This is a genomic window from bacterium (assembly GCA_030699905.1).
GTDB lineage: Bacteria > Patescibacteriota > Minisyncoccia > Phycocordibacterales.
This window is the reverse complement of the sequence record JAUYKQ010000009.1, coordinates 1-41,212: the sequence shown is the minus strand read 5'-3', so window position 1 is coordinate 41,212 and position 41,212 is coordinate 1. Positions and strand designations below refer to the sequence as shown.

The window sequence follows — 41,212 nt, the reverse complement described above, 5'->3', positions numbered from 1 at the left end:
ATCCGCGTCTTTCTTTTCAATTTCGGCTACGGCTTCGCAAAAATTATTCAACAGATACTCTGTATATGCCTCATAATTTTTGCTTCGCCTCGCTCGAAATTGAAAAGAAATCCATCGGAAGCGAGTTTCGTAACTCAAAGTGGTTATAAATAACAACTTTAGTATATGTCTATAACTAAAAACGGAGGAGTGGACAGTGTATCGTTGCCGATTCAGAAATTTTTCGGAAAGTTCAAGAAGCCGCTTTCAGAGCTTCCTAATTTGGTGGAGCCACAAATAAAATCTTACCAGTGGCTTATTTCAAAAGGCGTCAGAGAAGTGTTTGACGAATTTTCTTCCATCAAGGACTATTCAGAGAAGAAGTTTGAGCTTAACTTTGTTGACTTCAGTATCTCTGAACCAAAGTACGATGAGCATCACGCCAAACAAAACAAGCTTTCGTACGAGGCATCTCTGAAGGCCGTAGTGCGTCTCAAGAACAAAATAATGGACAGTGTCAAAGAGCAGGAAATTTTCCTCGCGGACATTCCTATTATGACCGGTCACGGGACCTTCGTAATCTCGGGTATAGAAAGAGTTGTTGTGCCTCAATTAGCTCGTTCTTTCGGGGTGTTTTTCACGGCCCAGGAAATTCGGGGCGGGAAATACTTCGGAGCTAAAGTAATTCCTTCCCGTGGCGCATGGATAGAGATAGAAACAGAACCGGACGGAGCCATTTTTGTGCGCATAGACAGGAAACGCAAGTTCCCGCTGACTTCTCTTTTGTATGTTTTGGGGGCAAAAAGCAAAGAGGCCATTTACGATTTATTCAAGGACGACGAATTTGCCAAGAAACATCTTGACGCCACTTTTGCCAAGGAGCCGGCCGAGAGTGTGGACGAAGCGTTTCTTGAGATCCATAAGCGTCTTCGGGACGGCGAAATCGGCTCGGTGGAGAACGCTCGCGAATTTCTAAATTCAATTTTCAGCGAGGAAAGATACGACATTCACAAAGTCGGTCGTTTCAGATTTAACAAACGCTTCGGATTTCCTCTCACCGAAAAAGAAGTCAACCGAAAAACCATTTCTCTGTCGGATATAAAGACCACTATTGCCCATGTTATAAAACTGAACAACACGCCTGAAGCGTCCGAAGACGATATTGACCATTTAGGTTCCCGACGAGTGCGTTTTGTCGGTGAGATGCTTCAGCAAAAAATCCGAGTGGGTTTGACGCAGATAAGGAGAAATATTCAGGACCGCATGTCTACCGTGGAAACCGACGTTACTTTGCCCATAAATTTCATATCGCCCAAGCCCCTGCAGGCACGCATAAAAGAGTTTTTTACCACAAACCAGCTTTCGCAGTTTATGGCTCAAGAAAACGTTTTGGCGGAAATGGAACATTTGCGCACTCTTTCAGCTTTGGGTCCGGGGGGATTGACGCGTGAAAGAGCCGGTTTTGAAGTAAGAGACGTTCACCCGTCGCATTACGGCCGTCTTTGCCCCATACACACTCCGGAAGGACCGAATATCGGTCTTATACTTCGTCTTGCAACTCACGCCACTGTAAACGGATTCGGCATGATAGAAACGCCCTATGCCAAAGTCAAAGACGGTCTTATAACAAAAGAAATATTGTATCTGAACGCTCTGGAAGAAGAAAACTACAAAATCGCCCACGCGGCCGTAGATTTTAATGAAAAAGGAGAAATACTTGAAGAGAACGTGGAAGTGCGAATAAACGGAAAGCCGGGCATCGTAAACAAAAAAGAAGTGGATTTTATTGACGTGTCTACAAATCAGGCGTTTTCAATCGCCACTTCAATGATTCCGTTTTTAAACCATGACGACGCAAACCGAGCGCTCATGGGTTCAAACATGCAAAAGCAGGCCACTCCTTCCATAATCCCCGAAGCGCCCGTGGTCTCAACCGGAATAGAAAGAAAGGCGGCGGAGGATTCCGGCCGAATCATTCTTTCTGAAGAGGAGGGAACGGTTACTTACGTGGACGCAAAACTTATAAAAGTTAAAAGTGTTAAAGGTAAGGAAAAATCTTATCCTCTGGTAACTTTCAGCCGAACGAACGGTTTTACGTCATTTCATCAGAGGCCCGTTGTCTCTTTGGGGGCAAAGGTAAAACGCGGAGAACTTCTGGCCGATACTTCTTCAAGCGTGGGTGGACAAATGGCTCTCGGACAGAATATTTTAGTCGCTTTCATGTCATGGTCGGGCGCAAACTACGAAGACGCGATTATTGTGTCAGAACGGCTGGTCAGGGAGAGCAAGTTTACGAGCATTCACATAGAAGAGTTTACAATAAACGTCCGAGACACGAAACTTGGCCCGGAAGTTACGACACATGACATTCCCAACGTAGGCGAAGCAAAACTCAAAAATTTGGACGAAGACGGCATCGTCCGCATAGGAGCGGAAGTGCGCCCCGGTGATATTTTGGTCGGGAAAATAACTCCGAAAGGCGAAACCCAGCTTACTCCGGAAGAGCGACTTTTACGTTCTCTTTTCGGTGAAAAAGCCAGAGACGTAAAAGATACTTCCAAAAGAATGGAAAACGGCAAAAGAGGCCGTATTATCGGAGTGAAGATTTTCTCTCGCGAAAAAGGCGACAAATTGGAGTCGGGAATCATAAAAAGAATTCACATAGAAGTGGGAGAACTTAGAGCTGTTTCCGTCGGAGACAAACTGGCGGGACGCCACGGAAACAAAGGGGTTATTTCCAAAATATTGCCGATAGAGGATATGCCACATATGGCTGACGGAACTCCCGTGGACATTATATTGACTCCTTTGGGCGTGCCGAGCCGTATGAACTTGGGACAGATACTGGAGCTTCATTTGGGATTGGCCGCTCACACCCTAAACTATCAAGCAGTCGTGCCTCCTTTTGCCGGAGCTTCTGACAAAGAAATAAAAGACGAACTGGAAAAGGCCGGCTTTAGCCGAGACGGAAAAATGCGTTTGTATGACGGCAGAACGGGCGTTCCATTTGACCAAGAAGTGGCGGTTGGATATATGTACATAATGAAGCTTCACCACATGGTTGAAGACAAGATACACATGCGTTCCATCGGACCTTACTCTCTTATCACTCAACAGCCACTTGGAGGAAAGGCGCAGGGCGGAGGACAGCGTTTTGGAGAAATGGAGGTCTGGGCTCTTTTGGGACATGGGGCGGCTTATACTTTGCGTGAAATGCTAACCATAAAATCGGACGACATACAGGGCAGGGCGGCGGCTTTTGATTCCATTGTAAAAGGAGAAAGAATTGGCGAATCAAACGTACCGGCTTCATTTAACGTGATGCTAAACAACTTGCGGGGCTTGGGATTGGATGTGGAACTGCAAGGTGACGGTTTGTTGCCGGAGCGACCGGCGTTCAAAAGGTCGAGAAGAATGACAGAAGAGGAAAACGAATAATTGACAGCAAGATACGACAGACCGCGTCTGACGCGGGAAAATCAGCCGTCGTCCATAAACACTTCGCGTGTTCACTACTTATATGAAAACAATCACAAATATCAACAATTTCAAATCAATACTTCTCAAAATCGCTTCACCTGACAGAATAAAAAGCTGGTCGTACGGGGAAGTCACAAAACCGGAAACCATAAATTACCGAACTCAAAGAAGCGAAAAGAACGGTTTGTTTGACGAGAAAATTTTCGGGCCTGACAGGGATTGGGAATGTTACTGCGGTAAATACCGAGGCGTTCGCTACAAGGGAATTGTTTGCGAAAAGTGCGGAGTTGAACTCACTCGTTCAATAGTGCGCAGAGAAAGAATGGGACATATAGATTTGGCTACGCCCGTCGCCCATATATGGTTTTTGCGCAGTATGCCTTCGCGTCTCGGGCTTATTCTCGGTATGTCAACGCCCGATTTGGAAAAAGTCATATACTTTGCCGGATATATCGTTACTAAAGTCATTCCGGAAGAAAAAGACAGGGTCTTGAAAGAAATAGCCGCGGAATACAAAACAAAATTAAAGTCCATGGCTGACGAAAGGTCAAAAGAGGCCTTGAAAGAAAAACTTCTTTCAGCCAAACACGAAATTGAAAATATTTACCCCGGCGTTGTTTTGGATGAAATCCAGTATCATAATTATTCTCTGAAGTACGGAGCTCTATTTGAAGCCGGAATAGGCGCCGAGGCGATTTACGAAATCTGCCGAGCTTTGGATTTGAACAAGTTGGAAGAGGAAATGAAAAATGCTTTTGAAAAAGCCAGCTCGCTTGAAAAAGACAAACTGAACAAACGACTCTCTCTTGTCCGTTCCATGATAAAGTCAGGCATAAGGCCGGAATGGATGTTCTTTTCCACTATCCCCGTTATTCCGCCGGCTCTTCGTCCTATGGTGCCCCTCGATGGCGGACGATACGCCACTTCAGACGTGAACGATCTTTATCGCCGTGTTATAAACAGAAACAACCGTCTTAAAAAACTCAAAGATATAAACGCCCCCGATGTCATCTTGAGAAATGAAAAAAGAATTTTGCAGGAAGCCGTTGACTCTTTGATTGACAACTCCATAAGGCACGGGGCTTCTTCGCAAAGCGCCCTTTCCCAGTCGCGAACTCGCACCCTGAAATCTCTGTCAGACAACTTGAAGGGCAAAAGGGGACTCTTCAGGCAAAATCTTCTGGGCAAACGCGTTGACTATTCCGGACGTTCGGTTATCGTCGTCGGTCCGGACCTTAAGCTCAACGAATGCGGCCTTCCCAAACACATGGCCCTTGAACTTTTTAGACCTTTTGTCATTTCCGGACTTTTGAAAAGGGAATTGGCTTTCAATATCAGAGGCGCCGGTAAACTTATAGACGAAGACGCTCCGGAGGTCTGGGCTATTTTGGAGGAGGTCATAAAAGACAAATACGTTCTTCTAAACCGCGCGCCCACTTTACACCGCCTCGGTATTCAAGCATTCAAACCGATACTGATTGAAGGAAGCGCCATACAAGTGCACCCTCTTGTCTGCACCGCCTTTAACGCCGACTTTGACGGAGACCAAATGGCTGTTCACGTTCCGCTGTCCGAAGAGGCCCAACTGGAAGCCAAAAACATAATGGCTTCGGACAAAAACATTTTGAAGCCGGGCTCGGGAGATCCTATAATTTCAGGAAAGATGCTTGACATCGTGCTCGGGTGCTACTGGATGACAAAAATAATGCCGGGTAGCAAGGGCGAGGGCAAGATTTTTGCTTCACCCAACCATGCCGTAACCGCTTTTGATTTTGGCGAAGTGGACTTCAGGGCAAACATAAAGGTCTTGGGCAGCGACCGTCCCAAATACAAAGAATTCGGCGACAAAATTTTTGAGACATCCGTGGGGCGAATTCTTTTCAACGGAGTTTTGCCCGACGATTATCCGTACCAAAATTACGAAATTGAAAGAAAGAAAATGACCCACATGGTTGACGAGCTTATCGGTATTTACGGTATAGAGAAAATCCCGAACATAATGGACAGAATAAAGGCGTTTGGATTTAAATTCGCCACTTATTCGGGCATCACCTGGGGCATTGACGACGTGCGCATTCCGGAAGAAAAAGGAGAGGTTATAAAAAGGGCTAAAGATAAAAGCGCCGAAGTGGAAGGCCAGTACAACGATGGACTTCTGTCGTCAGACGAGAGATACAGGAAGAATATTGAAATATGGCACGGCGCCAAAAACGAAGTGGAAAAACTCATGCCTGCCACTCTTTCCTCCAAATCTTCCGTATACGATATGGTGTACTCGGGCGCCAGAGGTTCTTTTTCACAGATAACCCAGATGGCCGGAATGAAGGGTCTTATTCAAAATACGGCCGGCGAGACCATTGAATTTCCAATACTGTCTTCCATGAAAGAGGGACTTACCCCGATTGAATATTTCATCACTACCCACGGTTCAAGAAAAGGTCTGACCGATACCGCTCTAAACACCGCCAAGGCCGGATACTTGACCAGAAAACTTTTCGTCGTGGCTCAAGATGTCATAATAACGGACCACGACTGCAAAGCCCGAGATTTTGTCAAAATAAAGAAATCAGAAATTTCCGGCGTTGACAACAATATGGTAAAAAACATCCGTGGCAGAATACTTTCCGAAGATGTTGTGACTGCCGAAGGACGGGTTATTTTCACAAAAGGGCATCTTTTGTCAAAGAGCGATTCGGTTAAATTGCAGGAAGAAGGGGTCTTGGAGGTTTCAGTCCGTTCGCCTCTTTCTTGCAAAGCCACGCAGGGTGTTTGCGTTCTCTGTTACGGCGCGGATCTCGGAAATAACCGCATTGTCGGACTTGGAGAGGCGGTGGGAACCGTGGCCGGACAAGCTATCGGGGAACCGGGAACACAGCTTACGATGCGTACTTTCCACGCGGGAGGCACGGCGTCTATCGGTGGCGACATCACCCAAGGTTTGCCCCGTGTTGAAGAATTGTTTGAAAAAAGAACTCCAAAAAATCCGGCCGTTGTCTGCCATGTTGATGGCGTAATATCGGAAATAAAAGAGGAAGACAAGGAAAAAACGATTTCCGTCATTCCGGAATTGAGCGAGGCCAAGCGCAACAAGAAAGGGTCCATAGAGTACGTGGTAAACTATAACCGTATGCCTCTTGTCAGAGTCGGCGAGAAAGTCAAAAAAGGTCAAATACTGACTGACGGCTCTGTTGACATAGATGAACTTTTCAAATACGCCGGCAAGGATAAAACGCAGGACTACATAATTCACGAGGTTACCAAGCCGTACGAATTGCAGGGAGAGACCGTTTCCAGAAAACACATTGAAGTCATAGTCCGTCAGATGTTCGGCAGACGCAAAGTCGTCTCCGTAGGAGGAACTTCGCTTTCCGTGGGTGATGTGGTTGATTTTGCGGTTCTTGAGGCGGAAAACGCCCGTGTTGCCGAAAAAGGACTTGAGGAGGCAAAGGCGGTTAATTTGGTAATGGGAATTTCGGAAGTTTCTCTTTCAAGAAAAAGTTTCTTGTCTGCCGCTTCTTTCCAACACACCACGCGCGTTCTTATAAACTCCGCGATACGCGGTCATGTGGATAATTTGCAAGGACTTATGGAAAACGTAATAATCGGTCGTCTTATACCGGCGGGAACGGGATTCAAGGGCGGGCCGAAGGAAAAAATAGTAAAACTGACAGCCGATCAGACAGCCGATAATTCATAGTAGATACGCTTACGAAAGCGTCTCCGAATAAGAAGTTGATACCACTTACAAGTGGGGCAAGAGAGAATAGAAGGGAGAAGCACGCGAATCCGGAGAACACCCTCGCAAGGGTTTCTGCGCTTGTCGGTGTTGCTTTTAACTTTACAAATTATGAGTGATTCGGTTGAACAAATAAAAGAACGCCTGCCAATAGAAGAAGTCGTGGGCTCTTATATAAAACTGGACAAGGCCGGCTCTCACTTAAAAGCACGTTGCCCTTTTCACAATGAAAAAACGCCCTCTTTTTTTGTTTCAAGGGAAAGGCAAAGTTTCTACTGTTTTGGTTGCGGGCAGAAAGGAGATATTTTCACTTTCGTTGAAAACTTTGAGGGCGTGGATTTTAAAGGAGCGTTGAAAATTTTGGCAGAGCGAGCCGGAGTAGATATTGAGACGAGGGAATCAAACCCTGAAGCAAAGTCCGAGAAAGAAAATGTCTATGAGGTATTGGAAAAAGCCACGGCATTCTTTGAAAAGAACCTTGATATAAACGGCGAAGCGAAAAAGTATCTTAAAGACAGGGGACTTTCAGATAAAACCGTAAAGTCATTTCGTCTCGGTTTTGCAAAGGACGAGTGGCGATCTCTTCGGGAATATCTCGCGTCCGGAGGCGTCTCTGACAAAACAATGCTTTCGGCCGGTCTTATAAAAAGAGCCGAAAAAAACGGACAGGAAGTTTACTACGATACTTTCAGGGCTCGGATAATTTTTCCGCTTTGGGACAGCGCGGGCAGGATAGTGGCTTTCTCCGGCAGGATTTTCCCCGGACCTGAAAAAGAAGGGGCTCCTAAGTACCTAAACAGTCCGGAGACGGTTGTTTTTAGAAAATCAGTCGCGCTTTACGGCCTTCACTTGGCCAAAACCGCCATAAGAAAACTTGATCATGCCATTTTAGTTGAGGGGCAAATGGATTTGGTTTTGTGTCATGAGGCCGGTTTTCCCAACACTGTTGCCACGTCAGGCACCTCTATGACCGAAGAACATTTGGCAGTCATAAAGAGATTTTCTGACAACTTAAAGATGGCTTACGACGCGGACAGCGCGGGACTGCGAGCCGGGAGTAGGGCTGTAAAAATGGCCTTGGCGGCAGGCATGAACGTAAAGATAGCTCCGCTTCCCAAAGGCGAAGATCCGGCCGATGTTATTCGCAAAGACCCTTTGAAATGGAAAGACCTTATTGGCAGAAGCAGTCATGCCATTGATTTTTACACTGATATCGCGGTGTCGGAGAAAACAGACGATCGGGAACTTGTCAAAAAAATAAAATCAGATGTTTTGCCCTTTATTTTGAAAGTACCGAGCAGTATGGACCGGGACTCTTTTCTTCGGTCGGTTGCCTACAAAACTGGAATCAGGGAAGAGACGCTTTTTAAGGAAATGCAAGGCATCAAAGACGAAGATGTCGGCCAAGGAAAAGAGTCCGGAGGGGTGAGCCGAGAGAAAGAAAAGCCGGCAAGCCGCGTCAGTAGTTTAGAGAAAAGAATTGTCGGAATATTGAAGTGGCAAAGTTCGGATAAAAATCCAAGCGTGGAAATTTCAGAGATAGAAAAACGCATTGAAGAGATTATAACCGACGATGGCAGAGAGCGTCTTAAAGAAGTGGCAAAGATTGGAGATGAAGAACTTGTTTTTGAGGCCAAAGTCATGTGCGAAAAAGACGGCGGACTTTCTTTGGGAGACGTGGAAAAACTTTTAGACGAGCTTGAAATGGAGTATTTGGGGGAAAAGGTCTCTTCTCTGATGGACGGTATTTTCAGGACGGAAAGACATAAAGACAATGAAAAAAGAACGACATTGTTAGAGGAGCATATGAGATTAACGACCAGAAGAGAGAATTTAAGAAAAAAATTAAGCGCCGGCTAATAAAGCCCATGTCCCTTTAGGGGCGGGATAACCCCTTTTATATTTTTTAGAATTGTGGTATTATAAGAGTTTAATTTTGGTAAACCGCTGATTTTGCTTTCAACATTTTTTATGAAAAAAAAGAATAAAAAGATAAAAAAGGCGAAAATTTCCGCTAAAACGCGCAAAAAAACCAGAAACACGCGTCTGAGAAGGGAGATAAAAAATAAACTCGGGTTAAAGTCCGGCAAAGGCCGTCCCCAGAAAGCGCCCAAAAAAACCAGTAAAGAAAGAAGTCAGGCGAACAAAGCCGACCGTCTTCTTATGAAAGGCAAAGAGCGCGGTTTTGTCACATATGATGAGATAATCAAAGAATTTCCGACAGTTGAAGAAGACATAATGTTCCTTGACGACCTGTATGCCAAGTTCCATGCCGCCGGCGTGGATATTCTGGAGGGGGGTGGCATTTTGGACTTGGGAGAGGAAGAGCTTGTGGCAAAGAAAAATGTTTACGGCAGTCGCGACGGTGGATACGATTCCATTCAGATGTACCTTAAAGAAATAGGACAATATCCTCTCATACACGCGGCCCAAGAAAAAGAACTGGCTAAAAGAATTCAGGCCGGAGACGAGGAGGCCAAAAATCTTCTGGCCCGAGCCAATTTGCGGCTTGTCGTGTCTATTGCAAAAAAATACGTCGGTCGCTCGCCCGATCTCACTCTTTTGGATCTCATACAAGAGGGGAACCTCGGTCTTTTCAAGGCGGTGGACAAATTTGACTGGACAAAGGGCTACAAATTCTCAACATACGCCACTTGGTGGATACGACAGGCCATTACCAGAGCTCTGGCTGATCAGTCGCGCACAATCCGAGTTCCGGTGCATATGGTGGAAACGATTGCCAAGTACAAACAAGTGGTGCGTCGGCTTTCGCAGGACTTGGGACGCGATCCTTTGCCGGAAGAAATAGCCACGGAAATGGGCGTTGATGTTGAGAAAATTTATAACATAGAAAAAATAGACCAAGACACGGTTTCTCTTGAAAGTCCGGTAAACGACGACGATGACGGCAAATCGGTTCTTGGCGACTTTCTTTCAGACGATAAGATTTTATCTCCCGATCATGAATCGGCGCGCAGGATTTTGTCAGACCAAGTAAAAGAGATATTGGACGATTTGTCCGAGAAAGAAAGGCGGATTTTGGAAATGAGACACGGACTTTTGGACGGAGTGACTCACACTCTTGAAGAAGTGGGACAGAAATTCGCCGTTACCAGAGAAAGAATACGCCAGATTGAAGCAAAAGCGCACGAGAAAATAAGGCATCACGAAAAGGCCAAGCGGCTACAGAGTTATTAAAGAGCTCCATGTTTCCGTATCTTAGACGCGCAAAAGTGGATAAACGGCTAATACTCACGAGTATTAGCCGTTTTCTCTTTTGACCCCTAAAGGCCTATAATATCTATATTTATGTTAGAATTTCCTTATGATTTCACATCTTAAAAGCGATATGGAAAATAGGTTTAAGGAAAAATACGCTCGGCTAAATCCTTCCCAGAAAGAAGCGGTGGATTCTATTGAAGGGCCGGTTATGGTTGTTGCGGGCCCCGGTACCGGAAAGACAACTATTTTGACTTTGCGTATAGCCAATATTTTGCGTCAAACAGATACGCCACCTGACGGTATTCTGGCTTTGACTTTCACCGAGGCGGGCGTTGTCGCCATGAAAAAGAAACTTCGCCAAGTCATTGGCGGCGCGGCGGATTTTGTTAAGATTCACACCTTCCACGGTTTCGCTCTTTCCGTAATGCGCGAATTTCCTGAAGAGTTTCCGTTTATAAGTGGCGCGTCACAGCTAAACGAAATAGAGATAGAAGGTCTTATATCTAAAATCCTGGAAAATCATGAGTACTCCGCTTTACGTCCGTCCGGTAGGCCGGAACAATATATCGCGCCGACAATTTCTTCCATAAGCGGGTGTAAAAGGGAGTTCGTAAGTCCTGACGATGTTAGGGCTTTTGCCAATGAAAAAGTAAAAGAGATAAAATCTGACGATTCTTCGTATTCAACCAGAGGCAAGACAAAAGGGTCGCTTAAAGCCGAAGCTCAAAATAAAATAGAAAAATGCCATAAAACACTCATCTTTGCCGACGTGTTTGAAGAGTATGAGAGGCGGAAAAAAGAACAAAACAAATACGATTATGACGACATAATTTTGGAGCTTATTCGGTCTTTCAGAGCCAATGAAAACCTTCTGAGGATTATTCAGGAGAGGTCTCTTTATATTTTGGTTGATGAACATCAAGACACCAACGACTCACAGAACGGAATTATAAAGTCAGTGGCTGATTTTTTTGACAACCCGAACGTATTTATTGTTGGGGACGAGAAACAGGCGATTTTCCGTTTTCAGGGAGCGTCGGTTGAGAATTTCCTAAAGTTTCAAGACGTCTGGCCGGGGATGAAAATAATCCGTCTTGCGGACAACTACCGGTCTCACCGCCACATATTGGATGCCGTTTTTTCAATGATAGAAAACAACTACGAAGAGGGTCAGCATGAAAATCTTAGAATAAAACTCAAGGCATCTTCCGGAATTAAGGAAAAGCCGATTTCGGTCAAAACCGCCGAGTCCGAAAAAGAAATGGAGAATTATTTGATTTCCGAAACAAAAAAAATTCTGAAAGAAGACAAGGGAAGCGAGGTGGCGATAATCACCAGAACAAACAATGACTTGGACAAAATCATCAGATTGTTCAACATGTCGGACGTGCCTTTTTCGGCTGAAAGAAACATAGACATTTTCAGTTCTCCCTTGGGCTCTCTTTTTCTTGACTGTCTTGAATTTGCCGCGGACAGTTCAAAAACGGAAGCTTTGGCGCGGTCTCTTTCCGGCGGAGCATGGAACGTCTCTTTTGAAGATAGGATTCGTCTTATCAGGGGACTGAAATCGGCAGTTGTTTCAGTTTCTGACATAACTGCCAAGCTTCAAGATATAAGTCAAAAGGCGGCTTCCGCCGACCCTGTTGCTTTTTTGTACTTTTTGGCAAGACAAAGCGGTATGGAAAAAATGTTTGCCGATACGCCGGAAGGCGTGGAGATTTGGCGCGGAATAATATCTTTTGCCGAGAAAGTTCAAAAAGAAGATGGCGGTCAAAGCGTTCGCGCCTTGGCGGAAAAGTTTTCCGCTTACAGGGAATCAAAGCAAAAGAGAAACGTAAAAGTGTGGACGGGTAAAACGGAAGCGTCTGTCAAAGTCATGACCGCTCATGGTAGCAAGGGTTTGGAGTTTGACTATGTTTTTTTGCCTTATGCCACGGAAAAGGCGTGGTTTAAAAAAAATAAGCGTCAGTATTTTCTTTTGCCTAAAACTGAAGACGCGGTGGACGAAGTGAAAGACGAGAGACGGTTGTTTTATGTCGGATTGACCAGAAGCAGAAAACACGCTGAAATTCTTTTTAGTGAAAAGGACTCGGCCGGAGACGGGACACTGCCCCTGCGTTTTATTTCAGAGTTGAATCCGGATAACGTTGAAAACCTTTATATAACCGGTAGCAAGGAAGAAGCCGTGCTTTTTCCGAAAAAAACAGGACTGGAAAATGACGCGTGGGAAGAGAAAATCATAGAGTACGGAAAACATGTCATTTGCAATTCGGGGCTGTCGGTAACGGCTCTTAATCACTTTTTGGAATGTCCGAGAAAGTTTTTGTATAAAAGCATTTTGAAAGTGCCAGAACCGCCTTCTGCATCGGCTGAAAAGGGAACATCTCTCCACGAAGCCATATCGGCAGTTTGGAATTCCCCAAGGACAGACATTGAGAGTGTTGAAAAGACGCTGGAAAAAGAGTCGCGTAATTATCTTGAAAATAAATCTTTCTTACCGAGATTTGAAAAAGAAGCGGTTCTAAAAGAGCTTGGAGAAGAAATTCCCAAAATCGCGTCTTCTCTTGTGTCGCATTTTAAAACCGAAGATAAAGTTTATGCCGAGAACTGGTACGAGCAAACGGCTGATTTTGCCGTCCCCGAAGAGGGCCAGTTGCCGGTGAAGCTCCACGGCAAGCTGGACGCCGTTTTTGTGGGAGAGCGCTCTCTTTCGGTTTTTGACTACAAGTCCAAATTGGCCATGTCTGAACCGGCCATAAAAGGCGAGACAAAAAACGACAACGGAGATTACTTCCGTCAGCTTGTATTTTACAGACGGCTTCTTAAAGACAATCCCAAATTTAAAGAACTTGAGCAGTCGTTTTCTCTTTATTTCATAAAGCCCGACAAAAAAGGAAACTGCAAAGCCGTTACTTTAGTCGTTTTGGAGAGCGACCTTGTGCGTTTAGAGGAGGAAATACAAACGCTTGTTGAAAGCGTCTGGAGCGGAGAGTTTATAAAAGGCAATTGCGAAAAGTCAGATTGTCAGTGGTGCAGGTTGGCCAAAGCAAAAATGGTCGGCGGAGGAGGCAATGTGTAAGTTTGTCATATTACTCACGCTGCCATTCCGATTGTTAACTTGTAAGCCCAATTCAATTCAAAAAGTCAAAGACCAGCATCCCTAACGAGGCAATCAATATAACCATGCCCCACCAAAAAGGAAACCACTCAAAAGCCGGCCGCTTGAGTTCCCGCTGGATCCACAATAAACACCTCCTCATCCTCATGGCAATTGCGCATTAAGCTGTTTAATACCCCACATAGGCTTCGACCCTTTGATCAATCACTCTTTGAATATCGCTCCCCTCGACCTCTGCAAACCCAAAAGTAAGCAATCGGAATGGCAGCGTGAGTAATATGACAAAACCGAAACCGGCTTATTGGTTGTTTAGAATCAAGTCAAAAATTTCCGAAAGAATGTCTTTGGGAAAGGCCCCGCCTATGGAAACGGTCTTTTTATCGGCGCTTAGAAACAGCGGATCGGGAGAGCCGGCGGGCAGATTTTTTAGAAGACGGTTGTTTATCTCCTTCAAACCTTCTTCTGTTTTTTCGGAAGCCGGATTTTTAAGCGACAAAAAACTATTCGGGGTACCGGTGACGCCCGCGTCTATGCCTCCCGCGTAATCGCTCTGTATTTTATCGGCAAATTGTCCGCTCTGAAGGCAAGCTGTAAAGGCGGCGCGGTTTAAACCGACATCTTCAGCCAGTTTAGGCAGAATATTTAAATCCAATCCGTTGTTTGACGGGGTTGTTTCAAAAACCTTGTCAAGATAATTCCAAAAAACATTATTTCCTCCAAGTGATGCCGCGCATTCGGTCGCTTCCGCTTCGTCTACCGCCTTAGGGTGTATTTGGGTCAGAGGAAAGTGCCGATAAGCCCAGGCCACAGAACCGTCTTTTCCATACTGCTCCATCACTTCTTTCATCGTGAAGTGAAAATTTTTGCAAAACGGACATTCAAGGTCGGAGTATTCTATTAGGATAATTTCGGCGTTCGGATTGCCTCTAATATGGTCTTCTTCGCCAATAGGCAAAAGATTTATTTCCAAGTTTTTGAAATCGCCGTTTTGGGCTTTCTCAACCGCTGCTAAAGAGCTGTTTTCACTGCCTCGCGAGAAAAAAATGGCACCGCCTATTATTAGCGCCGCTATAACTATAGCCATGGGAACCGTTAAAGATGGGCCATGCGTTTGTGAGGTCTCTTCATTCATATGCTGATTATATCAGATAATGAAACTGAAGCAATCACGCCTTAATTTTTTCTGGTATAATCATTTAATGACAATTTTTGAAAGCGTTGTTTTGGGTGTTGTGCAAGGTCTTACGGAATTCATTCCGGTTTCTTCTTCAGGGCACCTTATTTTAGTCAGGGAGCTGTTGGGAATAAACGGCGGTTCGGCTCTCGCCTATGACGCTGTTTTACAGCTTTTCACCTCTTTTGCCATTATTTTTTATTTTCGGCAAGATATATGGAAGGCCTTCCTGTCTATTTTTGGAAACGAAAAAAATGGTAACTTGGAAAATGGCTCTTTAACAGAAGACCTGCTTAGAAATAGAAAAGAGTCAAAGGTTCTTATTTGGTCGCTTGTTTTGGGTACCATACCCGCTGTTTTAGCCGGTCTTTTTCTTGAGGACTACATGGCAACCGTTTTTCGGCAAGTTTGGATGGTATCATGGATGCTTATCTTGGGAAGCGTTCTTTTCCTGCTTGCGGAGTGGTTTGGCAAGAAAAGAGGGGAGCTCACAGTCGGCCGTGGTTTCGTCGTCGGACTTTTTCAAGTTCTTTCGCTTTTCCCCGGAATGTCGCGAGCCGGCGCCACTATTTCCGGCGGTCTCTTTGCCGGACTTACGCGAGAAGCGGCGACTCGTTTCGCGTTTCTTTTGGGTTTTCCCGTCCTCTTCGGTTCAGGTCTTAAAAAACTTATTGAACTCGGCGGTACGGGGGATATCACTTTTTCACTGATTGTCGGCTCGGTGGCATCTTTCTTTGTCGGTCTTGCCGCCATCCATTTTCTAATTCGCTATCTTAAAACGCACACACTTTTGGTTTTTGTAATTTACCGTCTGATTTTAGCGGTAGTTATTATAATACTTTTGTAGCTTCTGGGGCTGACTACTTTGGCGTAGCGTGGCGGGTCGGTGAGGCGAGGTGAGCGCGGAGGGAGAATAAAAGGATGCGGGGGAGTTAAGAACCTCGCATTATTCTTCGCGCTATTCATCCGGAACAAATCGTCAAATCAAAACGGTAAAGTGAAAGTCATTGCCGAATTTTCTCTGACTTCCCAGTCGGTAGTATCAATAGGCAAATCTTTTATGGCAAAGCCGTCTTTGTACTTTACGTATTTATTTTTCAAAGCGTAGTCGTAGATTTCTTTCGTGATTTTCACGTCTTCAACACAATATTTCGCGACCTTGTCTTTTAGGCCGTTTCTCCACCAAGTAATGGCTTCAAGCCCATCTCCGGTTTTTTTCTTTCCCAAAGTCGCTTCGGCTATTGTGTCCAGCTTTATTCTCCTCCCTAACGACTTTTTTATTTCTTTGAGCAAGTCAATATGCTTTATCTTTGAAAAATCACCGCTGTAATATTTGTTCAAAAGAGGCAAGTCAAAATGCAAGGAATTAAAACCGACTAAAAGGTCGGCCTTTTCAAAAAGAGGCCAGAGTTTTGGCAAATCTTCTTGAAAATAGTGTGAATATGAATCAGTTTCAGAATCGTAAACGCCTACCACGGAAAGATTTAAAGAGGCGGGGTCGTTTACTCCGACATCGGAAAATGAGTTTGAAGTTTCAATATCAAATACGACTTTTCGCATTGCGGAATTTTAGTTTTGAATTTTTAAGATTAAAAGTCACTTTAGAGGCAATTTATGGGTTTCCAAAAAATCTCTTATCGTAATGTCTCCCATGCCAAATCCCACCGCCGGGACTGGCTCCTCGCCGAAAATTTCAAGCAGGTTGTCGTATCGCCCGCCGCCAAAGAGTGAACGATTGTTGTCGGGATGCGTATCAAAAACCTCAAAGACCATTCCGGTGTAGTAGTCAAAACCGCGAGCGATATTTGGGTCAAATTCCGTATTTAAAACATTTTTTTCTTTTAAGAGTTTCTTAAGCTTTGTCATGTCTTCGCTTTCGGCAATTTCAAAATCCATGCCGAGTTTCCGAAGTTCTTCCGTACGTTTCTCTTCTTCCATCTTGCCTTTTTTGTCTATGAGGCGCGTTATTTTTCTCTGACTTTCTTCGTCGGTTACGCCGTGTTTTACGAGTTCGTCAGTCAGGATGTTTCGGCTTCCTATTTTTATTACGAAGTCGCTTTCGGTCGCGCCAAACTCTTTCATTATGGCGTGCGCCAGCGAAATTATTTCAACTTCCGCTTCAAGTCCCGCCATTCCCAAAAGGTCGCAATTTAACTGCCAGTGTTCTCGGCGGCGGCCTCTTTGCGGGCGTTCATAACGGAAAAGGTTAGGTATGGAAAACCAGCGAAGAGGGAATTTAAGCGACTTTCGGCGAGCGGCCACCATGCGCGCCAAGGTCGGCGTCATTTCGGGACGAAGGGTTACTCGTCTGTCGCCTCTGTCCGTGAAATTGTATGTTTGCTCGCCGACTATCTCATCGCCCGATTTCGCCTCATAGAGTTCGGTCGGCTCCAAAATTGACGCGCCATATTCAACGTAACCGAATTTTTCCGCCACCTTTTTCCATACTCCGAAAATATAATTTTGCGTGGCCATATCTTCCGGGTAAAAATCTCGCACGCCTTTATAACAGTCGGTTGATAGGTTGCCGTTTTTAGTCATGAAATGTATTTTATCAGAGCTTATGTTATAAAGAAAGCGCGCCCGTCTGCGATTATCGCAAACGGGCGGCACAGATTCATACTCCCTATTCCCCGCGGTCCTTTGTTTTTTCTCGCTTTTGACTTTTTTCATCAATCTTCTGATGTATCTTTCGGAGCTCTTCCCTAAGTTTCTCGTTTTCTCGCCTTGTCTGGATAGTTGCTTGTCGCTGGCCTACTAAATAAGGTGAAATCAAGAAAGTCAGTATAATCGCCACTATTATACTACGGAAGAGTGATAGCGTTTCTTCAACAATCATATGTACGAATATGGTTGTAAGAAATATCGCCATGAGGACAAAAAACAAATCAAATAGCGACACGTCCTCTCTTTTTCTCATTCTGGTCCTTTTTTTGGAGTTCAACCGCTTTCCTATACTAAAGTTTCTATAACCGAGTATGTCAAAAAACGTCCACATTGTCTATAAAAATCCGGGTGAGACGCCACTTGAATGTCTAAAAAGTTTTAGACAGGCAATACCGGAATATTCTACGGAAAAAATGACCTACGCCGGGCGGCTTGACCCTTTGGCGGAAGGTCTTTTGATTATTCTTGTTGGAGATGGCATTAAGGAAAAGGAAAGATATCTTTCCTTGGGCAAAGAGTACGAGGTGGAAATAATTTTCGGATTTTCTACCGACACTTTTGATGTTTTGGGAAAAGTCGCCGGAATTTCTGAAAATTTGCCAGGTAGCGATAGCGGAGCAATACTTCAAAAGTTTTTAGGTAAACGGAGCCAAAAGTATCCGCCGTTTTCTTCAAAAACCGTGAAAGGCGAACATCTCCACTCTTTGTCTCGGGCGGGGAAAATGTCTGACGAAGAGTTGCCGGAGAGGCAAGTGGAGATTTACAGTTTGAAAATGTTGCAACATTCAAAAATTTCCGGCGCCGAGCTTCTGCTAAAAATTGAAAACGGTATATCCAAGGTCAAAGGCGATTTCAGGCAAGAAGAAATTCTGGGTATCTGGAGGGAGAAAATCAATAAAAAGCAATTTTTTCCGGTTTGGAAAATTTCTGTGTCTTGCGGAAGCGGTACCTACATGCGCCGATTGGCCGACGAAATCGGTCTTGCTTTGGACACTCACGCTCTGGCTTTGTCCATAAAAAGGACCAAAATAGGGGAGTACGGCTTGCGAGACGTCAGTTTCCGTAATTAAGGTGAAAAAGACCTTTACAGCTTGCGATTTTAGAGACCATTTTCTACTTGCTTTATTTTTAATATGTGCTATACTAAATATATCGTTAATCTCGGTAAGGTGAGGGTAATAAAAGGCGTTTGCCTTGTAGTAGAGTAGCCATATTGAGAGGTCGGAACGAGTTGTTAGTAGATATTCAAATTGAAGCAATATGGCAAAGAAATTGTACGTAGGAAATCTTTCCTACACTACGACTTCTGACAGCTTGCGCGATACTTTCGCTCAAGCAGGATCAGTTCTCTCCGCTAATGTCATCTCTGATAAGATGACAGGACGCTCAAGAGGATTTGGTTTCATTGAAATGGAAGATGCCGACGCCGACAAGGCGGTTGACATGTTCAATGGAAAAGAAGTTGAAGGACGCACTCTTACTGTAAATGAGGCCCGCCCGATGGCGGAAAGACCTCCGCGCCGCGAATTCAATCGCTAAGCGAAAAAAACGGCTCACACTACCAGTGTGAGCCGTTTTTTTATTGACGACTTTGAATTACGAGACCCAAATCCCGCGTCTTTCTTTTAAATTTCGGCTGGGGCTTGTCAAAAATTATTCAACTTAAGATATCCACTAATTTAACCTAAATGTTAAAGGTTTTAAATTCGCAGCTACGCCGATTGCCAGGGCGATGATCAGTAAGTTTTTGATGATGTATTGTCCCTCTAATGTCGGAACCAAAAAACCGGCCCATGTCGTTGTAGGTAAAATAAACAAAGGCAGGGAGGTCGTAAACATGTGAATCGCCAAAAGAAAAATAGCCAGACGTTCGGCCCGAGGCGTTATAAAAAGCAAGCCGATAAGCATTTCAAACAGTCCGAACATTAAATAAAAATTTGAAAAAGACATAACTGAAATAGTCATGTCAAAAAGATCGTGAACCATTGGTCCGGCGGGCGACAAGCCGAAAATTTTTAAAATTCCAAACCAAAAAAATATTATGAAAAGAACCACCCGCGCGGCGCCGATGGAACAATGTTTAGCGGTGGAAATTATTTTTGAATCCAATTTTTCAAGCATAAGAATATTGTAACACGTGACTTGTAACGCTCAAACGACAAAATAAGCGACATGACTTGTGCATTTTGAGTTACATTGGAATTGTAAAAAGCCAGAGAAAGCAGGAAAAATAAAAAAGAAAGAGAGGAGAAAAAGAAGGAGCGAAAGGAGAGAGGCAAAAGCGGGCATCTTGTTATCGGGAACGCATAAACTTTTTTATGTGCTTATAGAATTTCAAATCCGTCGATTCCGATATGCCGAAATGTCCGCCACGAGGAAATGTTATAAGTTTCGCTCCTGTCTTTTCGGCAAATATACGGCTTGGCGCATACGGCACGACTCTATCGTCTTTTGCGTGAAGGATTAAGATTTTTTCGCCTTCTATAGAGTCCATTTCTTTTATAGGGTTATAAATTTTGCCTTGAGACAATTTTTTCCAGTGAGCAGAGGAGAAACGATAGGCGTTACCGAAACCTTGGCGCAAAAATTTACCGAGTTTGTCCAGTGGCTCGTCAGTGCTGTCTTTTGTCCAGTCAATAACCGGTGATATGGCGATGCCTCCAGCCACTTTTTTGTGGTGGGAGGCAAGAATGGCCGAACCGCCACCAAAACTTCCGCCTATAATAAAAAACCCCGAGCCAACAACCGACAACTTATGACTTTGACCGGACCATAAGTCGGTAACAGATTTTTTGGCGGAAAGCTCGTCTATTATGTCCATGATGTCTTCGTGTGGAGAACGAGCCAAAAAACGGCCATCGCTTTCCCATGTTCCGCGGTAGCTCGGCAGGAAAACCCAAAAACCTTTTTTGGACCAGAATTCCATCGTCTCGGGATTTTTTGGAGCGCCTGGCATGCCTTTTGCCAGAATGATGACTTTGTCGCGACTATGCCTGCGCTGTGGTGGCAGAAATTGGCAGACGATTTGCTTTTTGAATCGGGTGCGAAGCATTTTAGACATAATTCTTAATCCGGCATTTATGCGGATGCCACTAATAACGAATTTGCGAATCGGATTGGCACGGACGCCACATTTGCAGATTCGGATTATATTAAATATAATAAAATTATGATAAACCAACCGGCCGAATCTGCCAATCCCGATAAAAAATCCGGCATCACGTTTGAGATTCGTGAAAAAACTCTTGGCTATGTTACAGCCGGACTGGGGCTTGTGGCAGGGCTTGCATGGAACGACGCCATAAAATCTTTTATTGAATTTATCTTTCCCAAAAAAGGAAACTCCGTAAGCGCAAAATTTGTTTACGCCCTCCTCATAACTTTGGCGGTCGTTACTCTTACCGCTTATTTGGTTAGAATTTTAGGCAGGAAAAATAAATAATCGGTGGCTTTTTAGTCCTACATGTGTTAATATTCTTTCTGTTTTAGACCCGCGTAGGCGGTTTGTCTTGTCAATAAACAATGACTTACTTAAACACAATAATAGAAGCGGAAAAAGAGGCCGAAAATAATCTTGAAAGAGGTAGGCAAGAGGCCGTGTTGATTGTTGATGAAGCCAAAAAAAAGGCCTCTGAAGGTTTGGAAAAGACCAAGGAGTCGTTTAAAGACGTGCGCGCCAAACAACTCTCCACCCAAAAAGAAGCCCTAAAGAAGATGTATAAAGACATTCTTGCCGAGGGCTTTAAGCGTGCCCAAGGCCTTGAAAAAAGGGCGGAGGAAAACAAAGCAAAAGCGGTAGAAAATATTGTGCGGTCGCTTCTGTAATTATTTTTTGCGTCAGGCGCGAATATGCCGACAGGGCAAAGTGATTAGACGGCAGATGCTCTGCTTTGCGGATTCGGATTATATTTTTATGGCTATCGTGGAAATGAAAAAAATAAGGGCTTATGTTCACAAAAGCGCCGCCGGCGCTGTTTTTGAAACATGCCAGCGTCTTGGAATAGTTGAGTTTTCGGATATTTCTCCTGAATTAAAGTTGAACCGCGAGGAAAAAACCGATTTTGAATTCAACCGCGCCGCATCCCGTCTGCAATTTGCCGTGGAATTCCTTTCCAAATTTGAAAGCAAAAAAAAGTCCCTGAAAACGATGATTGAGGGCGACAAAATATGCGTAAAACAGGAAAAAATGGAGCATCTTTTTTTGAACTTTAATTTTAATACCGTTGTGGAAGAATTGGTTTCTTTGGAAGAGGACATCAATAAAGCCAAAACGTCCCTTAGAGACGTCAAAGATAAAATCATTATCGCAAGCGAGTGGACATTTTTGAAAAATCCTCTTTCTGACTTATTGACCGGCAAGACAAAGACCTTTCTTTTGAAAGGTGACGAAGTGGATATGGTTACCCTTGTTTCCGCTCTTTCTGAAAATGACATTGTGTACCACAGTTATTCGCATGGGGCATTGCATATATTGACGGTTTTCAACAGGTTTTCGGAAAAAACCGCTTCTTTGTCTTCATCTTTTCATTTAGAGATAATTTCTCTGCCCCACATTTCTCAATCAGCCGAAGAATATTTGCATGACTTGCACAAGCGCGAAGCAGAATTGAAAGACGAGGTCTCTCTTTTGGATGGAAAAGTCCGTTCCTTTTTGCCAAAAATTTCGGAAATAAAAATTTTGGCGGATTATTTGCGGTGGAAAAAGGAAAAGCATGACATACTGAGCTCTTCTTCAAAGGTTCAAGAGGTCTTGGTATTTGAGGGTTGGATTCCGACTAAAAAAATTACGGCCTTAAAGCAGGCGATTTCCAAGGAAACGCTATTTTTTGAAATGGAAGAAGCTCCTCTCGCGGAGGGAGAAGAACCGCCGGTTGAAATTGAAAACAAAGGACCTATAAAGGCCTTTGAGTCGGTAACCCGTCTTTATGGTCTGCCCGGTTACCGCGATTTGGACCCCACTCTTTTTCTTTCGGTTTTCTTTTTCGTGTTTTTCGGTTTGTCCTTGACTGATTTCGGTTACGGAATGCTTTTGGCGCTTATTCTGGGGTTTATTCTTCTTAAATACGAAGTGCCGAAGGACTCAAAGCCACTTATGACTCTATTGTTTTGGGGAGGTTTGTCGGCGGCCATTTTCGGGCTTTTGTTTGGAGGTTACCTTGGCATAAACCCCGAGGTCATGCCGAATTGGGTGCAAGCGTTGCAAAAATTTGACCCGATAGGTTCTCCCATGCCGGTTCTTCTGCTTTCCTTGGGACTCGGAGTTTTGCAGGTTATGTTTGGATTGGTTTTGAAAATAGTTCGGGAAGCGAAAAACGGAGCTCTTTTAGAGGGTCTTCTTGACCAAGGTCCGTGGCTTTTGACGTTTGTTTCTTTGCTTTTATACGGCGCAAATTCTTTCGGCCTTATTTCAGGAAATTCATCTTTATATGTCATGGCCACGCTTATTTCTGTGGGGCTTATAGTGGCAAGTCAGGCGCGCAAGGGAGAAACTCTGATTGGCAAGTTCTTCAAAGGGCTAATGTCCCTGTATGATTCGGTCGGATATTTTTCCGATGTCCTATCGTATTCGCGTATTTTGGCTTTGGGTCTCGCGACCAGCGCTTTGGCTTTCGCGGTCAACCTTATAGCCGTGCTTTTGCGAGACATGATTCCTGTTGTAGGGCCTGTCGTAATGGTTTTGGTCCTTATTGTTGGACACATTTTCAACATAGCCGTAAACCTTCTTGGGGCTTTCATCCATAGCGCCCGCTTGCAATTTGTTGAATTTTTCAGTAAATTTATAGTCGGTTCAGGAAAGCCGTTTAAGCCGTTCAGAAGGGAGGAGAGATACGTCGTTGTTGAAGAATAATAATTCGTCATTAAAAATTACAAGATAACTTTTTATTTATGGAAATCACACTGGGATTAGCTTTGGTTTTTGGAGGAGCGGCAACAGCCGCCGTTTTGGGTTTTATGGGTTCGGCTATAGGAATGGGTTACGCGGGGCAATCAGCCGCCGGCGCTTTGAGCGAAAGGCCGGAACTTTTCGGTAAGGTTTTGTTGCTTCAGGCCCTGCCCGGTTCGCAGGGTATTTACGGTCTGGTCGGCGCGTTTCTTATCTTAAACTTTGCCGGTCTTTTGGGCGGGGGAGACGCAGGGTCGGTAATTTCAACTTTTGAAGGCCTTCAATATCTTATAGCCGGAATTCCTTTGGGGCTTGCCGGACTTGTCTCCGCCATGTATCAAGGACGAGTATCGGCCGCCGGTATCGTGATGATTGCAAAAGACGACACTTTGACAGCTCGTGCCATGATTTTCGCCGCCATGGTTGAAACGTGGGCAATATTCGGCTTTCTTATAAGCTTTATATTGCTTACTTCCATATAAAAAACACCGAGCACAAATGGCACTCCTCTTGAGTATCTTTTCGGTTTACAGCCAGATAAGTTAATCGCCTAATGTTTCCATGTCTATAAACGACCTAACATCCAAGATAGAAAATGACGCGCTTCTTGAAAAAGAGGCGGTTATTTCTTCCGCCAAGAAAAAGGCATCGGAAATAGAGGCCTCCGGGCAGTTGGAGATTGAAGATTTTTCTCGAAAAATGGCCGAAGAAATCCGCCAGACCCTTGAAGAAAACGAACGCAAAGTCAAAGCGTCAGCGGTTCTTGAAGTCAAAATGAAAAATCAAGAAACCAGAAAAGCGGCTTTGGAAGGCGTGTTTGCCGAAGCGACCAAAAAAGTGACCGAACTTTCCTCCGAGGACTACGAAAAGTTTGTTTTCAAACTTGTCTCACTGATACCCAAAGACATATCCGGTGACGTTAAAGCCCTCTCTCCCAAGTCGCGTCTTTCAGAGACAGAAAGGGCTTTAAAAAACTCCGGATTTAAAATTGAAGCGGTCGCCGAGCCGTCGCTTAAAGCCGGCCTTAAAATCGCCGGAGATGACTTTGAATACGACCTTTCAATAGAAAGAGTCGCGCGGAGTTTGAAAGTCGAAAAGGAAACTGAAATGGCGAAAATCCTTTTTGGTCAGTAGTTGGGCAAATGCAGGCGTTTTTTTTGGCATACCGTTGTTTTGTTCGATCCACGGTGCTTTGCGGTCCGCCCAAATCTTTGTATGAGCGGCAATAACCAAACATGAATTCCACCTATATTTATTCCGGCTCCCGTTTATCCGTCCTTGCAAGCAAACTGCTTTCCGAATCACAGCTTGAGCGTCTTTTGAGCGCCAAGAGTTTAGACGAGGCGTACGCAGTCCTGCACGACACGTACTTGTCTTTACACGCCTCTAACTTTAAACCGTCAGGATTTGAGGGTCTTTTGGAAGCCGGAACCATGGAGGCCAGAAAAGCCATATTGTCTTGTTCTCCGGAACCTGAAAAAAGCGCGATTTTGTGGCTTCCGTACGATTTTTCAAACTTAAGAACCATAATAAAAGCCGTCAGACAAAACCTTTCAGACGACGAAACACTTTCAAAACTTAACCCTTTCGGAATTTTTGCCCCGCGCGAACTTCTTACCGCTTTCAGGTCGGGGAAAATGCGCCGATTCGGAAAAGCCATGGAATCGGCCGCGACAGAAGCGATGGAAGCCAAAGAATCTTTCATGATAGACCTTATAACAGACAAACATTATTTCAAGGAACTTTCTGAAATCGCCAGCCGAAGCAAAGACCTGTTCATAGAAAAATACTCGGCGCTTTTGATTGATATTTTCAACATTAAGGCGACTCTTCGTCTTGACGCCATCCCGAGCATTGTAAAAGAGGATGTGTTGGTTTCCGGAGGGACAATATCAAGGCGATTTTTGAAAGACAAAGGCGAAAGCAAGAAGTCCCTGATTCGTCTCGGAGGAGAAAAGTTTTTTGGGCAGGCGGTGGAGAGGTACGAAGAGAGTAACTCTCTCGCGCCAATAGAAAAAAAGCTTGACGAATTCCGTCTTGAATTTGTAAAAAGAGAAAGCAATTTTAATGTTTTCTCAGTGGCTTCTTTGGTCTGGTATTTTGAATCGGTAAAAAACAGCGAAAACATAATCCGCGCGGTTCTCTCCGCCAAGCAGACGGGCCTTCCGGAAAAGGAACTACGCGATGTGTTAAGGAAAGTCCTGATATAGACCTTAAAAATATTTATGGAACACAAACTGGCAATCATCGGCCCTAAAAAAATCGTTTCCGTATTCAAGGCGACCGGAGCCGACATTTTTGAGGCGGAAGACGCCGGCAACGCCGTTTTAATTATCCGCGACATAAAAAAGAAAATGGAAAGCGGAGAAGACGGCTCGCCTAAATACGCCGTTGTTGTGATAATTGAAAAGCTCCTCCGTGAAATTCGGGAAGAAGATTATGAAAAAATTTCGCGTGGAGCTTTACCTGCCATAGTGGCTATACCCGGCCTTGAAGGTTCTTCCGGTGAAGCTATTGAAAAACTTAAAAAGCTGGCTGAAAGGGCGGTCGGAATGGCTATCATTAAGTAACTTTGAGTTACGAAACTTGCTTCTCATATTGACGGAAGATTTGAGAAATGGGCTTGCCTAAAACCAAAAAATCCGTATACTGTACGAATATTTTGGTTTTTGCTAAAACACATGAAAGAAACAGAAGAAAAAACAGGCAGAATAGTAAGAATTTCAGGGCCATTGGTTGAAGCCAAAGGACTTCCCGCGCCGAAAATGTACGAAGTTGTGCGTGTTGGTCGTGAAAAGTTAATGGGTGAAATAATTGAGCTTAAAAAGGACAGAGTGTCAATTCAAGTTTACGAAGATACGGCCGGTATTGTCCCGGGCGAGCCGGTGGAGGGTACCGGACGCACAATGTCGGTGGAACTCGGTCCCGGACTTTTAGAGTCCATCTACGACGGCATTCAGCGTCCTCTTTCCGTAATTGAAGAAAAATCCCAGTCAGTTTATATCGCTCGTGGCATTGAAGCAGATGGTATTTCTCGTTCACGCAAATGGAATTTCAAACCGGTCGCGAAGGCGGGAGTTGAAGTTTCAGAAGGGGACATAATAGCTCAAGTTCAAGAGACGACTTTCATAAGTCACAAGATAATGGTGCCACCCGGAATTTTCGGCAAACTCAAATATGTCGCTCCGGCGGGCGAATATACCGTAACGGATGAAATAGCGACCATTACCAATGAAGAAGGACAAGATAGGCCGATAAGCATGCTTCAATACTGGCCTATTCGTGTTCCGCGTCCAAAAAAGGAGAAAATCTTTCCCGAAGAGCCACTTGTTACGGGCATGCGGGTTATTGACTCTTTCTTTCCTGTTACAAAAGGAGGAACGGCCGCCATCCCCGGCCCCTTTGGAGCCGGCAAAACCGTAACCCAGCAATCAATAGCCAAATACTGCGATGCTCAGATAATAGTTTATGTCGGGTGTGGCGAAAGAGGAAACGAAATGACTGAAGTGCTGACAGAATTTCCGCATCTAAACGATCCGAACACCGGAGAGCCGCTTATGAAAAGAACGGTGCTTATAGCCAACACTTCAAACATGCCGGTCGCCGCTCGCGAAGCATCTGTTTACACCGCGATGACTATCGCCGAATATTACCGCGACATGGGATATTCGGTAGCTCTTATGGCTGATTCCACTTCTCGTTGGGCCGAAGCCATGCGCGAAATTTCTGGTCGTATGGAAGAAATGCCCGGAGAAGAGGGCTATCCCGCCTATCTTTCCTCTCGAACCGCCGAATTTTACGAAAGAGCGGGTCTCGTCAAATGCCTTGGCTCTGACGGACGGGTGGGCGCTCTTACCGCTATTGGGGCGGTTTCTCCGCCCGGAGGAGACCTTTCCGAGCCGGTTTCCCAAGCCACTTTGCGCGTGGTCAAGGCCTTCTGGGGACTGGACGGTTCTTTGGCTTACAAAAAACATTTCCCTTCAATTAACTGGTTGAATTCCTACACCCTGTACATGCCCAATATTGAGAGTTCATGGAGAAAAAACGTCGCCGACGACTATCCCGAAGTGCGTCTTTCGGCGATGAATATAATGCAAGAGGAAAACAAACTCATGGAAATCGTTCGTCTTGTCGGCATGGAGTCGCTTTCAAACGAGGAGAAGCTCACTTTGCATATTGCCAAATCAATCCGCGAGGACTTTCTTTTTCAGAACGCTTTTGATGCCGAGGATGCTTACACACCGCCTCTTAAACAGTACAATATCCTGTCGTCCATGCTCGCTGTTTACGAAGAAGGTAAAAAAGTTGTCTCTCAAGACGAATTTGATTTTGAAGATTTTTTGCAAATCCCGTCCGTCAAAGAACTGTCTTTGCTTAAAACATTCGCGGTAAACGCAATGGACAGATACGAAACGTACAGAAAGAGAGCGCGGGAGGAAATCGGCGTTTTGAAGAAATAAACAAAGTCCGCCTAATCCAACTAATAGTTTAAGTTAACATTATGTCAAATATGTCGCTTGAAAAAAGTCACTCACTAAAAGAGTACAAAACAGCCGAATCAGTTTCCGGCCCTCTTTTGATTGTGACCGGAATTGACGGCGTGGGCTACGAAGAGCTTGTGGAGGTTACGATACCGGGTGAGAAAAATCCCCGTCTTGGAAAGGTTTTGGATTCTATGGAAGGCAAGGCGGTGGTGCAACTATTTCAGCCGACAAGGGGAGTGGAGACCAAAAACGCCAAGGTTCGTTTTAAGGGTGAAACCGCCAAAATCGGTCTGTCTCGCGACATGCTCGGTCGGGTTTTCTCCGGCGGTGGCGCGCCCATAGACGGCGGCGGGGAAGTGATAGCGGACAAAAAACTGGACATCGCCGGCGCCGCCTTGAACCCGTGGAGTCGGGAATTTCCGAACGACTTTATCCAAACGGGTGTTTCTTCCATTGACGTTATGAACACTTTGGTTCGCGGTCAAAAGCTCCCGATCTTTTCCGGCTCCGGTTTGCCTCACGCCCGTCTGGCTTCGCAAATCGCTCGCCAAGCCAAAGTGACGACCGGCGAAGCGTTTGCCATTATTTTCGCCACCATGGGCGTTACCTTTGAAGAAGCCGCTTATTTCAAAAAGGAATTTGAAGCTACGGGCGCCTTGGAAAGAAGCGTTCTGTTTCTAAACACCGCCGCCGACCCAGTGGTGGAACGCATCATGACCCCGCGTTTGGCCCTCACGGCGGCCGAATATTTCGCTTTTGAACAAGGCATGCATGTTTTGGTTATTTTGACCGATATGACAAATTACTGCGAAGCCCTTCGTGAAGTGTCTTCGGCCAGAAAAGAAGTCCCCGGCAGACGAGGATTTCCCGGTTATATGTATACCGACCTTTCAACCATCTATGAAAGGGCGGGACGAGTAAAAGGTAAAAAAGGAAGCATCACCCAAATACCGATTCTTACCATGCCTGATGATGACAAGACCCATCCTGTTCCGGACCTCACCGGTTACATTACCGAGGGCCAGTTTATAATTTCTCGCGAATCAAACACCAAGGGCATTTTCCCTCCGGTTGACGTGCAGGGTTCTCTTTCTCGTCTTGCCAATTCCGTTATGGGGAAGAAGACCCGAGAAGACCACGCCCAAGTAAAAGACCAGTTGTTTGCCTCCTATGCTGTCGGTAGGGAAGCCCGAGAGTTGGCGGTTGTCTTGGGCGAAGCTTCTCTTTCGGAGAGCGACCGCGCTCATATTCGTTTTGCTGAAGAATTTGAACGTCAGTTTATAAATCAAGGCGAGAGGGAAGACCGAAGCATTGAACAGTCCCTTGATTTGGGGTGGAAACTTTTGAAAATGCTTCCAAAAGAGAGCCTCAAACGCGTGAAGCCGGATATGGTTCTGAAATATATGTAACACTAAGCATGGAACACGGAACATAAATACGCGGATTGAATATTCGGCATCCGTCAAAATGTTAAATGTTACATGTTACACACTCTATGATATTAAAGGTTAATCCCACCAGAATAAGTCTTCTCAATCTAAAACGCGAGCTTAAAGTCGCGGGGAGGGGGCACAAACTATTAAAAGACAAGCGAGACGGGCTTATGAAAAAATTCATGAGTTCCGTCAGAGAAGTTAAATCGCTTCGCGAAAGAGTGGAAAGAGAAATGGGAGAAGTTTTTCGTTTATATGTGAGAGGTAGCTCCGCCATGCCGGAGACATCAATAGCCGGCGCTTTTCTTCTGCCCAATATCGTGTTGAATATTTTTGCAAAAAGCGAAACGGTAATGTCCGTGCCGACTCCGAATTTTTCGGTTTCTAAAAAAGGACGGCTTTTTTCTTACGGTTTTAGCGAAACCGGCGCCGACATGGATACTTCGGTTTTAAAACTTGACTCTGCCTTGCTTGAAATTGTCAAACTCGCCGAACTTGAAAAGACCCTTGAAAATTTGGCCATTGAAATAGAAAAAACTCGTCGCCGAGCAAGCGCCTTGGAAAATACCAAAATACCGAATCTCAAAGACACTATTCGTTTTATAACAATGCGATTGGAAGAGCAGGCAAGGGACGCCGTTGTGGCCACCATGCGCGTAAAAGCCCAAATATTGGCTACTGAAAATTCCTAAAAAATCTGATGCTATGCGTAGCATCAGATCTTTTTATTTGTCTTTGAATTACGAAACTCCAAATCCGCGTCTTTCTTTTCAATTTCGGCTACGGCTTTGCAAAAATTATTCAACAGATACTCTGTATATGCCTCATAATTTTTGCTTCGCCTCGCTCGAAATTGAAAAGAAATCCATCGGAAGCGAGTTTCGTAACTCAAAGAACTGTGGATTACTCGGTTGACTGATACGATATAATAAGTTGCATAATAGTAGTCGAAATTATTAGCTTAAATTTAACGGAACTTTGAGTTATGAAATAGGATTTCTATTGCGAGACCTGTTTTTGAACTCAAAGCATAAATATGAAAGGACTTCATATAATCAGCTTCATTATTCTTGTTGTCGGAGGTTTAAACTGGGGACTTATAGGAATAGGAGGATGGGACATCGTCGCTTACCTTGGTGAAATGCCCGCAAGAGTCGTTTACATTTTGGTAGGTGTCGCGGCTTTGGTGGAAGTATTTACTCACAAAGCCACATGTCGCGCCTGCAAATCAAATTCAGACGCGCCGGCAATGGGAGGGCAGACAATGTAATCTATGCAAGATAAAAGCCCCGTACGAGACGCCTCGGCTCTCGTACGGGGTTTTTTTCGTCAGCAGACGTCAAAAAACCCCCTCCCCTCTACACCTTGCCTTATTGAATTACAAAATACGGCAGGCGTCCCCCCCCACGAGGAAAGTCACAAAAAAGTGACTAAGACCGGGCAAGCGCCCTTGGAGCGGTCACTTTTTTGGGAGCTTTCCGTGTGGGGGGGTAAAGCCAGGTATTTTGTAATTCACAGCTGCCAAAAATTTTCCATAAAGGGTCTGTTGCCGAATAGGCTTTTGAGTTGATTTTTTCAAAATTCGTGCGAGGCGAAGTTTCAAATTTATGGCTTATGCTCTGAAGTATTGGCCAAAAATTTGAAACAAGCCGTAGCCGAATTTTGGATAAATCAGCCAAAATGGATATTCGGTAACAGACCCATGAATACTTTCAGTATTTTTTACCCGAAGGACAGCCGGATGTGGAAAAGTTCCTGTCATAAATGCTACAATAACGGCATGGAAGTAATTGGGGAGGCATACGAAAAAAGCAAAGAGCTTTTAAAGACCTTAGCCACCGAAAGCGGTTTTGTGGCCTCTATGCAGGATACGACAAACTATAAGCGCGTATGGGCGCGCGACAGTATTATCGCCGGACTTTCCGGCGTGTTTTGCGGAGATAGCGCCCTTATAACTGCTTTTGAAAATTCTCTAAGAACTTTAAGGAAGTTTCAGGACGAAACGGGCAGAATACCGAGCAATGTTTCCGTGGAGGAGGGGAAGGTCAGTTACGGAACGACCGTGGGTAGGATTGACGCGACATTGTGGTATGTCATCGGCGTTTGCCAGATGGCGCTTATTACCGGCAACAAGGCATTTTTTATTGAATTTAAAGATTCAATTGAAAAAAGCATTTTTTATTTGAAATGTCTGGAGCTAAACGGCAGAGGTTTTTTATATATTCCGCAAGGTGGCGACTGGGCGGACGAATATATAAATCACGGCTATGTTTTATACGATCAAATTCTTTACTATTTCGCCCTGACTTTTTATTCCAAGTGCACGGAGGACCCGGCCACAACCCAGAAAAAGGACTATGTCAGAGAACTTATAAAGGTGAATTTCTTGCCGAAGGCCGAATATTCGGGTGGCAGTCATGTTTACCACAAAGCTCTTTACGAGATTGGGCTCAAAGAATACAAGCCACCTCTTCCTGTAGCTTATTTTTCCAATCACAGCATACGTTTTCACGTTGACACGTTCGCTTGCGGACTGCTCTTGCTTTCCGATATCGCTCCGGACGAGGAGAATGTGGCAATCAGGGAAAAGCTGGTAGAATTGGCCAAACACAATGTTTTTCCCATAATGCCTTCTTTTCACCCCGTTATATCTCAGGGCGATCATAATTGGGACCATTTGAAAAGAAGCGCCATTTTTGAATTTCGCAACGACCCGCACGAATATCAAAACGGCGGTCTCTGGCCTTTGGTCCACGGTTTTTTCGTTTCTTCTTTTCCTAAAAAAGAAGGCGAGAAAAAACTTGAGGCATTTGCTCGGACACTGCAAGAAGACGGTTACATTTTTCCGGAATATTACAGCGGAAAAACATTTGAGCCGAAGGGGATTATGAGGCATGGCTTTTCCGCGGCCGCGTATATTATCGCTTACGAAGGAGTGGTTAATGGCAAAAGATTATTTTAAAGGCCTAATTTATTATTGTTCATGTTTATCCTTGCAACCGACCTTGACCGCACTCTTTTGCCAAACGGAAAAGAACCGTATGACGGCACCGTTTCAGAGTTGTTTGCGAAGATTTCCGAAAAAAAATTCGTATTGGCCTATGTCACCGGCCGTGACTTGAATTTGGTTTTGGACGCGGTGAAAAAATATGGCATAAAGTTGCCGGATTTTCTTTTGGCTGAAGTCGGTACTGTGATGTATGAGAAGAAAGGGGATAAGATGATTCCGCTTTCGGATTGGAGCGAGTACGTGCGAAAAAAAACTCAAAACTGGAACAGGGACAAAATAGTGGAAATGGTTGGCATGAGAGACCTTTTGGAACTTCAAGAGGGCTGGAAGCAGAATGAGTTTAAAGTAAGTTTTTACCTGAAAGAAAAGGATAAAAAGGAGGAAATCCTAAGAAAAATAGGAAAGTCCTTGGCCGATATTGAAATTCCGGCCGATGTGATTTGGAGTATTGACCCTCTGCAAAACGATGTCGGACTTATTGATATTTTGCCCGAAAGCGCGACAAAAGTCACCGCTTTGGAGTTTTTGCGTCTGAAACTTGGCGTTGAAAAAGAAGCGGTTTTTTACTGTGGCGATAGTGGCAACGACTTGTTGCCTTTGACTTTCGGTTATAAAGCGATAGTCGTGGCTAACGCGCCCGAAGAAGTAAAGGAAAAGGCGCGTCTTCTCACGCGGGAGAAGGGTTATGGCGAGCTTTTATATATTGCCTCCGGTAAATACGGCAACGGCAACTATTCTTCCGGTATTCTGGAGGGTTTGAAACACTACGGAGTTGTCTCTTAATCCAAGGAGTCGTCTTTAAGATTTATAGTGGAGATAAGGGTTAAGAATTAAACAGAGAGAATTTTAATTTTTACTTTCATCCGCCTTCAACCTCTCAATCCCATGCTTTGCAAACTCCACTTCCCATACAATTTCGCATTCCATACGTCTTGTGAATCGTTCCTCGTCGGTCATCTTTTCAAGCTCCTTTTGTGAATATTTTATATGAAAATCTCGCTCGCCAAGCCATGAACTGATCTCGTCCCACGCAGAGTGCTCGTCATACCGCTCTATCAATTTTCGAGTTGCAGGTTCATCATCCATGTCCATTGTTGAATAATACTTGCCTGCCTCCTCGTCATATTCCACATAGTCCTCAAATCCCATTTCCTTCGCAAAAGAAAACACATAATCTCGAATTTCTTTGATTTTACTATCCTTCTTCATATCTGATTCGCAAATCGCGTTAGCCATCCAGTCCGCCATATATACGGCACGAATCAAATTCCAATACTGCTCCTTTGTAAAGCTTATCTTCATACTTGTTTTTTGTTTTGACCTTTTGTCTATACCGACGAAATGGCTGTTAAGCCCAAAAAAATTGTTCAGTAGGCCGAAAGAACCTTCAAAATATTTTTCGATAGAATAGCAAATTCTTCTTTTGATTTTTCTATATTTTCTTTCGTGCCTTGTTGGTTATCGGCTATTAGCGAGGGGTCAAGAGCAAAAATCGCAACCCCAAGTTCTTGGCACTTAGCCGGAATCCTGCCATAATCCTGAATTATATTTAATGGGTTTTTCCAACTTTCCTCCACAAGTCCATTCCGACAATGCTTTTCCGAAAGATAAGCTCGCACTTTTCCTGGAATTTTTTCAATCCACGCGCGATGGTCAGCAATCGGTTGTCTGCCGTAAACATTATATGAATTAACGATGTATCCTATAAAAAGAGGGTCTCCGGGTAACACCAATTTTGTCTCGGTGTTGCCTGCCAGCGCTTTGGCGGAATTTCGCCATTGTATTTTCCATTTTTCATAAACAGTTCCTAAATTTTCGACACCTTGAACACTAAAAGCGTCTGGCATCATTGGCACGACAAAATAATCTGCCCCGAGTAAAATCATCTGATTTAGCAATCCTAAACTTGGCGAGGTATCAATGATAAAAATGTCTATCTGTTCACTTAACCCTTTTTCTCGTAAAAACCGATCGATGGCGCTTGTTTGAAAATACCCGATTGGCTGTCCGGAAGCCGCTTGCCCATAAGCGGTTGAAAGCAAACCTTCGTAGACAGAAAGATTTATATCGCCCTTGAGGAGCAAAAGATTTTTATTCGCTTTAACAGGAAGGAACTTTACGGCAAGATTTATATCGTTACCGCCTTCAATCACGCCCCGCAAGACATCATATATGGTTTTTTCTGTTTCTGAAAAAAGGTTTTCCGCGTAATACTCTTCACCCATGGCCAGACGGGAAAGGTTGCATTGCGGGTCCAAGTCAATAAGAGCGGTTTTGTATCCCTCTTTGGCAAACGAAACGGCGCAATTAAAAGCCAAAGTCGTCTTGCCGACTCCTCCTTTGTTATTTACAAAAATAAGCTTTTTTGAGCGAGGAAATTTCATCGATTACATTATATACAATGTCCAGTCAATAGACAATAATTGCGATACTCTATGCAATAAAACTATCTCGTTCGGTCTCGCGAGCAGAACTTCTTGGTATTATGCCCGGGCGAGTCCTAATTTGTTGTGGATTTTAGTGTTTTTTTAATATATCCGCTACTGTGCGCGTCCGTCATTTCGCCTCCCGAGCACCCCTCTGCCAAAGCTAAAGCTTGGCGATAGCAGGCAAGTCGGTCGCCATGCAAACTAAAAAATTTGCGACAGTTCTGAACACTAAAATATTCAGTGATAAACATTATCCCCCTCTTTAACTCTTGACTCGTACCCACATGGGTACCGCTTGATATGGACATGTGTTTAGTGTCGTAAGTTTTACCCCCACACCTTAATGCCCTGTGCTTCGCGTAGGGCAAAGAGCATGGAGCACACCGCTTCCTCTTGCCACGCAGGTTTAACGCCCTGTGGCAAGGTTGTGGGGGCTTACCTGTTTAACATTCCATCCACTCCCCAGTACCTGCCGGCGCGGAAAGCTATGAGGACAAGAAATACCAGAGCGTAAATTATATGTTCGTCCACTATGTAGGAATGGTCGCCCGCGTAGGGGAAAGTCAGGACGGGGAAGTAATAAAGAATCATAAGCATGAGCCCGCCCCAAGAAGCCCATTTTGTAAAGGCGCCCAAAATCAAAGCGACTCCTATCAAAGTCAGGCCCCACTCGTTTAAAATGTTTATAAAAGGCAATATGTCAGGATTTGTGAACCACTTGAAAAGCTCCGGAAAAGTTTGAGCGTTATTCAAATATCCCGCGGCGCTCCACTGTGGATTTAAGATTTTTGTAATTCCTGCGTAAAAGAAAAGACAACCAACCGCCACACGTAGAAGAATCAAAGAAACTTTTTGCAATTTATTTCCTACCATTTTAATAAATTATTTTTATAATGCTTGGCCGACATGCCAAGTTTTGTTAATTGTTAAAGACGATTTAATACTTCATCGGCCAGCATCTTCATTTCTTCGGTTGCCACAACTAAAACCGACACTTTTCCTTTGCCTATCGGCGTATCCGTAACATTTTCCTTGTTTTTACTCTCGTCAATTTCCACCCCCAGATGAAGAAGTCCTTCGCAGATTTTCGTCCTCAAAAAATCGGAACGTTCGCCGATGGTACCGGTGAATACAAGAGCGTCCAACCCGCCCAAAACGGCAAAGTAAGAGCCGATGTATTTTCTAATATTATAGCAGTAAAAATCAACGGCCAGTTCCGCGTCCGCGTCTCCCTCCTGCAACCTGTCAATAAGTTCCCTCATGTCGTCGCTTCCTCCAAGAGCCAAAAGTCCCGACTTGTACCAAAAAATGTCTTTTAAATCGTCATGGGATAAATTGTCCTGCTGACCGATTTGAAGCACCGTGCCTGCTCCTATATCACCTACGCGGGTACTCATGGGCAGACCTTCAAGGGGTGTAAAACCCATAGAAGTATCAACACTTTTACCTCCTCTTACGGCAGTGATACTGGCTCCTCCTCCCAGATGAACTACTATTGATTTATCCGGTCTGCCACCCAAAATTTTCTCCGCCTTTAAAACGGCCGATTGCACCGATAGTCCGTGGTATCCGAGGCGCGGGAACCGTTCTCGCATCTCCTTTGGCAAAGCGTAAATTTTCGCCACATCCGGCAAGCTGTCGTGGAAAGCGCTATCGGAGACGCCGTAGAGGGGAGTATTGGGAAACTCCTTTTTTAGCGTTTCTATTTCTTCAATTTCAATATTGACGTGGACGGGGTCCGTTTGTTTAGCAACTTCAAGTTCTTCCATGTATTGACTGTCTATTATCTTTGTCGGAAGCAGTGCCGGCCTCGGCGCGACCGTGCGAATGCCAAACGCGTCTGGAAAAAACGAATCGGGAATTTCTTTGTCGTTCGTCATCTCCGATAAAAATATTAGAATGGCTTTTTTGTATTGGCCCTCCGAAAGAGCTATTCTTTTCACTTGCCCGTTTTTTGACTTATGGTTCGCGAAAAATTCTCCTTTTATTGATTCCGCATGAAAACTTCCGACCTCTTCTTGATTTTTATAGAGGGCGTATTTTTTGGAAGCGCTTCCAGTATCAACCGCGATAACTATTTTTTCCATGTCCATTTTTCTATTTCTTCGGGATCAACTCCGTTTTCCTTAATAAAAACACGATGCTCTGAAATTTTCTTCTTGTACTTTTCAATGATTTCAGAAGCCGAATTTTGGGCTATTCTGCCGTTGTCCGCCAAGACCTCCGTTGCTTGCATTACTATATTATACCTGCTTGTCTTGTTTCTTATGTGCATATCAAAGGGCGTCGTGGTGGAGCCGTTTTCTATATAGCCGTTGACTCGGAAGCGAGAAGGATTGCTCTGGTGTATAAGCATGGAAGATACGGCTTCGGGGTAGCCGTAAAAATTGAAAATGACAGGTTTGTCTTTCGTGAAATAGTCATTGAAGTCGTGGAAGGGCAGACGGCAAGTTTCATCTCCGATGCCCAAAGCAGTGAGTTCCAAAACATTAACAAAACGGATTTTCAGGTCCGGGACTTCTTTCTTTATGATTGAAAGAGCGGCCAAGGCCTCTTTGGTAAGATAGTCCCCAATACCGCAAAGGACGATGTCAGGGTTTTCATCACTGGCAAAATCCCAAATCATAAGTCCTCTCAAAAGTTCTTTTCGGGCCATTTCAGTAGTAAGCCATCGCGGTTCTAATGTTTTACCGGCCACCAAAACGTGAATTTCACCGGTGCTTTTCAGGGAGGCGGAAAGCGTTTCAAGCATGCTGTTTCCGTCGGGCGGGAAAAATATTTTCACAAAACATCCGTGTTTCGCGAGCATATTGCTCACAAATCCAGGGTTTTGGTGTGAAAAACCGTTGTGTTCCTGTCGCCATCCGGAAGATGTCAGAATGTATACAAATGTGGGGATTTTTTTGCGCCACGCCACTTCCCGAGCTATCCGCAGGAATTTGGCATACTGGTCGGCCATACTGCTTACAATTTGAATAAAAGCTTCATAGGAAGCGAAAACCGCTCGCCGGCCCGTTAAAATGTAACCTTGGGAGAGTCCCTGTAGTGAATGCTCGCTGAGCATTTCAATCACTCTGCCCTCGGGGGAGATGTCTTTGTCCCATTCCTTGGTCGGCCAGACAAAAGCGCGTTCTGTTTCTTCAAATACCGCGTCAAGTTTGTTTGAATATGTTTCGTCGGGAGAGAATAATCTGAAGTTCGCTTTATCCGCGTTTTTCCGAAATACTTCTTTCAAAAACAGTCCTGCTCGGCGCATACTGCTTGAACCTATCGTGCCGGGCTTTCGGGCGTCTTCCGCGAATTCTTCTGTTTCAGGAAGTTCCAAAACGGCCTTTTCTTCGTCTTGGTTCGCGTGTTTGTTTTTACCCATGCGCAGTTCGGGTGGCGGGCAAACGTCTAAAATATCTTCTGAAAAACCCTTTTCCGGACTGAATAACTCTTGAAATTTGTAAGAAGCTAACCATTGACGCAAAAGCCGACGCTCGTCTTGTCGTTCGCGCGCGTTTTTAAGAATTATTTGGTGGGAAGCGCAATTCCCCTCCAATTTTTCGCCTTTAAACGACTCAACGCCGGTCCAGCCCTTTGGGGTCTTCAGTATTATCATGGGGAAGCGAGGCAGGTCTTTTTTTCCTTCTTTTGCCTCGTTTTGTATCATTCTGATTTTTTGATAACAGTTTGAAAGAACGCCGGCCATTTGGGAGTAGATGTCTCCTTTGTCTTCTTCGGCCACTATTATCGGTTCGTAGCCGTAACCCTCAAAGAGGGAAATCAATTCTTTGTCGCTCATTCTTCCAAAAACGGTTGGACCTGATATTTTGTAGCCGTTTAAATGGAGAATAGGCAAAACAGCCCCATTTGTCGCGGGGTCTATGAATTTGTTTATATGCCAAGCGGTAGCGAGAGGCCCCGTTTCAGCTTCTCCGTCTCCGATTAATGTGGCGACAATAAGGTCGGGATTGTCTAAAACAGCACCATAAGCGGTAGAGAGAGAGTAGCCGAGTTCTCCTCCTTCTAAAATAACACCGGGGGTTTCGGGGTTTGAATGGCTCGGAAAGCCGTAAGGCGTGCTGAATTTTCTGGATACGTAGGCAATGCCTCCTTCATCTCTTTTGGCTTCGCTGTAAATTTCTTCCAAGGTTCCTTCCAAAAACAAATTGGCTTGCAGGGCGGGGAAGCCGTGTCCCGGTCCCAGGATGAAAAGAATATCGGCTTTTGTCTTTTTTATGAGGAGGTTCAGGTGAGCATATACGAAATTTATACCCGGGCATGTGCCCCAGTGGCCGAGAAGACGCGGTTTGATGTCGGTTTCTGAAAGAGGGCCTTTCAGTAGAAAGTTGTCACGAAGATAGAGCTGGGTTACCACGAGATAATTGGTTGCCCTTACGTATTTTTTCAGTTGTTCAATCTCCTTTGTCATTGGCATGATTCCTTTGAATCATTATACCACTGTGTGGGAGAATGTCGTGGGGACGGTACAAGTTTCGCGTAACCGCTTACATTGATGAATAGGATTTAGGAATAAGGAATAAGAGAATTTTCAATTTTGCAATTTTGCAATTTTCAATAAATTTTCAATAAATCAATTTTCAAACAAGAAAGCAAGCAAGGAGGGGCGAACACTGCTTACGAATTTGATGCATTGAAAATTTCGGGATTTGATTGAAAATTGAAAATTGAAAATTATCTTAATTCGTAAATCCTAAATCCTAAATCTTATCTAATTCTTAATTCATATCCTCCGCGCGCGAGCCTACTCCCGCGTGGTTGTTGTTTTGTTTTTTCCTCTCTCCGCTTTGGTCAGATATTTCTTGCGAAGCCGGATATTTTTAGGGGTGATTTCCAAGTAGTCATCAATGGACATTGTTTCAAGTCCGCGTTCTATGGAAAGAGAAAGAGGGGGAACAAGCATTATCGCCTCGTCAGAGCCGGAAGCTCGCACGTTTGAAAGCTGTTTGCCTTTGGTCGGATTTACGTCCAAGTCGTCGCCTTTTGTTACGTTGCCGATTATCATTCCCTCGTAAACGTTCTCTCCCGGAGCGATGTAAAGTGAACCCCTTTCCTGCAAGTTCCATAACGAAAAAGCCAAGGCCTTGCCGGAGGCCATGGAAACCATAGAACCGAAAGAGTGTCTTTTTATGTTTCCAGCGTATTCTTTAAAGGCGACAAAACGCGAAGAAAGCAGACCTTCGCCTTTGGTGTCCACTATAAATTCGTTTCTAAATCCCAGAAGTCCGCGGGTCGGTATTTCAAAAACCAACCGCGAACGGCTACCCATTTCTTTGTGGTCAGTCAATATACCCTTTCTTATTGAAAGTTTGCTTATAATCTCGCCGGAAAATTCATGGGGCGCGTCTATTATGGCTTCTTCAAACGGTTCAAGAATAATGCCGTCTTGTTCTTTTGTGATAACCTGTGGTTCTGAAACCTGCAATTCGTATCCTTCCCGCCGCATGTTTTCCAAAAGCACCGCGACGTGCAGTTCTCCTCGGCCAAAGACCTTAAAAAAGTCGCCAGCGGAAAAATCAACCTTTAATCCCACGTTTATTTCCAGCTCCTTTTCCAGTCGTTCTCGGACTTGTCTTCCTGTCACAAACTTTCCTTCTCTTCCAGCGAAAGGTGAGTCGTTTACCAAAAAGTTTAGAGATATTGTCGGTTCGTCCACGGCAATAGCGGGCAAAGGGACGCTTTCGGGGTCTTCGCACAGAGTGTCTCCTATAAAAATATCCTTAAATCCGGCCACCAACGCTATGTCTCCGGAGAGCGCTTCTTTCGCCTCTGTTCTCGTGGTGCCTTCAAATGTGTAGAGCTTCGTAACTTTGCCTGTCCACGGATTCTTATCCGGATGTTTTACCGTCAGAGTCATTCCCGGCTTTACTTTGCCTTCATAAATCCTGCCGACGGCCAGCCGTCCCAGAAAGTTGTCATAAGCCAAGTTAAATGGCTGGAAACGCGCAGGTTTTTCAATGTCTTTCGTGGCGGGAGGAACTTCCTCAAGTATGGTTTCAAGAAGAGGGGAAAGGTCTTTAAAATCATCTTCAAGTTTTTTCTTTGCCACCGCGTCTTTACCAATGGCGTAAATTGTCGTGAAGTCAAGCTGGTCGTCCGTCGCGCCAAGGTCAATGAAAAGTTCCAAGACCTCATCGTGAACTTCCGCGGGGCGCGCCGCCGGTTTGTCTATTTTATTAAGTATTACTATCGGTTTAAGTCCGAGTTCCAATGACTTTTTCAAAACAAAACGGGTCTGTGGCATCGGCCCTTCCTGCGCGTCAACAAGCAAAAGAACCGTATCAATGGCGCGGAGAACTCGCTCCACTTCAGAGCCGAAATCGGCGTGCCCCGGCGTGTCCACGATGTTGATTTTGGTGCCTTTGTAAATTAGGGAAGCGTTCTTCGCGTAAATGGTAATGCCACGCTCCTTTTCAAGGGCGTTTGAATCCATGCTTTCCCACGCGCTGTTGCCTGACTGCTTCATAAGAGCGTCCACAAGAGTGGTTTTGCCGTGGTCAACGTGAGCGATAATTGCTATATTGCGAATTTCCATAAAATAAAAGAAAAGCCCATCCGGGCTTGTTTCTCTTCCATTTAATCATTAAAAC

33 protein-coding genes are annotated in these 41,212 nt (G+C 44.6%); 21 read left to right on the top strand and 12 right to left on the bottom strand.

Going from position 1 to position 41,212, the window contains the following annotated elements:
* Positions 1–165 precede the first annotated feature (165 nt).
* The 5 genes from Q8P86_01355 (at position 166) to Q8P86_01335 (ending at position 13,496) form a co-directional block, all read left to right on the top strand.
* Positions 166–3,417 carry a DNA-directed RNA polymerase subunit beta gene (locus Q8P86_01355; GenBank protein ID MDP3996326.1) on the top strand — a complete coding sequence of 1,084 codons (3,252 nt, stop codon included), beginning with the start codon at positions 166–168 and terminating at the stop codon, positions 3,415–3,417.
* Between the two features lie 91 nt (positions 3,418–3,508).
* Positions 3,509–7,156, top strand: a complete 3,648-nt coding sequence (gene rpoC, locus Q8P86_01350; GenBank protein MDP3996325.1) for a DNA-directed RNA polymerase subunit beta' — start codon at positions 3,509–3,511, stop codon at positions 7,154–7,156.
* Between the two features lie 150 nt (positions 7,157–7,306).
* A complete protein-coding gene (gene dnaG, locus Q8P86_01345) occupies positions 7,307–9,055 on the top strand; it encodes a DNA primase (GenBank protein ID MDP3996324.1) in 1,749 nt (582 codons plus the stop codon).
* A gap of 111 nt (positions 9,056–9,166) precedes the next feature.
* Positions 9,167–10,393: a sigma-70 family RNA polymerase sigma factor gene (locus Q8P86_01340; GenBank protein ID MDP3996323.1), complete on the top strand. Its 1,227-nt coding sequence runs from the start codon at positions 9,167–9,169 to the stop codon at positions 10,391–10,393.
* Between the two features lie 127 nt (positions 10,394–10,520).
* Entirely contained in the window at positions 10,521–13,496 is a 2,976-nt protein-coding gene (locus Q8P86_01335; protein ID MDP3996322.1) for an ATP-dependent DNA helicase, read from the top strand.
* Between the two features lie 337 nt (positions 13,497–13,833).
* Here the strand turns inward: Q8P86_01335 and Q8P86_01330 are convergent, their stop codons facing one another.
* Complete coding sequence (locus tag Q8P86_01330; protein ID MDP3996321.1) at positions 13,834–14,667, bottom strand: thioredoxin domain-containing protein; 834 nt, start codon at positions 14,665–14,667, stop codon at positions 13,834–13,836.
* A 67-nt stretch (positions 14,668–14,734) separates the two neighbouring features.
* Here Q8P86_01330 and Q8P86_01325 point away from each other — a divergent pair, with 67 nt between their 5' ends.
* On the top strand, positions 14,735–15,556 hold the full coding sequence (locus Q8P86_01325) for an undecaprenyl-diphosphate phosphatase (protein MDP3996320.1): 822 nt from the start codon (positions 14,735–14,737) through the stop codon (positions 15,554–15,556).
* Positions 15,557–15,693: 137 nt separating this feature from the next.
* Here the strand turns inward: Q8P86_01325 and Q8P86_01320 are convergent, their stop codons facing one another.
* Entirely contained in the window at positions 15,694–16,269 is a 576-nt protein-coding gene (locus Q8P86_01320; GenBank protein ID MDP3996319.1) for a ribonuclease H-like domain-containing protein, read from the bottom strand.
* 36 nt (positions 16,270–16,305) lie between these two features.
* Entirely contained in the window at positions 16,306–17,250 is a 945-nt protein-coding gene (locus Q8P86_01315; protein MDP3996318.1) for an ATP phosphoribosyltransferase regulatory subunit, read from the bottom strand.
* Positions 17,251–17,687: 437 nt separating this feature from the next.
* Here Q8P86_01315 and Q8P86_01310 point away from each other — a divergent pair, with 437 nt between their 5' ends.
* Entirely contained in the window at positions 17,688–18,446 is a 759-nt protein-coding gene (locus Q8P86_01310) for a hypothetical protein (protein ID MDP3996317.1), read from the top strand.
* A gap of 190 nt (positions 18,447–18,636) precedes the next feature.
* Complete coding sequence (locus tag Q8P86_01305) at positions 18,637–18,915, top strand: RNA-binding protein (GenBank protein MDP3996316.1); 279 nt, start codon at positions 18,637–18,639, stop codon at positions 18,913–18,915.
* Between the two features lie 135 nt (positions 18,916–19,050).
* Here Q8P86_01305 and Q8P86_01300 read toward each other — a convergent pair whose 3' ends face one another.
* Positions 19,051–19,497 carry a hypothetical protein gene (locus Q8P86_01300; protein ID MDP3996315.1) on the bottom strand — a complete coding sequence of 149 codons (447 nt, stop codon included), beginning with the start codon at positions 19,495–19,497 and terminating at the stop codon, positions 19,051–19,053.
* A 172-nt stretch (positions 19,498–19,669) separates the two neighbouring features.
* On the bottom strand, positions 19,670–20,437 hold the full coding sequence (locus Q8P86_01295) for a prolyl oligopeptidase family serine peptidase (protein MDP3996314.1): 768 nt from the start codon (positions 20,435–20,437) through the stop codon (positions 19,670–19,672).
* Positions 20,438–20,545: 108 nt separating this feature from the next.
* Here Q8P86_01295 and Q8P86_01290 point away from each other — a divergent pair, with 108 nt between their 5' ends.
* The 10 genes from Q8P86_01290 to Q8P86_01245 all read left to right on the top strand — a co-directional run bounded on the left by Q8P86_01290 (position 20,546) and on the right by Q8P86_01245 (position 29,869).
* Positions 20,546–20,818, top strand: a complete 273-nt coding sequence (locus Q8P86_01290) for a DUF5654 family protein (GenBank protein ID MDP3996313.1) — start codon at positions 20,546–20,548, stop codon at positions 20,816–20,818.
* An 80-nt stretch (positions 20,819–20,898) separates the two neighbouring features.
* Positions 20,899–21,201, top strand: a complete 303-nt coding sequence (locus tag Q8P86_01285; GenBank protein ID MDP3996312.1) for a hypothetical protein — start codon at positions 20,899–20,901, stop codon at positions 21,199–21,201.
* 88 nt (positions 21,202–21,289) lie between these two features.
* Entirely contained in the window at positions 21,290–23,224 is a 1,935-nt protein-coding gene (locus Q8P86_01280; GenBank protein MDP3996311.1) for a V-type ATPase 116kDa subunit family protein, read from the top strand.
* A gap of 38 nt (positions 23,225–23,262) precedes the next feature.
* The gene (locus Q8P86_01275) at positions 23,263–23,742 is read left to right on the top strand and encodes a V-type ATP synthase subunit K (GenBank protein MDP3996310.1); all 480 of its coding nucleotides are present in this window, start codon (positions 23,263–23,265) and stop codon (positions 23,740–23,742) included.
* A 79-nt stretch (positions 23,743–23,821) separates the two neighbouring features.
* Positions 23,822–24,394, top strand: coding sequence for a V-type ATP synthase subunit E (locus Q8P86_01270; protein MDP3996309.1), 573 nt, complete (start codon positions 23,822–23,824; stop codon positions 24,392–24,394).
* 101 nt (positions 24,395–24,495) lie between these two features.
* Complete coding sequence (locus tag Q8P86_01265; GenBank protein MDP3996308.1) at positions 24,496–25,470, top strand: V-type ATPase subunit; 975 nt, start codon at positions 24,496–24,498, stop codon at positions 25,468–25,470.
* 15 nt (positions 25,471–25,485) lie between these two features.
* Positions 25,486–25,830 (top strand): V-type ATP synthase subunit F, encoded by a 345-nt coding sequence (locus Q8P86_01260; GenBank protein ID MDP3996307.1) that lies wholly within the window; start codon positions 25,486–25,488, stop codon positions 25,828–25,830.
* Positions 25,831–25,941: 111 nt separating this feature from the next.
* A complete protein-coding gene (locus Q8P86_01255) occupies positions 25,942–27,720 on the top strand; it encodes a V-type ATP synthase subunit A (protein MDP3996306.1) in 1,779 nt (592 codons plus the stop codon).
* 50 nt (positions 27,721–27,770) lie between these two features.
* Entirely contained in the window at positions 27,771–29,153 is a 1,383-nt protein-coding gene (locus tag Q8P86_01250) for a V-type ATP synthase subunit B (GenBank protein MDP3996305.1), read from the top strand.
* A gap of 86 nt (positions 29,154–29,239) precedes the next feature.
* The gene (locus Q8P86_01245) at positions 29,240–29,869 is read left to right on the top strand and encodes a V-type ATP synthase subunit D (protein MDP3996304.1); all 630 of its coding nucleotides are present in this window, start codon (positions 29,240–29,242) and stop codon (positions 29,867–29,869) included.
* A 23-nt stretch (positions 29,870–29,892) separates the two neighbouring features.
* On the opposite strand, the gene Q8P86_01240 is transcribed toward Q8P86_01245, so the two are convergent.
* A complete protein-coding gene (locus Q8P86_01240) occupies positions 29,893–30,069 on the bottom strand; it encodes a hypothetical protein (GenBank protein ID MDP3996303.1) in 177 nt (58 codons plus the stop codon).
* Between the two features lie 144 nt (positions 30,070–30,213).
* Here Q8P86_01240 and Q8P86_01235 point away from each other — a divergent pair, with 144 nt between their 5' ends.
* The 3 genes from Q8P86_01235 (at position 30,214) to Q8P86_01225 (ending at position 32,970) form a co-directional block, all read left to right on the top strand.
* Positions 30,214–30,447: a DUF378 domain-containing protein gene (locus Q8P86_01235; protein ID MDP3996302.1), complete on the top strand. Its 234-nt coding sequence runs from the start codon at positions 30,214–30,216 to the stop codon at positions 30,445–30,447.
* 357 nt (positions 30,448–30,804) lie between these two features.
* Entirely contained in the window at positions 30,805–32,139 is a 1,335-nt protein-coding gene (locus tag Q8P86_01230; GenBank protein ID MDP3996301.1) for a hypothetical protein, read from the top strand.
* A gap of 21 nt (positions 32,140–32,160) precedes the next feature.
* Positions 32,161–32,970: an HAD-IIB family hydrolase gene (locus Q8P86_01225; GenBank protein MDP3996300.1), complete on the top strand. Its 810-nt coding sequence runs from the start codon at positions 32,161–32,163 to the stop codon at positions 32,968–32,970.
* A 63-nt stretch (positions 32,971–33,033) separates the two neighbouring features.
* On the opposite strand, the gene Q8P86_01220 is transcribed toward Q8P86_01225, so the two are convergent.
* The 6 genes from Q8P86_01220 to typA all read right to left on the bottom strand — a co-directional run bounded on the left by Q8P86_01220 (position 33,034) and on the right by typA (position 41,157).
* Positions 33,034–33,489: a hypothetical protein gene (locus tag Q8P86_01220; protein ID MDP3996299.1), complete on the bottom strand. Its 456-nt coding sequence runs from the start codon at positions 33,487–33,489 to the stop codon at positions 33,034–33,036.
* A gap of 65 nt (positions 33,490–33,554) precedes the next feature.
* Positions 33,555–34,571, bottom strand: coding sequence for an AAA family ATPase (locus Q8P86_01215; protein ID MDP3996298.1), 1,017 nt, complete (start codon positions 34,569–34,571; stop codon positions 33,555–33,557).
* A 480-nt stretch (positions 34,572–35,051) separates the two neighbouring features.
* Positions 35,052–35,489 (bottom strand): DoxX family protein, encoded by a 438-nt coding sequence (locus Q8P86_01210; protein MDP3996297.1) that lies wholly within the window; start codon positions 35,487–35,489, stop codon positions 35,052–35,054.
* A gap of 53 nt (positions 35,490–35,542) precedes the next feature.
* A complete protein-coding gene (locus Q8P86_01205) occupies positions 35,543–36,703 on the bottom strand; it encodes a hypothetical protein (protein ID MDP3996296.1) in 1,161 nt (386 codons plus the stop codon).
* A complete protein-coding gene (locus Q8P86_01200; GenBank protein ID MDP3996295.1) occupies positions 36,691–39,039 on the bottom strand; it encodes a phosphoketolase family protein in 2,349 nt (782 codons plus the stop codon). The genes Q8P86_01205 and Q8P86_01200 overlap by 13 nt, the downstream gene beginning before the upstream one ends.
* A gap of 327 nt (positions 39,040–39,366) precedes the next feature.
* Positions 39,367–41,157 carry a translational GTPase TypA gene (gene typA / locus Q8P86_01195; protein ID MDP3996294.1) on the bottom strand — a complete coding sequence of 597 codons (1,791 nt, stop codon included), beginning with the start codon at positions 41,155–41,157 and terminating at the stop codon, positions 39,367–39,369.
* Positions 41,158–41,212 lie beyond the last annotated feature (55 nt).

Bases quoted from the DNA above. Each gene is read 5' to 3' on its own strand.
- Q8P86_01340 (MDP3996323.1), top strand. From the start codon at position 9,167: ATGAAAAAAAAGAATAAAAAGATAAAAAAGGCGAAAATTTCCGCTAAA.
- Q8P86_01280 (MDP3996311.1), top strand. From the start codon at position 21,290: ATGGCTATCGTGGAAATGAAAAAAATAAGGGCTTATGTTCACAAAAGC.
- Q8P86_01255 (MDP3996306.1), top strand. From the start codon at position 25,942: ATGAAAGAAACAGAAGAAAAAACAGGCAGAATAGTAAGAATTTCAGGG.
- Q8P86_01250 (MDP3996305.1), top strand. From the start codon at position 27,771: ATGTCGCTTGAAAAAAGTCACTCACTAAAAGAGTACAAAACAGCCGAA.
- Q8P86_01310 (MDP3996317.1), top strand. From the start codon at position 17,688: ATGTCAAAAAACGTCCACATTGTCTATAAAAATCCGGGTGAGACGCCA.
- Q8P86_01305 (MDP3996316.1), top strand. From the start codon at position 18,637: ATGGCAAAGAAATTGTACGTAGGAAATCTTTCCTACACTACGACTTCT.
- Q8P86_01355 (MDP3996326.1), top strand. From the start codon at position 166: ATGTCTATAACTAAAAACGGAGGAGTGGACAGTGTATCGTTGCCGATT.
- Q8P86_01295 (MDP3996314.1), bottom strand. From the start codon at position 20,437: ATGTCTAAAATGCTTCGCACCCGATTCAAAAAGCAAATCGTCTGCCAA.
- Q8P86_01235 (MDP3996302.1), top strand. From the start codon at position 30,214: ATGAAAGGACTTCATATAATCAGCTTCATTATTCTTGTTGTCGGAGGT.
- Q8P86_01265 (MDP3996308.1), top strand. From the start codon at position 24,496: ATGAATTCCACCTATATTTATTCCGGCTCCCGTTTATCCGTCCTTGCA.
- Q8P86_01315 (MDP3996318.1), bottom strand. From the start codon at position 17,250: ATGACTAAAAACGGCAACCTATCAACCGACTGTTATAAAGGCGTGCGA.
- Q8P86_01330 (MDP3996321.1), bottom strand. From the start codon at position 14,667: ATGAATGAAGAGACCTCACAAACGCATGGCCCATCTTTAACGGTTCCC.
- typA (MDP3996294.1), bottom strand. From the start codon at position 41,157: ATGGAAATTCGCAATATAGCAATTATCGCTCACGTTGACCACGGCAAA.
- Q8P86_01320 (MDP3996319.1), bottom strand. From the start codon at position 16,269: ATGCGAAAAGTCGTATTTGATATTGAAACTTCAAACTCATTTTCCGAT.
- dnaG (MDP3996324.1), top strand. From the start codon at position 7,307: ATGAGTGATTCGGTTGAACAAATAAAAGAACGCCTGCCAATAGAAGAA.
- Q8P86_01275 (MDP3996310.1), top strand. From the start codon at position 23,263: ATGGAAATCACACTGGGATTAGCTTTGGTTTTTGGAGGAGCGGCAACA.
- Q8P86_01335 (MDP3996322.1), top strand. From the start codon at position 10,521: ATGATTTCACATCTTAAAAGCGATATGGAAAATAGGTTTAAGGAAAAA.
- Q8P86_01325 (MDP3996320.1), top strand. From the start codon at position 14,735: ATGACAATTTTTGAAAGCGTTGTTTTGGGTGTTGTGCAAGGTCTTACG.
- Q8P86_01225 (MDP3996300.1), top strand. From the start codon at position 32,161: ATGTTTATCCTTGCAACCGACCTTGACCGCACTCTTTTGCCAAACGGA.
- Q8P86_01215 (MDP3996298.1), bottom strand. From the start codon at position 34,571: ATGAAATTTCCTCGCTCAAAAAAGCTTATTTTTGTAAATAACAAAGGA.
- Q8P86_01300 (MDP3996315.1), bottom strand. From the start codon at position 19,497: ATGCTTGAAAAATTGGATTCAAAAATAATTTCCACCGCTAAACATTGT.
- Q8P86_01210 (MDP3996297.1), bottom strand. From the start codon at position 35,489: ATGGTAGGAAATAAATTGCAAAAAGTTTCTTTGATTCTTCTACGTGTG.
- Q8P86_01260 (MDP3996307.1), top strand. From the start codon at position 25,486: ATGGAACACAAACTGGCAATCATCGGCCCTAAAAAAATCGTTTCCGTA.
- Q8P86_01205 (MDP3996296.1), bottom strand. From the start codon at position 36,703: ATGGAAAAAATAGTTATCGCGGTTGATACTGGAAGCGCTTCCAAAAAA.
- Q8P86_01245 (MDP3996304.1), top strand. From the start codon at position 29,240: ATGATATTAAAGGTTAATCCCACCAGAATAAGTCTTCTCAATCTAAAA.
- Q8P86_01220 (MDP3996299.1), bottom strand. From the start codon at position 33,489: ATGAAGATAAGCTTTACAAAGGAGCAGTATTGGAATTTGATTCGTGCC.
- Q8P86_01200 (MDP3996295.1), bottom strand. From the start codon at position 39,039: ATGCCAATGACAAAGGAGATTGAACAACTGAAAAAATACGTAAGGGCA.
- Q8P86_01270 (MDP3996309.1), top strand. From the start codon at position 23,822: ATGTCTATAAACGACCTAACATCCAAGATAGAAAATGACGCGCTTCTT.
- Q8P86_01285 (MDP3996312.1), top strand. From the start codon at position 20,899: ATGACTTACTTAAACACAATAATAGAAGCGGAAAAAGAGGCCGAAAAT.
- Q8P86_01290 (MDP3996313.1), top strand. From the start codon at position 20,546: ATGATAAACCAACCGGCCGAATCTGCCAATCCCGATAAAAAATCCGGC.